Source organism: Solibacillus sp. FSL K6-1523 (assembly GCF_038005225.1).
Lineage (GTDB): Bacteria > Bacillota > Bacilli > Bacillales_A > Planococcaceae > Solibacillus.
The window spans coordinates 2013162-2070832 of sequence record NZ_JBBOSU010000001.1 but is presented as its reverse complement, the minus strand read 5'-3'; the positions used below and the strand labels follow the sequence as shown (position 1 = coordinate 2070832).

Here is a 57671-nt window from a genome sequence, read left to right as displayed (position 1 = left end):
CCATCGTTAGAGATTGATGATTATACCCATGAAAGCCGATTTCCCCTCCATTTTGTATCAATTCTCTACCAAAGGAAATTAAATAGATAAACTCTTTATCTTCTACATTATCGAATGGTGGGGTAACATTATCCAAATATGACTCAATGATAGCGCCAGTATATCGAATATCTGCCCTTGCCGAAGTTTTTAACATATTCGGCCACCAAATCGATTGATAGAAGGATGCAAGACTTTTCTTGTATTCCTCATAAATGAGATCGTTTCGTCCCTTTGCAATTGGGGCTGGGAAGTCATCTATAAAAAAGGTTTTCGTATTAAATATAGGATATACATAATCCGGCTCCATTAAGCTAACCGCGCCTGTAATGATTCCTCGAGAGGATTTTTGGAAAAGTAACCCCCCATTAAACACCATAAATGTACCTTCCCCATACTTTGCTTTCCAAAGCAATGGATTTTTTGTTGTACTTTCTATATATATAGTCGCCTCATTATTTAACGCTACCCCTAAACCGACATCATCCATTGCATCTTCAAAAAATGTTTGTCCTGTTGTACCAATTAAAACATTTGATTTCATATGCATTCCAGTTGTCGTAACATAGGTTTCATAATCTAAAATCCCCATCTTCCGATACAAAATTTCGAAGTGCGAATCCATATTAAGGACGTTCATTAAAAAGAGTTGTCCACCATCTGACACGTAGTTTTCAATCTCCTCGACCGTTCCGAGATTTTCTAAAGATGGCGTACTTAGCATAATGGTAGGACATCGATCAAATTCCACCATTTCTGTTGCGACATCATACGCCCGCGTGCTTTTTTGCATATATTCAAGTGTCTTTTCTGCATTGTTTTTTAATACGACCGAACTTTCATCGTATACGATACAATAAGCTGGATTTTCTGAATCATTCTTTTGCTCTTTATTCATATTTGCAGAAACGACTAGTTCCTTCATTTCCAAAATGTCTTCATTATCGACCATTTTCAGTACCATTTGAGATCTTGTTATTTGTAAAGTAATCCCACATAAAAAAAGTAGTACGACGACAAAGATGATTTTTTGATTATCCCATAACCATTTCATCTGTATGATTCACTCCAGTCGACCAATAGCGCACCGTTACTAACGCTTCATTAGTTAACATAATCGGTGCATTTTTTAAATTATTCAAAACGATTGTAAATTTAGTATCTGCTTTTAATTCACAATAGATCGCTAACAATTGTAAATACGGTTTTTCAGAATGTGGATAACGCTCTTTAAATAACAGTGCCGTTTGTTCAGCAGCCTGTAGTTCGCCGAGTGTTATTTCCATATTTATTTTTTCATTGAATAACGCTTCCGTCGCTTGATTCTTTTCGATGATTGATTGTATGACTTGAATATAGGTCATACGATAATTTTTAGTAGACTGTTTATCTAGGAAACCACTGCGTAAATATTCCTTGATTACTTGTACATATGTGAGCCCAACTTCTAAATCCTGTGGGTTTTGACTAAATTCCACAGATAATTTTTGCAGAAGCAAGGATAACTCGCGTTTTACTTCGATTACTGCGGATACGGCATAGTGGGATGTTTCCGTATCCTCATTCATAACTGCCGTTTGTAAAATATCTAAATACTTCATCGCATCTTGTTTTAATAGATCCAACATGACACGCCGGCGAGATGTAAAATCACTAATAATTAATGCCTCTTCAATTGAAACAACAGCTAATTCACGATCTCTTTCAATAACCATTTTCGAGGAACGCAACTCGATTGGAATATCATCTGTTTGGGCATTCATATAGGCTTCAAATAGTTCTCCTTTATTTTTAAGTATTTTCTTAGGCCATACGCTTGGGATAAACCAGCCGATTACTGGTAAAAATAAAACGAGCGTACATCTAAATAGCCAATCTTGAAAATGACCAAGAGTAAGGAACCATAAAACAATGGCAGATATAATCATGTATAGGATAAAAATAAGCATTATAGTCATACAAGCACCCCATTATGGACCATCGCTTCAATTCCAACCTTGCTAAATCGCTTAGTAATCAATGGAATATCTTCTTGCGTTGTATTTGACAGTAAAATATAAAGTGCATCCCCCATATAGCTAATATAATCCGTTTCCCTTAATAATTGGTTCGCTTTTTCCGCTACTTGCTGCGAAACACTTGGATCTACTTGGATTTTTACAAGCTCATATGGCATATTGTATTTTTCTTTTGCGTGAATTTTGCTGCTCAAGATTTCATGAAATACATCTGGTTGTAAAATAAAGGATTGACCAATATAACGACTATCCCCAGTAAAATGAATATATTCAAAGGCGCGGCTTAAGGATGTTTCGATTAGACCTGCAATGACTTTGAATAAATTTTCATGATAGTTTGAAAAGCTAGAGAATGGTAATTCATTAATTGTGAGTATCGCTTTTATTTTATTATCATGGAATATTGGTGCGGCCATTACCGGTACATTTGCAAGTAAATTTCGATTAGAAAAAATCGCCTGCGTATTAATCATTTGTTGAATGTAATGTGTATCCGCTACTTTTAAGGAACTTATTTGTGGCTTTTCATCTTGTAAGTAAGAACTTGCCACGAGTCGCAAGTATGTCTGATCCTCATTTAATAAATAGATTGAAACATTTTCACAACGCATCGTCTTTTGTACCACTTCGATTGTCCGCGTAAAGATTTTTTCCGGCTCAATCTCATTCAGTTCTTTTGTAATCGAATAAATTTTCCCGAAACTATCCTCGTTATTTAGTACGCGCAATTGTAACTCATCTTTTACACCACGCAGTTCCTCATGAATGTTTTCTAAAAAGTCATAGCGGGTATTAAGTTCATTAAGCGTTTCTTGTTGTTCCGATATTTTAATGTTTTTTCGCTGTACGGAGTAACCCACAACTAAACCAATAAATAAAAAGATTGCGATTTGGAAAAAGAACGTCGTATCATACATGAGCGAAACAAGTTCTCGTCCTTGACGGAAATAATCGATTAACAGCAAACTAATGGATAAACTAACTGCAAAGAACGCTTGTCTATTACCATAAATCGCACCGACAGTAATGATATAGAATATACCCACTTGAAACACTGAGAAAATAGGGTTATCCACACTTAATACAAGCGCACTTAAAATGAAAAATAACACAAAATTTTCAATGTAAGGTTTGATATTTGAATACCAAATTGGCGCAACTTTCTTTTCTTTGATAACCGCTTGTTCCAAAGGTTTACAAGTTGTTCCCCACTCGTATGTTTTTTGAAGGCCATCTTCCAGCGAATACATCGGTACCCAGTCCAAATCTTGAATGATGCGCGCATTATTTAAAACAGAGCGCTGAATATCCCCCTCCCGTGATGCCATTTGAACCGTCTCAATAGCGCCATGGAATTTTTCAAAATGCTGGATTAGATCTTTTACACTTGCTTCTGTATTTGTAGATAAGTTATAAATACCTGTCAGCGTACTTTGTGAAGCTCGGTAAATCGCAAAAGCTACATCTTCAACATAAATAAAATCCCTCGTTTGATTGCCGTTTCCGTGAATATGGAGCTTGTCATTCGTCAAAATACGATTCAAGAATATGGAAACGACGCCACCTTCTCCTTCATGCGTTTGGCGCGGTCCATAAACATTCGAAAAACGGAAACAAATGGACGATAATCCTTGACTTGCTGCCCAATTTCTACAATATTTTTCCCCACCAAGCTTACTTAAGCCATATGGCGAGATCGGGTCCGTATGCATTTCCTCTGTTATAGGGAATTTAGATTGTTCACCATACACAGCCGCCGAGGAAGCAAAGATGAATTTCTTCACCTTATATTCCGTCGCAAATTTTAACATTTGCACAAGTCCAATAATATTGCTCTGTGCATCAAAGGTTGGATTTTGCATCGATGTCGCAACACTTGCTTGAGCAGCTAAATGAACAACAACATCAAAGTGATACGCAGCAAACACTTTTCGACATTTTGGGTCTTCTATAGAGAGATGATAAAATTTATGCTTAAATGAAATGTTTTCTGCTTTCCCTGTTACTAGGTTATCGATAATATGTACCTCATAACCTTCCTTATAAAATCGATCCGCCACATGTGAACCGATAAAACCATAGCCACCCGTTATTAGTACTTTCATAAAAACCCTCTCCCCGTCTTACTTTTTACACTTGATCCGTGGATATACGGACTCATCTATGAAGCGATTATCCGCAGTTATTTTTTTCGAAATATTGAGATATTCTTTTGAGCCACAAACAAAATAACGATTACCTGAAAATTCGTTACCACGTGTATATTGCTGTATCGTAATTTCTCGATACCCTTTATTAGATTGATCGTTAAACGAAAACAAATTATTCGTAATGGAGCTATTCTCGGCGCCACCATTATCAATGCCCGATCCTCCTATGACAAGTCCTGCTTTTGTATTTCTAGCAATATAGTTATCCTTTATCGTAATATTTTCAGCAGAAAAGCCTTCTTGTTCACTTGATATCGAAATTCCATAGTCACTATTGCCAACATAATTGTTTTTCACGACGACGTTTTGTGCGCCATCGACATATATACCTGCAGCGGATGCATCTCCTTCATAGGCGGGGTTGTCCCCAGAGGAGATATAGGTCACGATGTTATTTGAAACAACACCATTTCGAGCATAATCCGTGCATCCATCACTTTTACAAGCACCGTACCGCCCTGCGACATCAATGCCAATATTATTGTTATGAGAAAGGCGATTTCCATCAATCGTGAAATTTTCAATATTGCCACTTAATGTTAAGGATTCACTACTACCGAGCGTTAAATCATGCAAGTGATTTTTCAAAATTCTGATATCCTCAATCGGCTGAGGTTGATCACCGTATACAATAATGCCATGTGCATTCCCTTTATTTGCATAGTTGGCAATATGATGGATGTCATTGTTTACTATTTCGATATTTTTATTGCTTTTTCGCACTACTATACCTGCAGGATAAGACTTACTGGAATCCGTTTTCACATTACGTATTTCAAAACCTTTGATTTGAATCCCTTCAGAGTTCTTAATTTCAAATCCTGCCCGTTGCGATGAGATTTCTAAACCTTCCGCATCAATAATTGGTTTTTCATACGGATAATTTTGAATCGTAATGAATTGGTCGTCTATCGCCTGTTTTTCTGAAACAACGACCATTTCTTTATAAATCCCTGCTCGAACATTGATAACATCACCCGATTCTGCCTGATTTACAGCATATTGAATGGTTTTCCAAGGTGAATCAATCGTGCCTTCTGATGCATCACTTCCATTCGGGGCAACATAATAGGCGCCCTGAGCTGTTTCTGTTGCTATAAAAAATAGTGGAATTGTAAAGGTGTAACAAAACGCAATAACTTTTAACATATTTTTCATCCAATAAACGCACCTTTCTTTTCAAAATAATGAGGACCTAAATAGTGACAAGCAATCTATCATATCCGACATATTTATAGATTCTTACCTATAGAAGGACGACCTATACAATACATATACAATACCTGGTTTTGAATAAAATCATTTTTTTAGTAGGTAATATGTATTAATTTGAACATGTAAGTAATCCTTTCCCATTCCATAAATCTAAATATAAACAGAAAAGGTTAAAACTAGGTTAAAAAATAAAAATAATTTTTAAAAAAATACTTTATTTCATAGCACTTTAATATCATTTCAATATTCCATTTTATGTATCACCACCTTTTGGTAGTTTTATATTACTATATATTGGAAGGATTGCAATTAAAATAAAGCACCTCCAAATACATTTGTCATGTATCCGAAAGTGCTTTATTATATTTTTTATGAATTGCGCTTATTTTCCTTTAACATGAATGAAAGTGCTAATCCTAAAACACTTAAAATCGTTGCAATGACAAAGGCCACGCGAATTCCAATAAGCATCGCATCCGCTGATACGTCATCTAAATAACTCATTGTCCCTGACATCGCTGTAACGAGTAACGCTGTGACAATGGCACCGCCGACCATACGTAATGTACTGTTAACAGCAGTACCATGAGGCATTAAATGTCCTGGTAACGCATTCATTCCAGCAGTTGTTAGAGGCATCATGATCATTGCAATTCCCAATGAAATGAATGCAAATAGTATCGCAATAATCCAAATAGGAGTCGTTACAGACAAGAACATATAAACCGCTAATGCGAATGTAATCGATGTAAACCCGTATAAAGCTAATCCTCGTCCACCAAATTTATCGAAAATCTTCCCGGTTACTGGTGACATGAAGCCCATTAGTAAGGCACCAGGTAATAGGATAATTCCAGTTTGTAACGCTGAAAGCTCTCGAACATTTTGCACATAAAACGTTAATAAAATTTGAGTACCAATCATAAGGGCATACACTAAAACAGATAACAATGTTGAAATTGTGAATACTTTAGATTGGAACACACGAAACTCTAAAATTGGCGTTGGTAACTTAAATTGACGACGTATGAACATAAACAGTGCGACAATACCAACTGCTAACGATATAAGAACATACCAAGACGTAAATCCAACTGAGCCAACCATACTAAATCCGTATAATAAACCGCCCCAACCAAATGTGGAATAAACAATTGAAAGCATATCAAATTGTCTCTCTTGTTTTGGTGTAACGTTTTTCATAAATACGAAGACAAGTAGTATCACGACAAGTGCTACAGGCAACACCGTGTAAAATAAATGGCGCCATGTAAAGTATGTGAGCAACCAGCCTGCTAAAGTTGGTCCAACTGCTGGTGCAAAGCCTGTTACGAGCCCTGCAATCCCCATTACTGAACCGCGCTGTTCTTTCGGATAAAGCGTTAATATAATCGTTTGCATTAACGGCATAATAATACCTGCTCCAGCTGCCTGGATAACCCGTGCCCCGAGTAAAACCGGATAATTTGGTGCAAATGCTCCGATTAATGTACCAACTGTAAACAAACTTAACGCGGTCAATAACAATGCCCTATTTGAAAATCGACCAATTAAATACGCTGTAATGGGAATTAATATTCCGTTCGTTAATAAATAAATTGTCGTTAACCATTGTGCCGCACTGGCGTCGATTTGGAAATCAGCCATAATCGGCGGCATCGCAATCATGAGTAATGTTTGATTGAGAATCGAAACAAATGCTGCCGATAAAACAATCGCTACAATGAGTGTCCTTTTTGAATTTGTAATCGTTTGTTGCATAAAATAACCTCCAAGTGTTTGTTAGTGATAACTAACATTTTGATGTAAATAAAATGATGTTACATTGTAACACCATATAAAAAAGTTTCTACATAATTGTTAATAAACATAGTTTGTTGATTTTTTAAAAAATGATTCGTTGAAATTACAGTTGTTGCAAAATAACCGAACATTGTTGTTAAAAAAATAATGGCTTGTGATTCAGATTGAAACGGTTTTAATAGACCTTTTTCAATTAATTGATCAAAATATGCCGCGAGTAATGATTGAAGCTGATTCGTATTCGCTTCCGTAATGAGACCTGACAGTTCAGGTAAATTTCCCCGCTCTTGAATACTAATGAGAAAAATGACTTTGTTTTTGTTCATGTACAGCAAATATTGATGTGCAATTTCAATTAAGTCCTTTTTCACATCAAATGTTATCGATGATTTAAAAAACTGTTCAAAATACGGTATATACGATTGCTGCTGAATAAGCGCCTCCAAAATACCAATCTTTGTTTCAAAGTGACGGAATATCGTCATTTCACTAACACCAGCAAGTTCCGCAATTTCTTTTACAGGCACTTGATTGTATCCTCTTGCCTCCATCAATGTACTCGCAGCATGTAATATGCGCTCACGTGTTTTGTTTGTCATCAGTTCACCTCGATTTGTTAGTGCTTACTAACATATCATATCTTAAATAGTAGACTGCGTCAAAAAATATGTATCCGTATCATTCCCCCAAAAATTAGGATGCTAATTTACAGTTCTACCCGATAGCGCCAGCTTGCATTTTTCACTTCATCGAACTGAATATATTTGACACTTTCCTCAATGACATCATTTAAATTCAATTGTTGCTGCTTCGCAAAGTCTTTTAAATGTGCGAGCAATTGTTCATCACATGTTGTTCTGAACTCTACACGATCTTTTGGTCGGTTTTTTTTATTATAAGAAATTGATTCGCTCTGCAATAGATTCAGATACCCGTTTTCGAGTAAATAACCGATATGCGTATTATGCTCTGTCGCTAATTGCTTCAATTGTTCAATCAACGCCGCGCTTATACGACTTTTATAACGTGCTCGTGATTCGTCGGTCGTTTGAATTAATTTATGATTGACGATTTTCCACATGTAATTCCCCACCTTTACCTTCTATTATAATAAATTTAACCAAATAAAAACACTCCTTATGGGATAAGGAGTGAATGGCGTAAAGTTACAGTCGGTACATGCCTATTCAGTTGTATTATATCCACCATAGTTTCTTTACCAAAAATACTTAAAAGCCAATTTGTTCGTCTTTAAATCTGCTCGTTTATGCATTTTGTTCGCAAAAAATAGTAGCCTCTTTCGAAAACCTTCGTTAAAACATTTTGTCAATCAATTGCCTAATAAATTTAATTATTTTCAAAAACAATAAACCATGTTTACATATTGTAAAAAAAACGCATACAACGAAGTTAATTGAAATCTTTTTATTACATTGTGTTACTATTTCACAAAACTTTTAACAATATTGCGTGACTGTAACTTTACTACTTATATAATATCCGTTCTTTTCATTTTCTAAACCTCTAATTTAAATATGACCTAGCTTCATTTTGTTGGTGCCAAACACCCAATACTATAGAAAGAAGTTAAAAATATTTAATTCAAGACTTATACCTAGTCGAATTTTGTAAAACGTATATAATAACTAAAGGGGGTGTACGATGCTAAAAATAAAAAAAATTGAATTCATCAAAGTCAACTACGATGAATCACTTACTCAAAATTTCTTTTCTGTTGCGAATATTACATTTTCAAACTATAAACCCATCTCTGGTGCCCTACTCTATTGGCAAAAAAATACGTCCGATGCACCTTTTACAAAAGATGGAGACTATAAATTTTTTTATGATATGGCAAAAGTACAATTTTTTGCGTCCGTTAAGTTTCCAAAGGATTCAAAACTAACGCGTGATCAGCGCCAAGAGCTTGCTTATATCCTATTGGAAGAACGCGGTGCAATCGGTTCTTATAGTTTTGTGACAAATCGCTCAAAACGACCATTTCCAATCAAACAATCTTTTCAAAATATAAAATTTCCAGAATGTTTTAGTTTACAAGACTTCAATCAGATTAAACAGTTTCAACAATTTCAAAACCAAGATGAAACACTGTATGCAAATTTAGCGCATTATGACCGCGCTTTTGTAGAGTCCTATATGCATTGGTGCCAAATTGTCGTGACAGAGCACCATAGCAAACTACTAGATTATTTGGATTACTTACCATTTTCTTATATTTGCTATGCTAATCCATTTCTTTCAGAGCAATTTTTAATTGATTTTATCGAGCAGGTAGATTTTGATGCGTTACAATATAATAAACCCGTCCTAGCTCGCTTAACTGCGTCGTTTAAAGCCCATCTTGTTCATTCATTAAAACTACAACAAAAAGCAATAAACGATGAATTTAAAAACCAATTGGAAGAATTCATAGAAAGCAATGTTTTTTTCAACTTACATGATGTCGTTTACTTGCCAGAGGTAGACGAAATTCCCGAAATGGAGTTATTATTTTTTGAATATGATTGTGGAAACGACAAATGGCCAGGTGGGGAGCATTTAGTAAAGGGCATTCCTTCTTTATACTGCCAACAATATGATCGTTATGGAGATAAAAAATTAACAAATAGCGATATGGATAAAAATATAGCGCAATATAGTGCGATTCAATTGCAGCTTTTCAGCGGATTTGCTCCTTTGCACTGGCTGAGCCGTTATCAAAGTCAATTAGATTGGCAGGCGATTAGTCAGTACAACGAAAATTTAACTGCAGATTTTTTAACTGCCCATTTGGATCATATCGATTTCCAGGCACTTGGGTGTAATATTTATTGCATTCTAGATGAAGCTTTTTTATCTGAGCATATGAATAAGTTCAATCACCAGCAACCTGTTCCACTCATTATATGCCATTTGACAGAACCTTTTTACTTAAGACATAAAGACCAAATTAAAGTAGACTTAGATACTTTATATAAATATATGGATTGTATTGATTATGATGAGTTCGAACGATTAGAATCATATTTTTAAAGAATAATAAAATGCACCCTTCCACTTGTCTGAACTGCTCCCTGTCAAGTAGACAGTGGAAATAATAAAAATGCTTTAAGCGGCTTGCGTCCTGTATTCTAGAGGGCTCAAGCCGTTTAATCTTTCTTGGTAACGTTTGTTATGATAGAACGTAATATATGTATTGATTGCTTCTTCTAACGCCTCGTATGTATCATATTTGTTTAAATAATACTTTTCGACTTTCAGAGTACCCCAAAAAGCCTCGATTGGTCCGTTATCGATACAACGACCGACCCTCGACATACTGTGAATCATATTCGCTTCTTCTGTCATGCGTTTGAAGAATTTTGATGTATATTGATAACCTCGATCACTATGAATAAGCGGTTGCTCACCTTCTTTTAGCTCCTGTATTGCAGGAATCATGGTGTCAAAAACTAATTTATTGTTATTCGAATGTCCTAATACATAACTGACAATTGAATTGTCGTGTAAATCAATAATCGCGCTTAAATAAGCTTTTCTACCTTTGCCGTATTTAAATTCTGTCACATCGGTACACCATTTCTGATTCGGTTTTTCCGCAGTAAAATCACGTGCTAAAATATTTTCAGCCACATAATCCGGCTTTGATTTACGGTATCGTTTTGGCTTACGTCGAATAACCGCTTCCAGACCACAAATCTGCATCAGGCGGTAAATACGCTTCTTATTAACTTTAGCTAGGCCCATTTTTGTTCTTTGGCGATTAATTGTCATTGTAATGCGGCGGTAGCCATAAATACCATTTACTTGCGAATAAAGATGTTGAATCGATTCTACTAGCTGTTCGTTTTCTCTTTCTCGTACAGATGGCTGACGTTTCATCCATTTATAATAAGCTGCACGTGAAACCTCAGCGATTTCACACAATAAAACAATCGATAAGTTTTCATTCTCCGCCAACTCTTGAATCGCGATGTAACGGCTCTGAATACGAACTCTACTTAACGACGCCTCCTTTCGATTTCCTCTAACTTTTTTAATAATAGATTTTCTGCACGTAACCGTTCGTTTTCACGCTCCATCTGTTGAATTTTTAAACGCAATCCATCTTCTGGTGTACGCTCTTCTGTAGGTTTTGTTTTGCCACGACGATCCTCTAAAGCGTGATCGCCACTCTCTTCAAACTTTTTTACCCATTGATAAACTTGTTGGTAGGACACATCATATTGTGCTGCTGTTTCTTGATAATTCTTCCCCTTCGCTAGGCATGCCTTTGCAATTTCAATACGCTCTTCTACAGTTGTTTTTCTTCCTTTAGTCATAGTTTGGCTCATTCCTCTACCCGAATCTTTTAATTCACTATGACCAGTATAAATTTTCACCCACTTTTTGAACACTGTTAAACTACTAATCCCGTATTTAGCAAGGATATCAAGCATAGAATAGCGTTCTGATAAATAATCCTCGACGGCACTTTGTTTTAATTCTTTTGAGTACACCTTATTTTTCTTAGATCGTGTTAACGCCTCTATTCCTCCAAATTTAAAAAGAGCGCGCCATTCTTGAAGAGTTTGTCGATTGACCGAAAACATCTTACAAATTTCAAGTTGGGTATGACGTCCTTCTTCTAAATATTGAAGTGCTAAGATTTTAACATCTAGTGAAAATACCTTTTTTGGCATGAAAAAAACTCCCCATTTAGATAAACAGATTTTATTTTTTAATCTGTCTACCTAATGGGGAGCATATCAGTCTTTGGAAAGGTGCATTTTTAGTTATTCTTGAGATTTTATATAGTCTGCAAATTCATCCTTGTTTAAAGGGGCACTTAAATAAAATCCTTGTACGAACTCGCATTTCAATTCTTTTAAAATAGCTAAATCCTCGCCATTCGCCACACCTTCCGCTACCACCTGTAAATCAAGTGCGTGTGCCAATGAGATAATGGATGACACCATCTTGGCATTTGCCGGAACTAAATTTAAATCTTGTGTAAACGAATGATCGATTTTTAGGGAAGAAACAGGCACTTCACGCAAATAACTTAATGGCGAATACCCCGTCCCAAAATCATCAATGGATATTTCAATGCCTAATGTATTCAGTTCTTGAATTTTTTCAATTAATTCTGCTGAACAATCAAGCATGCTCATTTCAGAAATTTCTAACTCTAGTTGATGTGGGTTCAAATTTGTCTCTTCTAGAATTGTTTTTAATTGATCAATAAATTCATCTTCATTTATATAATTTGTTGAAACATTCACCGACACTTTAAATTGTGGTGACACAATAGATTGCCATTGCTGCAATTGCATCGCTGCATTTCTTATTACCCAATAGTCAATCTCATTGATGAGTCCACATTGCTCTACGAACGGAATCAATTGCGCTTGCATCATTGTGCCAACTTCTTCGTCCACCCACTGAATTAACGCTTCCGCCCCAATTAGCGCATTCGTTTGGAGATTAAACTTCGGTTCGTAATAAAGCTCAAATGCATTCTCTTTTAAAGCCTTATGTAACTTTGTCTCTAAACGTAAAAATTGGTCATTTGTACCGCGCATTTCTTTTTTATATACATTATAGCTATTGCCATTCTTTACTTTTGCAGCATTCATCGCTACACTCGCTGTTTTCAATAGTTTTGCGGCAGATTCACCATGCGCTGGATACACACTTACGCCGATGCTGATACTCGCATAAAATTCATACGTATCAAAAACAAAGCTAGTTGTACAAACATCCAAAATCTTCTCGGCCATTTCGTCTATCAATGAAATATCTTCTAGTATATAGACAAATTCATCTCCATTTAGACGATAAAATGAATCGGTTTGAATATCAATACCACGAAAACGTGAGCCCAATTCTTTTAAAAATAAGTCACCAATTTTATGACCAAGGCTATCATTAATATTTTTAAAGCGGTTAACATCAAAGAAAAACAGTGCAAATGGAATTTTTGTACGCATTCCGTTCGCAATTTCATTTTCAATGCGCTTTGTTAAGCTACGACGATTTGGTAAGCCCGTCAAATCATCATGATATGCAATGTGAGCAATCTTTTTAATGTTTTTTTGAGCGGTAATATCTGTACGAATCGAAATATATTGATTTGGCACTTTATTTTCCCCTAAAAATGGAACAATCGTTGTTTTAACCCAATATAACGAACCATCTTTTGCGCGGTTACATATTTCCCCATGCCACGTTTGTCCTAGTCCAATTGTACGCCACATTTCTTTGTAAAAAGATTTCGGATGGAAACCTGAATTTAAAACGCGATGGTCCTGTCCAATTAATTCTTCGCGTGAATACTTCGATATTTCGCAAAATTGATCGTTTACCATCATAATTTTACCCATTCGATCTGTTACTGCAACGATGGATGTCTTATCAAGTGCTGCCTTTAAATTTACGAGCTGTTCATACGAAAAATCCATTGATTCGAGAATTTTTGAATTATTTTCCTCCTGCATAACTATCTCCCCATTCTAAATTGATTCTACTAAATTTACCATTCATAGAAAATTATAATAGTTATTAACTTATAAATCCAATTTTTGAGAAATGATTGCTTTTCTTTTCTTCATGTAGCCTCAATATTAAGCATCAAACATTTATACGTCCTTACTATTCTATTTTACCCACATCTATGCAATTTTGTCTGTTATTTTTTTCATATATTTTGAAATTTGGCTTGGTTCCAAAAAAACATGATTTAAGCTTTCTACCGCTTCATTTTGACTTTTTGATGCGAAAGTAATAATCCTCACAATAACAAAAAAAATCTCCCTTATCATTGGAAGATTTTTTTATCTGACTTTATAAAGTTGCAAACTCATATTTCCCTCGATTCTCCGTAGCGTGGTAGTTGTAGGCGTCTAACTGTTCCTGAGATAAGTTTAAAATATAATAATGAAAGTTGATCGGCTCTAATCCAAATTTTTCACAAGATTCTTTATAATATTCATACCCCATTCGATAATCATGCATCTTACTTCCCCCCTTCTTGTTGCATTGCTTGGTCATTGTAATCACTTAATTGTTTCGGTGATAATTGAATTACATAATAGCGAAAGTTAATTGGCTCCAGCCCGAATTGCTCACATTTTTTCACATATACTTCATACCCTTGTCGATACATTGTCATTTTTATCCGCTCCCTTTTTGTACTATAACAGAAATTATTTATTGAATTAAATATAGTACAGTTATAGTACAGTTGTCAACGATATTTTCACACATTCCCTGATTTTTTAGGATATAAAAAAATCCTTTCAAGTTAAGATAGGATTTTTACGCATCTAGCTATCAATTATCGTGCATCGCTGCTTTTACTCTAGGAGGTATCATCACAACTTCAGTATTTAAATCAACGGGGCGAAATGTTTTATCAATGCATTCCTCCCAAAATTGTAAATGCTCTTTATCAATCCAATGTTCAGATGCTCACGAAAAATCGTCTCCACATACATTTTTTCGCCCTCTAAAGCGACGAGCACATCGTCCATGTTATCATTCAAAAACTTGAGCCATTCATCCACGCGCTTTGATTTTCCTTCTTTTACTTTAAACCGCGTCAATTCAATTTCCATTGTAATCCTCCTCGTGTACAAAATAGTTCATTTAGTTTTCCTTCACCCAATAAAATGCACAGTCGTCGGTACGTTCCATGAACCCATATTGAATTAAATAACGTCGAATCGTTACATAATCAATATAGATAGGCTTCAATATTTCGTTCAATTCTTTTTCCAAATACTTTTTCCCGACTTCAAAATTCGTCATAATTTGTTGCAATAAAATAATTTTACGCTTTTCTTTACTTGGAAACGTCCTAATGGGTCCTTCTAAGCCTTCCTTATAATACGTTTCTAACACTTTTTTCTTTTCTTCCGGTGTAATCGCATAACGTTCATCCACTTGTTTAGCTCCCTTATGTATCGGTTCGTACTGTTCGATTTCATCAAACGCTTGCATAATCGCCAAAAAGACTTTTGCCTGTTTCTCTTTTTCCCTCAATTTAAAGCGATGCTGACGGATTGTTGATACACTGTTTGCAGATGTATGCTGAACAATCTCCTTATCTGGCAACCCTTGTGCAAATAGCGTCAGTAATTCAATTTGAATATCTGATAGTCCTGTATGCTTCTTATCGAGCTGAATCAATGCATCAAAAACGGAACGATGCACTTCTTTTTGATGTTGCTTGATCATCTTGAGTGCTGTGAAAAAACGCCCTTCTACTCGAAAAACCTCGAGCTTACCGTACTGCTGCTCACAAAATAAACAACGGTACACATCATCACTTTCTTCATATCCATTTACGAGTTGTTCCACTGATATATTTGTTTATTTTTAAGTAAATAAAAATTCGAAAAATTTAGTATTATCTAATTTCCGATTACACCCTTGTCCTATGCAACATAGTTTACATAATATTATTATAAGATTTAATAAGAGGTTTTCAAATTCAAAAAAGACCATTAGCTATAAAAGCAGCGGTCTTTAAGATCAATCGTTATTTAATTTTGCCGTTTCAGTTTCAGGATAATAAAGTTCTTTCCTTAAACAAACGTCTTTATGTTTCAAATTTTCTCCCTCTATACCCGTATGCGCATTAGAAAGTGAATTTAGTTTACATAATCATTTTATGGTATTAAACGGGTTGTTTTTCAGTACGTCTTGAATTTGCTCGTCTTCAATATGCGTGTAAATTTGCGTCGTTGCAACGCTTGAGTGCCCTAAAATATGTTGCAAACTTCGAATGTCCGCGCCTGCTTTGTACATCATTGTCGCGGAAGTATGGCGCAGCTTATGTGGTGTTAACTTATCCTTTTGAATCGATTGCCCATTAATTTTCTTCACCATTTTTGCAACCGTTTGACGAGCAAAACGCGTCCCTTTTTGTGAAACAAATAACGGCTCTGGGCCCTCCCCTTTATATGTATGTCGCTCTTCTGTATAACGCTCTAATGCAGCAACACAAGCGTCATTTAAATAAACGGTGCGCTCCTTATTTCCCTTACCAATGACCGTTAACTGGCGTCCATGAATCGAGTCGACGTTTAATGAACACAACTCCGAAACACGTATACCCAAATTTAAGAAAAACACCATCATACAGTAGTCCCGTGTAGAATAATATTGCTCATCAATGGCCTTTAGAAACGTTTGAGCCTCTTCCATATTTAAATAAATCGGTTTTCGTCGTCCAATTTTCGGTGATTCAAGCTCTTCAGCTGGATTTTCTTCAATGAGTCGTCGTTTACCTTTCAAATATTTAAAAAAGGATTTCAGTGTCGCCACTTTGCGCGCTCTTGCTGATGCTGAATTTCCCCTCTGGACTTCACAATATTCCATAAAGTAATACAAATCCTCCAGTGATAATTCTTTAATCCAGTCAGCATTCACATCTGAAATATCAATTGTATGTATAAGATCCGGAGTTATATCTTTTTCCACGCTTTTTAAAAATCGAAAAAACAATACGAGATCATATTCGTATTCTTTCCGAGTGCGTGGCGACTTTCCGGTAATCGTCGTTAAGTAGACTAAAAAATCTCTCAAAACTTTTGGCAAAGCGGTTTTCGTCAATTCCCTCACCTCTAACGCTATTATAGCACGAAATAAAGTTCCCAAATTCATATTTGGGAACTTTATTGTGAAATATAGAGATTTTAATAGATTATTTTCAATAAAATGGATGAATATCACAGGTTTCACTTGTAAAAACGAACATATATTCCCGTTACGTGATTTCGCATTGTAACGAAGTGAATTTCATCTTTGTGGGCAATGTTATAGGTCGATTCGTCTCAGAGCATATTTGAAAAAGTGATATTTATGGTTAAATTTAGGAGGATTTCATATTCATTAAATGATTTTTAAAAACAATCTAAAAAGCCCGCTCACGTTATAATTTGAGCAGGCTTGATTTATCGTGTATTGAGATTAGTAAATCTATTTTTTCAAAATGGAACAGAAACAGACAAGCGAGTTGAATGAAATTGTGCATCTTTCCACGACAGGAGATTTTCAACATATCCTAACGTATCGGCATTGGTTGGACCAATAATTCGCTGTTGGGCAAGTAAGTCAAAATTATAGCTTTTATTATTTGTAATAATTGGATTAACCGCGCCTAATGCCAAAACTCCCCCTTCTACTGGTTTTTTAAGTTTTCCATTGGCATCGTAAAACTCTGATAAGTAATCTGATCCTTTCGTGCTTATGTCCATAATGAACAGCCGATAAGGCGAGTGGCTTTCAATATGAACCTTATAAAAATCGGCGTAATTTACTTGGAATGTGTATGCTGCATTATATTGGTCAGAGTTAAAAAGTTCTGTTAAATGATTATTTATAAAAGAATAAATATAGAAGATGCCATATCCACCGCTACCGCCCGTATCAATACTTACCATAATGTCGGATATATGGTCTTGATTAAAGTCACCAAGAAACAACCTCGCATTATAGCCCGCGTTATTTTTAAAATGAACGGTTGTACTTCTATTTGACACCCCTTCATGAATTACAAGCGCAATGTTGTCGGCATATATACTTGGCGGACTATCGACATTGCCATATAAATAAACATTATCTAAAACACCATCCCCGTTGACATCCCCTGTTTTCCAGTCCAACAATGTATAATTTCCGTTAAAATTGAGCCCTCCTTTTTAATTTCAATCGTTGTTCATTGCAATATATGCTAATAGTAGCTCGGTTAATTGCTCATTGTGCAGATGCTTATCGTTTACACATGAAAAAAACAGCGCCATCCCATACAGGACGCGCCATTATTTTCAATTATTACCTTTTTCGAGACCAAATAACTACTGGTACTAGCAGTAAAGCGAGTAACCCTCCACCTAAAGCTAACACGTCATAGCTAGAACTTGCCACGACCATTCCTGACAGCGCCCCACCAGATGCGCCTGCTAACGCAATTAATACGTCTAATTTCCCTTGCGTTTTTGCGCGTGTAGATGGTTCGGTTGAATCGACTACTTGAGCCGTTCCACTAATTAAACCGAAATTCCACCCAAGACCAAGTAAAGACAATGCAACAATTAGCATAAGTAAAGAATCATTCGGTGCGAATGCCGCAAATAATCCCGCGAGTAATAAAATAACACCCGCTGCAATGCTCATTGCTGTTCGACCTATTTTATCAACAAGAATTCCTGTAAATAAGGATGGCAAATACATTGCAGCTACATGGAAACCAATGACTAATCCTACGTCTGCCATATGATACCCATGATGTTGCATATGAACTGGAGTCATCGTCATGACCGCTACCATCACAATTTGTGTCAGCACCATGACTGTTGCACCGACTGCTAAGCCCTTTTTATTACCCGCCTTTTGTGTATCGGATGTTGTAGAATTTCCATTTTGCTGTTGATATTTTGCGATTTCATTCGCGATATGTAATGGATCTGGACGGAGCATTATAAATAGAACAATCCCTGCTAAAATAAAAGCTGCTGCTGATAAAATGAAGGGACCTGCAAGTGAAGGGATGCCCATGGATGTAGCAACATTCCCCATCACGCCAACTAAGTTCGGACCCGCAACCGCACCAAATGTCGTCATCATCATCGTCGTACTAATGGCTGTTGCTCGTTGTTTCGTACTCGCTAAATCTGTGCCTGCATATCGGGCTTGTAAATTTGTTGCCGTCCCCGCACCATAAAATAAAAGCGAGGCAAATAATAACAGCACACTATTTAGCATTGCCGCGATAACGACACCCATTGCACCAAGCCCACCTACGATAAATCCAGTAGAAAGCCCGATACGGCGCCCACGACTTTGTGATAGTTTCCCAACGAGAAAAGCCGCGCATGCTGAACCTAACGTTAATAAAGCAACCGGTAATCCAGCATAAGCATCCGTCCCAAGCATTTGTTGCGCTAATAATGCACCGACCGTAACACCTGCCGCCAGCCCTGCTCCACCAAAAATTTGTGAAAGACTGACGACAAATAACACGCGTTTATAGAGCTTTTTCAACTTTTCTGGTGATTCGATATACGTTTCAATCGCATCTTGCTCTTTAGCAAACACCAAAAGACACCCTCTTCCTTACCGTTAGCCGATTGCTATAAAATTTGTATAAAGATAATAGAGAATAATAGCAATGATAATCCATTTAAAAACCTTCCCTAGAACTTTAAAAAACAATGGAATTAAAACAATAGCGACAATTATAAAAATAAGTAAATCCATTTACATCTCCTATGCTGAGATCGTAATGTAAGCCCCTTCACGCGTGACATTCCAATTAGAAGAGAGCATATAGCGAATTTCTTCTTCTACTTCTCCATTCACTTCAATACCTGTCACACTAGTTTCATGCTTCGTAATGCCATCCTCAATGCCGAATCTCATGCGTAATAAACCGACTAACCCGTTAATTGTTACGTATTTCACCGTATAACGCTCTGTGTAAGCAGCTTTAAACGCGGCTTCATCCGTTGTATACAGTTTTTGCAATAAAGTAAAATCATAATCATAGTCTTTTGAAAAAACTTCTAAATTTCCTTCCTGTAAATAACCCGCTACTTCCTTATATGTATAAGGATGCGCCTTTAATGTTTCGATAATATAAGCTTCCATTAATGAAATAGCCAATTGAATTTCCCCCTTTTTCTTTCATTTAGTTATTGTAACATAAAGTGAAATGTCCATCAGTTTGTATTTATATTTCGCAAATATAATCATCGCTCTGCTCGTTTTGTAATCCGTTGTTGCCGTTCTGTAAAAACCCCTTTTCGCGCATAGCCAAAATGCTCATATAGCTCGGTTGGTTCATGAAAATCAGCAAGCTCATTTTGAATGGCGCGGTATCGCAAATTAGTCGTCGTCACTTTAAATCCAACTTGTTGTGAAATCGTAAAAAAGATGCGTTCAATCGTTTTTACCGTAATGGACTCGCCTTTTTTATTGCCAAGTCCGAGCCATACGACGGACACTTCATTCGCAATCGGCATCCATTTCTTCGTTACTTCTTTGTAAAATAACAACTGCTGTAAAAGTGTATTTGACAACTCTAATTTTCGTGACTTCTTCGCGGCAATAACCGTCCATTGCTGCGTTTCTTCATGAAAATGTTTCCATTCCATTCGCACAACTTCCGCAGATTTGATTCCGAGCTCTGCAATGACCGCTACGATCGTCGCATTCCGTAGTGCCAACCATGCATCCTCTTCATTTTTTGCCTGCTCATACATTTGGAACCAGGCAGCTAGCGCCTTTTTGGCTTGCTGCGGGGCTAATGTTTTAATGACCGTATGCTCTTTATTTAACGGCTGAAGGTATTTCGGTGAATATGTTTTTATGACATCCCTCAGCTGTAAAAAGCTTAGGAAATGGCGAGTTGCCGCATATTTTCGATTGATTGAATTGACCGATTGGTATTGCTTTGTAATCGTTTCTTCATACAGTTGTAGTGCGTCTTCAATAGTAGTCTGCGGCGCAACGATTTCTGCAAACTGCTTAGCGTCTAATGTATATTGTTTTACCGTGTAGGGAGACTTATTGAGTGAACGTAAATATGCCTCGAATGCCTTTACATAGGGCATAATTTCTTCCATGGTCATTCCCCCTTTTTTATCATTGTAACATGGAAAGCACAGACGTTCGATATTGTATTCGACTAAATTTTCTATATATTACGTCATTTCACTCGAAAGTTCTATATGTCATGTTTCTCAATAGAAGATAGGCTATAATAGTCGCATCGAAGGTTTAGGAGGAAATAAGGATATGCAAGTACGTACGACAAGACTTGAAGCGGAAGACGCAAAAATCATTTATCAAGAAACGGCTGGATTAGCGATCATTACAATTCACCGTCCTCAATTAAAAAATGCATTAACAGCAAATATGTGGGATCAATTAGCGAAAATTGCCCTAAGTACATTAGAAAACCCTAAAAATAAAGTATTACTTTTACGCGGATCAGGTGAAAACTTTACAGCGGGATCGGATATTAAGGAATTTAATTCGATTTCACTTGAAAAAGCGGAAGAAGCATTCATTCATATGGAGAAAACGATTTCCATTATCGAAAATTTACCGATTCCAGTTATTGGTGTCATTAATGGACCTGCAATGGGCGCGGGGCTTGAACTTGCGCTTGCTTGTGATATTCGCATTGGCTCTGATAAAACAAAAATGGGCATCCCAGTTGGGAAATTAGGCATTACGTTGAACAATAAATTTGCGAAGCGCCTTGTTGATTTAGTCGGACCATCTGCAACGAAAGATTTCGTCTTTACAGGCCGTATGTACAAAGCCGAAGAAGCGTTTAAAGCTGGCATGCTCAATTACTTAGTCGCAGAAAAGGATTTAAACCGTTTCGCAATTCGCATGGGGAAACTCGTCGCTGGAATGTCACCAGATTCATTACTCGCAGTGAAACGTGCGGTAAAAGAATGTGTTGATTCTACACCTGCGCTTTGGGAAGGCTCTACACCTTTCGTATCTCCTACTGATTTCTCAGAAGGTGTTCGCGCTTTCGTGGAAAAACGTCAGCCACAATTTGCACGTAAATTATAAATACAATCAAAGACAAGAGCAAACTTCGATCATTCAGTCTGAAGTTTGCTCTTGTTTCAAATTCCACGCTTTTATCATTTCATTTTAGCGCGCCCCTACTCTTACAATTTTATTCTTTCAAACGGAAAGTTCCCCTAAAAATACGGCCCTTTTAAAAATATTTACATTCCACGCAACTAATTACATATCAAAATACTCTAACGATATGACAGCAAAAAAGAGGTGGTAAAATTGGAACTTGAATTTCTAGTAAAAAAAGCGCAAAAAGGAGATGGAGAAGCGTTTATTCAATTAATTAGTCAATACGAATTGATTCTTTATCGTACAGCAAAGAGACTAGGACTGAATGATGAGGATATTGCAGACTTATTGCAAGAAACGGTTTTAACAGCGTTTGAAAAGATTGGTACGTTAAAAAAGGCGCAATATTTTAATACGTGGATTTGTCGCATCTTATTGAATAATTGTTATCGATTTATGAAACAGCATAAGCAAGTGGTACTACTTGATTCAGAAACACTCAATGCATTGACTCATCAAGATAATTTACCATTAGAGCTTGATGATATGTTAAATAGTTTAGATGATAATCACCGGATTGCGTTAACACTTTACTATGTAAATGGGCTCACAACAAAGGAAATTAGTGAATTTCTTTCTGAACCAGAAGGCACGATTAAATCGAGAATTTCGAGGGCAAAACAGCATTTGAAAAACAATTATTATGTTGAGGAGGCGCAACCACAATGAAAAACAATGAAGAGGAACATCTACAGCAGGAAATGAATAAAGAGCAAGAATTACCTTCATCGATTCGAATAACTTTTGATCAATCCTATGAAAAAATTCGTCAGCAGTCAAAGAAAAAGAGAAAAAAATCATGGCTAAAGCCTGTATCTGCAGCAGTGGCAACAATTGCATTAAGCTCAGCCATTTTATTAACAAATGATACGGTCTTAGCGAAATTACAAGCTTTTTTCGGGTTTAATGATTCCGGATTAAATACAGCGAGTGAAAACGGTGATGTGCAATATGTAGGTCAAGCTACACAATCAGAAGGTATTAAAATTACAATGGAACATTTTTTTGCAGATGCTTTTAAACTAGGCCTGCAACTAAATATTGAAACGGAAGAAATTCAAATGGATGATTTGTATTTTATCGACATGGAATATCTCCTCTATAACGCTCAAGGTGAAGTGATCGATAGTCATTTATCTGATACAAAGCCAATAGCAGGTCCATTATTGTTTTCAGGAAACACATTTCAATTGGAAAATCTGAAAAAGAATACCGCAACTCTAGAAATGCTGGCAGATTCTAGTGCGAAAGCTGTTCCTCCTTTAGATGGTGCGAAAATTGCTATTGAAACGATGCACTTTTACACCAATAAAGAGGGCGTCATTTCTGTAGACGGAGAATGGATATTTGATTTACAACCTGGGACTGTTGAAACACAAGATTTTGTAGCAGAAAATGAGGTAGCAGGTCTTGAATTACTACAAGCTACGTTAACAAACGGTTCGATGCATATATCCTATAAAATCAATCGTAATGTTAAAGATGAAAATTACTATTTCAATACAGCATTAATAAATAACAGTAATGAAGAATTTTTTCCGAATGGTGCGAGAATTGAATATGCTGATGGATACACTACAATTAATTCAGTATTCCCTTATAGTATATGGAATGAGCACGATCCCCTTTCATTATCTGTGAAGGGTTATGAAAAATTAAGATTGATTAAGGAAGAATAAAAATGCTCCAGTAGTCCACTATCATTTAATTAGAATAGTGGACTTTCTGTGTTCTCCTCTTAATGCGGCTTTTTCGACTCTGTATTCGATACGATAATCGTAATTTCTTCAGGCTCCACTTGGAAATGAAATAAAAAGCTTTGCGCAATTTCTTGTTGAAGTTGTTTCAATATATCCGGTACAAAATAATTAACTGGTGCCAAAATCGATACGTCCATCCGCATCGTTGGGACAGTTGCGACAGAAAACTGTAACTGATTCATGCGTATTATGTGCGGGTTATTTGCTACGACGTGCTTAATAATGTCCGTATAAACCGTATGCGAAATGGTAATTGTTTGTTGATGGAAATCCGGTCGTACAATCGTCGTTTCCCCTAGCTTTTCTCGGTTCGGTGAAAAGATCTCTTTTCCTCTTTGCACAAGCCGTTTGAAGAAGTTTTGCTCCACTTGCTTATATGGGACTGGCATGACATGTTTGCCTTGGATTTCACGAACAAAGCGCGCCATTTGGATTTCTTTCGTTGAACGGACATCTTCCACATAATAATAGTGATCAACATCCCCTAATTCCAACCGTTTTGCGATTCTTTTTGTCATCTTATCGGACGTGCCAATAATAAGAATCGACTCAATAGCAACATTGCCTAAAGCACCAATTATATCTGCCTTATGCCACTCCTCGTCAAAAATAGCGCGGCGAACAGCTGTCACCACATTTTTTTCGAATTTTGCAGAAGTACCAGCCACTTTTTCACCATTCACGATTAATAGACCATCATCAATAATCGCTTGAATTTGATGATCATGTGCAAATTGCAGCGCACTCGTACTTTTCCCCGTACCACTAGGACCACTTAAAGAATAAATTTCCATCATTTTTCTCCTTAGTTATTTATGGTTAATATATGTTTTCATTTCATCACACACGCTACTCAGAGTGTTCAATTTTTGCTTAATAAACATTGATTCATTCTGATTTTTAATATCCTCCCCATTATAAAGGATGAATATGATAAAATGGGGCATACATTTTAAAAGTTTTAAGGAGTGTTACATGTGAATATACAACCATCCAAAAAAATGGCTTTGTTTGCGCCTGCTATTTTTGGTGATTTAAAAAAACAAGCACAGTTACAACAGCAAAAAGGTATGGAATTAATCGATCTAAGTCTAGGAAGTCCAGATGTCCCACCTTCCAAAAAATTGCGCGATAAGATGTCGGAATTATCAGCACTTTCATCTTCTTACGGTTATACGTTAACTGGTATTCAAACATTTAACGAAGCTGTTTGTCGCTATTATGAGCGAATTAATTATGTGAAGCTCGATCCAGCTACAGAAGTGGTCCAAACAATCGGCTCGCAGGAAGGGTTAGTGCACTTACCTGTCGCATTTTGTGATCCAGGTGATATCGTATTAACAACAAACCCTGCATATGTCGCGTATGATGCAGGAATTCATTTAGCCGGAGCAGAGCCCTACTATATGCCATTAACGAAAGAAAATAATTACTTACCGGATTTACAAGCTGTGCCGGAAGAAATCGCACAAAAAGCCAAATTGCTCATTTTAAATTTACCAGGCAATCCCGTACCTGCAATGCCTTCTATCCAATATTTCGAGGAAGTTGTCGCATTTGCTAAAAAACATAATATCATTGTGTTGCATGATGCTGCTTATTCAGAGTTTTACTTTAAAGGGGATGCACCAATTAGCTTTTTAGCAACGCCGGGTGCAATGGAAGTCGGGCTTGAAATTAACTCGCTTTCTAAAAGTTTTAGCTTAGCTGGAACGCGTATTGCCTATATTGTGGGGAATGCAGAGATGGTTGCGATTATTAAGCAATTAAAATCGAATTTAGACTTCGGTATTTTCGAGCCGATTCAACAGGTTGCTGCCCTTGCATTAGACAATGCAGAGGAAATAACGGCTCCCTTACGTAAAACGTTTTCTGAGCGCCATAAAACATTAATGGAAGGCTTAACTGCTATCGGCTGGGAAGTCGCACCGAGTGATGGTGGCATGTTCGTTTGGGCAAAATTTCCAAGCAGCTTAAATAGCGTTGAATTCGCTTTTAAAGCCATTGAAAAAACGGGGGTTGTCATGGTACCTGGGACAGCCTTTGGTACAGCAGGAGAAGGTTATGTACGTCTTGCGTTAGTTCAGCCTGTAGAACAACTTTCAAAAGCTGTGGAGCGGTTAAAAACATTCGTTCAATAATTTCTCCAATCAAAAACTGCATCCTTATCAGATGCAGTTTTTGATTGGCAAATATCATATGGACAGATAGACCGTGTGGCTACTCAATTTTCTTTTACAAATGAAGTTCTTTTAATTAATATCAATCGTACCAACTGAAACAGATATATTTAATTTTCCATCACTATTATGTAGCTCATTTTTTAGTTCTTTTCCTGCCCCCTTTTTGATGATTGGCCATTTGCTATCAGTATATTTTATCGTGCCGTTTTTCGTCGAAATATTTAGCCCTACTTCCTCCATTCTATTCGGTAGGTTCACCTTGACATTCCCATTAGAAACATCAATCGTATTTTCTTCTTTTATACTTTTGAGGGTTAAACTTTTTAAACTTCCTACTTTATTTCGGATATTAATTCGCCCATCTACCTCGCCTAAATAAATAGACCCATTCCCAGATTTCACATTTAATAATTCACCTTGAAAGTTATCTAAATGAATTGTACCAACATTAGAAATAAGGGATAACTGATTTATTCCAGTTGTTTGACCGATATCAATATTCCCGTTCTTTGTTTCTAAATGTAGTTCTTCTAATAGTTGTGGAGGAATATTTAAAACGAGATTACCTCGTCGTGTCTTAATTGGTAGAAACTTTTTCCAACCTATGCCGTTTGTAAATACACTAATAATGGCCTTGTCATGAATGTAACTTATTTCAATCTTTGGCTCTCCAAATGTTGTTTTTTCACCTTGATATTTAATAAATAAATCTGAATGATTGCTAATCACCTGAATGTTCGAAAGGTCAGTTTGTACAAAAATACGATCCACTTTTTTAATTTGCGACTCGAATTCAAATGGATTTTTAACATTATTTAATGAACTTAACAATAATAATGACACAATAATAATTCCTCCCCATAGAAGCTTATTTTTCTCCAATATTATTACCTCTTTTCATTAGGTAATTAAATACTTTAGTTATTAAAATATTTAACATGTATAATATATAACCGTTAAATGTTAATATCAACAAAAAAACAGATCAATTTAATGATCTGTTTTAAATGTTCTTTTCAATTTTATTTAATAAAATATTTACTTCAGATAAGACATTTGTAATATTCTCCAAATTTTCTATTGAAAACTTAGAAAATATTTTATCCACTCTTTCCTCGCCCTTTTTTGTTAAAGTAATTCTTACTACTCTACGGTCATCTTTTAATCGTATTCTTTCAATGTAATCAAGTCTTTCTAGTTTATCGCACATATTCGTTGCTGCACCTGGTGTTACGAGAAATGCCTCTGAAATTTCAGTAACTTTTAAAAATCTAAATAATTTTAGTCTTAATAATAATAGAACTAAATTTTCAGAAAGGTCTTCGTCATAAGTAAGCAAATGCATAAAGTTGTTCGATTTCATTTGAATATTAAACATTACTTCCGTTAAAGCTCGAATTGAATTATCCATATTTTTATCCAATATAATCATCCTTCAAATCTAATTTAAAAATTAAAATATATAGTTATTATATATTATAATTTAGCTTTTAAACACTATTTAATACCAAGGTACCCCATCGTAAGTGAATCCCTATCTATCTCCCGCTTTATTTAGATTAGTTTGCTAACTATTAGATAAAAAAAAATCGGCAGCAGGCGCCACCGATTTAAAATCATTTTACTTTTTCCTCAAACTTATTCGCTTCATTTGTTTGGAATGCATTGTACCGATTTTTAAATAAGCGATACGCATGTGTAATGAGCACTTTTATTAAAGCATAACCTGGAATCCCTAAAACGACCCCTGGTACACCGAATAATGAGCCCGCTGTTAATAACACAAAAATAATTGTAATCGGATGGATACTTAATGATTTCCCCATAATTTGCGGTGAAATAAATTTACCTTCAATTAATTGAACGATTGTCCACACGATGATTAATTTGACAATCATGAATGGCGAATGGACGATCGCAATAATACCTGCTGGAGTCGCTGCAATGGCTGGACCTAAATACGGAACAACGCTCGTTATCATTGCAATGAACCCTAATAGCAATGCGTAATCAAGACCAATAATGGTGAAGCCAATCGTCATCATGATACCGATACAAAAGGATACTAAAATTTGCCCTTGAATATACGAACTAATTTGCTTGTCCATATCATGTAAAACTTCGCCTACCTCATTTCGCATGCGTGGCGGGAATATCTTCAATATAAATTTCGGCAATTTTTCGCCTTCATACAATAAATAAAATGCAATGAATGGCACGATGACAAGGGATAATAAAATACCTGTCACAGTAGAAACAAACCCAGTAATACCTGAAGCAACACCGCTTGCAATATTTGCCATTGTATCTTTTACCGTTACGACAAGATCTTCTTGGAAATCCATTAAAAATTCATCAAATTCAAAGTTGACCGTTTGGAAATATTCATTAATTCGAGAATTGTTTAAAAATGACACAATCGTTTCAGCAACAGACATAAAGTAAATCGGGAAATCCTGTACTAAATTTGTAAATTGATCACGTAAAAACGGAAATACGAGTAGCGCAAGTAATGTAAGGAAGCCAGCTACTACGATATATAAAATAAGTATACCTAACGAGCGCGGTACTTTCCATTTAACGAGTAATTTCAATGGTGGTCGTAATAAGTAATACAAAATAACGCCTAATACACCCGGTAAAATAATCACATTAAATAGCACTTGAAGTGGTGCAAAAATAAAAGAAATTTTATCGTAAACAAAGATAATGACACCTAGTAACAGTGTGATCAATAGGAAAAACAATAAATTTTTCCCGCCTAAAAATCGTATGAAGCTTGTGGAGAAAAACGTCGATTTTTCCTGCAAAGGACGTTTCTCTTCATTTCTCTCGTTGTCGTTTCCCAAAATACCACCCCAACATTTTACCAAATTTTCATATTTCCTATATTTTATCATGGATTTTGTAGAAAGGTGCTATGCTTACTCCTGCAATTGTAAAAAATCATGAAGCAATTGTTTATTTTTTTCGACATTTATTTCAAGGACTGATCCCGCATGGCGATAATTGGCAAATTGATAGCTGCCCTCTGCAGGTATGGTCATTTTTTCGATATCCAACCCGTCGCCCCCTGTTATCGCTTTAAAAATTGTCGATAATTGATCCGTTCCTGTTAAATCCGTTGTAATATACCCTTGCGCTGCTCCGACAAGTTTCGGGAAATTTTTCACATTCGATGGAGATAACATTTCATCCTTTAAAGCTTCAATCACTTTTTGCTGACGATTGACACGACCAAAATCACCTTCTGCATCTGAACGGAATCGCGCATACCCTAAAAGTTCTTTCCCGTTTAATTGCTGTAGCCCTTTTTTAATCTCCACGTCAATTTCGCCGCCCATATTTTTTTCAACATCCATTTTAATTCCATTTGGCGCTAAAATATCTATCATTGTTTCAAAACTTTTAAAGTCAATTAACGCATAGTGATGCACTGGAACATCAAACATTTCATTTAACGTTGCCTTTAGTAAAGGTACGCCCCCTAAAAAATAGGCAGTATTAAGCTTATATGACTGGTAGCCCGGGATATCCGCATAAATATCGCGCATAAATGATACAAGCTTCATATCATTCGTATCATGATTCCATGCGAGCAACATCATCGTATCTGTACGAGATTTTTCTATCCCCCGTGCATCCACACCCATAATGAGATACGTTTCAATCCGCTCTTGGAATTCATCTGGTTGAAAGTCATTTACAGTTATTTTCGTATCACTAGCCATATCTAAACCACTTTTAAATTGCGCATACGCATAAATACTTGTAGCTACAATGACTAATAGCAGTATCGTTATTACGAAGCGTCCTTTACGCAATTTTTTCTTTTTTTGATGACGTGTTTGTCGCGTATTCTCTTCCATTACATACTCCCCCTCTACTATACGAAAATAAGATGCATTGCGGTCAGAAAATTCAATCAATTTCCCCTTTTTTATACCATTCCCATGTTTAATATTATTGTATACGAAATAATTCAAATGCGCTTCACTATTATTAAAATCTATGTACACTATGTAGATTAATTAGCTGTTATCACACGATTCTTGATGAACTTCTGTTAACATCCTCAACTTGTGAACTGAAATAATTAATTATTTCGTTACTAAGCCAATACCCTTCCAATGTTGAATTGATTGAAAGGGTATTAATGATGTTTAATTTGAGAGCGGTAAATTTATGTTTAGCATCACTATGAAGTCAGTTTCCCACCATGATAGCAATAGTAAGTTTCAGCCTGTATATTTTTAACCTTTCTCAAAGACTGTTCTGCTTGCTCAATATTTAAACAAAAATGTGGATTCGCAATAACCAATTCCTGTTTCTCATGAACAGCTGCATCTCCAGTAATTACACTTTTTAAACTTGGAAAATATAATGAAATATGACCTGAAGTATGCCCTGGTGTTGCGATTACTCTACACTTGTTATCTAAAATCATATCCCCATCATGAACCTTTTCATCAATTGAAACATGCTTCAAATTCTTTAATTGCTGTACAAACCATTTCCCAAATTCGATTTCTTCATTCGGCATCTTATCCAACATGGTTTCGGCTTGAACTAACCTCTCTGACTTCATTTCACCACTAATATATTTTGATTCTTTTTCACTTGCTATAATGTTAATCCAAGGATATTTTTCTTTGAAATTATATAATGATCCTATATGATCATCATCATAATGAGTAATGATTATATTTTTCAAACTCTTCATTTCATACCCATTTTTAATAATTTCATTTTCAATTAAAGATAGAAACTTAGTATACCCCGTATCGACCAAGGTTAGTTCATTATTCAAAATAATTAAGCTTGGATAAATGTAATTTTTTTGTCCATTAAATTCAAACTCAATTGGTAGTTCTAATATTTTCATTTTTCTTCCTCCATATTGTTCATCACTAAAGCTCTTAATGACCGAATATTCCCCATATTCATCATACATGATAATACTATACTTTCTATAATGTCGAAGTTTTCAAATAAATTGATTGGATTTCCTTTCCATGATAGAATGCAACATATTTGAGTATTTAGAATATTGGAGTGATGTAAGATGGAAAAGGCAACATTTGCGGGTGGCTGTTTTTGGTGTATGGTCAAGCCGTTTGATCAGTGGGACGGAATTGAGAAAGTAACAAGTGGCTATATGGGCGGTCATATAGAAAACCCTACATATGAAGATGTGAAGCGCGGTGACTCTGGTCATGTTGAAGTCGTTGAAATTATTTTTGACCCAGAAAAGTTTAGCTACGAGCAATTACTTGAAATTTACTGGATGCAAATTGACCCGACAGATGCAGGCGGGCAATTCCAAGACCGCGGTGAATCGTATAAAACGGTCATTTATACACATGGCGAAGAACAAGAAAAGTTAGCGCAGCAATCAAAAGTTCAACTAGCAGCGAGCGGTCGTTTTAAAAAGCCGATTGTGACGGAAATTACAGCTGCTAAAACGTTTTGGCCAGCTGAAGACTATCATCAAGACTATTATAAAAAAGAAGAAGCCCATTACAAAGAAGATCGCGCAAAATCAGGCCGTGATGAGTTTATTGAGGGGCATTGGGAATAAGACCAATTAAAGAACGCACGAACGTCATGATATTACATGGCATTCGTGCGTTTTCATTTACCCTTTATTCATAAGCTATAATCGCATCAACGAAAGTTTTCCCGTACTTCTCTAACTTGCTTTCCCCAACACCGCTCACTTCTAAAAATTGCGCGCTGTTTTTCGGGCGACGCACACACATATCTTTCAACGATTTATCTGAAAAGACAACGAATGGTGGTACCTTTTCGCGATCGGCAATTTCTTTACGAATTTTACGCAACACTTCAAATAGCGGATCATTTTCCTCGAACACCGTTTTAATGGGCAACATTGCTTTACGCAGCACTTGTTGTTTGCCCATTAACACCGTTCTCCCCTCATCAGAAATAAATAAGATTGGAAACTGCCCATTGCTCACTTCTATCAGCTTTTCTGCAATTAAAAACTCGATAAAGCTAGCAATTTCCTTCGCATTCATATGTCGTAAAATACCGTACGTCGGTAACTTTTGGAAGTTGAACTCTAACACCTTTTTACTGCGTGAGCCTGCTAAAACAGAAGCGGTTATTTGCTTCCCGAATTTTTGCCCCATGCGCACGATACAAGACAACACTTTTTGTGCATCTTCCGTGACATCTTGCTTCGGACGCTCATCTAAGCAATTCGCACAACGTCCACAATCTGCATGATTTTGCTCATCATCGAAATAATCCACAATATAGCGCTGTGAACATTGCTCTGTATGGCAATAATCAATCATTTTATGAAGTTTTGTAAGCTCCATTGGAATTCTTGAACGGTCCTGTGCTTGGTCGATTAAAAAGCGCTGTGTTTGTTCATCCGCTGACGCATACAGTAAAATACATTCACTCGGTAAACCGTCTCGCCCTGCTCGCCCGGCCTCCTGATAATAGCTTTCGATATTGCGCGGCATATTGTAATGCAGGACAAAGCGCACATTCGTTTTATTAATTCCCATCCCAAAAGCGTTTGTCGCAATCATTATTTGCACTTCATCATTTAAGAAACGGTTTTGTTCATATGTCCGGTCTTCTTCCGCCATGCCACCGTGATATTTAGCAACTTTGACTCCCGCTCTTGCTAGTAACTCATAAACTGATTCCACCGATTTACGTGTGGACGCATAAATGATCCCCGCTTCATTCGCATTATTTTTAATGAAACTTTTAATGAAAGCTTCCTTATTTTCACCAAGCAATACGGAAAACTTTAAATTATCGCGCTCGAAGCCAGTAATAAACGTGCTGTGCTGTTCAATGCTTAATAATTCTCGAATATCTTGGCCAACTTCCTTTGTCGCCGTAGCGGTTAAAGCAAGGATGGTCGGTTTGTTTTCCCATAATGTAAGTAACTTTTGAATTGTTCGATAGCTCGGACGGAAATCATGACCCCATTGTGAAATACAATGTGCCTCATCAATCGCAAGGATCGGCACTTGAATTTGAGCGAGTTCCTGACAAAATCGTTCATTTTCTAAACGCTCTGGCGCTATGTATAACAGCTTAACTTGTCCACTTCTTACGCGGTACATCACATTTTGTACTTCTTCAAAGCTTAATGAACTATTAATAAACGCCGCATCAATCCCACTCGACACAAGCATATCTACCTGATCCTTCATTAGCGAAATAAGGGGCGAAATAACGATCGTTGTCCCTTCCAAACATAGGGCTGGAATTTGATAACAAAGTGATTTACCGCCACCTGTTGGCATAATGACAAGCGTATCATTGCGATTTAAAACATTTTCGATCACATTGGATTGTCCTGGACGAAATGCATCATAGCCAAAATACGTTTTCAATTGTTGTAATGCAAGATTTAACATAGTACCTCCAGTAAATAAAACATAGTGATTTTTATTATACTCTTTTTTGGCATAGGTTACGAATTAATTTAGTTTACATAACATGATTATGTAAACTTAATATTTTGACGTCATTTGAATAATGTTTTCACAAAGGCACTTGCTTCAGCTAAGTTTCGTTCATCTATCCCCGTTTCAATACCCATTTGATGCAGCATGGATACGACTTTTTCTGTTGCGACATTACCTGTTGCTCCTGGTGAAAATGGACAGCCCCCTAAACCGCTTATGGATGCATCAAATCTTTCAACACCTGCTTGTATCGCCGCTAAAATATTGGGCAGTGCCAAGCCATTTGTATCATGAAAATGGCCGACAAATATAATTTGCGGAAAGTCCTCTCTTAATTTTAGAAAGCGCTCATACACGATTTTAGGATTCGCTTGCCCATTCGTATCCCCAATCGAAATTTCATCCACCCCGTGCTGGACGAAATGGCTTACAACTTTTTTTACTTGATCATAAGAAATGACCCCTTCATACGGGCAGCTAAAACACATGGACACATAGCCGCGAATAAATAATTGCTCCTCTTTTGCCCGCATAAACATTTCCGTGCATTCAGCTAATGATTCGTCGATCGTCCGCCGTATATTTTTTTGATTGAATGTTTCAGATGCCCCAACAAAAACAGCAATTTGTGACACATGATTTTGAATGGCTAGTTCCAGTGCTTTCTTGTTCGGTGTTAACGCCAAAAATGATAGCCCTTGTTCTACACTAAATCGCACCATTTCCTTCGCATCCGCCATTTGTGGTACTGCGTTTGGATGTATAAATGATGCCGTTTCAATTCGCTTTACTCTTGTTTTTGCTAAAAGTTTGACGAGTGTTTGCTTTTTTTCAGTTGAAACAAAAATCGGTTCATTTTGAAGCCCATCACGAGGACCGACTTCGATTATTTCGATTTGCTTTGGAAAATGCATAATTCCCCTCCTCGAATAAATACAAAAATTTATTTTAAAATTGAAGCTTCTTTACTTGTTTATTACACAACTATTTGATAATTCCTTTTTTCTTAGTGGCTTTTTTTTGTTTTTTAATTTTCTATATTTAGTGTCGTATAATATGTAATTATATTTTAATGTTCAAAATATATACAATAATCCCCTTTTCACTTAAAATAGTGATTAATCTAGAAAATTCAATAGTTTACTAGCAAAAATGTTTAATTGTATATCATGTACATATCCAAAAATAGACAGAGATAGGATGGGTGTTATGAAAAATATTTATTTTGGCTGGTATATGGTGTTAGCGGGTTCGATTATGGTCGTATTGACTATGGGGATGCGTATGGGCATTGGTCCATTCGTTGAGCCAATTATGACGGAGTTAGGCTACTCTCGAACGGCGCTTTCAACGGTAATTGCAGTAGGCATGATTTTCTATGGAATTGGGATGCCGATTGCTGCTTATTTTTATGCGAAATTTAATGCTAAAGGAATGCTATTATTCGGTTTAGGGATATTAATTTTATCTGTCCTAGGCACTATTTCCTTTGCAAACTACTGGCTGTTTATGCTAAATTACGGCATTTTAATGTCCATCGGTTTAGCTTGTTTAAGCAATATTGCGCTCTCTCCACTCATTAGTAAATGGTTTATTCGCCAACGTGGTAAAGCTTTATTTTACCTTTCTACAGGTGGAATGGCTGGATTAGCCGTGATGACACCCCTTTCCACCTTTTTAATCGATTATTTCGGATGGAAAATGACTTTGATCATTATTTCGGCGATGTTTGCTGTTCTTGTCATTCCAATGGCTTTTTTTATTATTAAAGAAAACGCTCCAGATGGTGCAGACTTAATTCCTGGGCAGAAGCTTGCAAATAAAATTAACTTCGATAGTGGTGCTCGGATAACAGATGTCGTCAAAACACTACCATTTTGGCAAATTGTTATTGGCTTGTTTGCCTGTGGGTTTGGCATGAACTTACTTGGGTCTCACGGTGTACCTATGCTGATGAGTCATGGATTTGATTCGAAAACAGCTGCCTTTGGAATCGGCATGATTGGTTTTGTTGCGATATTTGGTTCATTATTTTTAGCGCAGCTTGCCGATCGATTCCCGCGCAAAAATTTATTGTTTATCGTATATTTCGTTCGAGGTTTAGGTTTTATTTTTCTTGTCCTTTCCACAACGAACATACAATTATTTACCGTTGCGTTATGCTGCGGACTCGTTTGGTCAGGTTCCATTGCCATGTCGACCGCCTCTTTAGGTGATTACTACGGATTAAAATTACTTGGACCATTAAATGCATGGGCGTTTTTCATCGGGCATCAAATTGGTGCAGCATTCGGTACATTTTTCGGTGGTTGGATTTATGAAACGTACAATACGTATGTCGTGTCGTTTTCAATTGCCGGCATTCTCTGCATTATCGCCAGTGTTGTGTGCTTCCTACTGCCAACATCATTTACGATTAAAGTACCCGCTACATCCGTCGTGAAATCATAAAAAAGCTGCGCGGATTTTGAGTTCGCCGCGCAGCTTTTTCTTCTAGCTCAAATATATCCGTCTATTTTAGGATTTGTCAGTTTGCCCCGTAAATATGGCATAGTTTTCACTCTCTCACTCATATTTCCACGTGTAACTTTCCTGCTCTCCACCCGAACAACCTACTAATTGAACCTTCAATTGTGCTTCATTTACGACAAGCTCATTGCAATCAAATGTTTTTTCTGTACCTTCCATTTTTACGCTGATCTGTTTATCCTGATGCTTCAAATAAAATATTGTTTGATCTACAGGTGATTTTAATTTAATTGCAGTTAAATGGTTACGTAAAAACAGTTGTAGGACCGTCTTTTGCTTTTCTATTCCCTCTTGATTCAGCGTAATTAATGGTGTTTTTTCATCCTCGATTTTTGATTCTTCAATTAAATTTGTGCCAATCACTTGAAATTGGTCTTGCTGTTTAATAATCGTAAGGCGCACTTCCTTTTTTTCCTCATCGATTCCATTGACGAAATAATAGACCCCTTCCTTCTTGGACTCCTTTATTTCATACTTCTCAATCGGTTTTTTCAAATATTCCAGGTTTTCTAACACATCATCTGACGCAACAAAGGATTTTAGATTCGTGAAATTTTGCGCTTCCACACTTGTATTCAATTGTGCAATAAACGTCATCGCATAGTTTTTCAACTGATCCGGATTATAAGTGAAGATATTTTTTTCATAAAATTTTGTAATCGAATTTTCTGGACTTTCTAATTTTTCTGCTTGCAACTGTGTATTTTTTTCAAAACGCTCTTGCCATTTTAATGGCTCAGCAATCGTTTGTTTTAGCAACGTTTCAATTATTTCTTTTGATATATTATTGGATTTACCATCCGCTGAAACCGTTATAAAATACTGCATTTCATTCGTTGCTGTATTTACTCCGCCCACAATTGGTGTATTTACTAGCTTCATCACATTAAAGTCATGGCTATTTCGCATACGAATAATTGCTAAATTATGCTGCACATCGATGCCTTGTACCTCTCCAATGAGCATCAACTCATCATGAATCAGCACATTCGGATGATAGGAAACATCTCGTGCATTCGTTAAAATCCATTTCGTCCGGTCATCCTCAGCAATAACAAATCCCGTTGTTGCCCCATTTGTCGTATAAATAGATACTTGTGAATGATAGGTTGGTAGCGGTTCTTTTTCCTTACTCGGGAGCATTTGCGCAACCGACTGATTTTCTTCTGGCTCTGAGCAGGCTGTTAATAACACTATCACAAAGAGCAATAATAATTTCTTCATTCAAATCTCCTTTTCAATAATAGTATTATGTAAACTATAATCCCCTTACTTACGCATATTGTACTCTTTTTAAACTTTTCATAATCAATACCGAAATGGCTAACGCAATAAATAGCAGTACAATCACAACTTTTGTCATCAAGTGATTACCCGTCATATCAAAAATAACACCAATGACTAAAGGTATAATGGCACCCATCATAAAGCCACCTGATAAAACCATTGAGCTCCAAGCATTCGCTTCCTGATTATTTTTTGCCTCATCTAATGGAAGCATTAAGCCAATTGGAAATAAGCCACTTAGCACAACACCAAATAAAACCGCGCTCGTCCAAATCGCCCAGTTGGTATCAATAAAGAAAATAAACGCAGCTATAAAACCAATTCCGATTAAACTTGCTAACCATTTTATACGGTTTGGGTAATGATTCATCACAACCGGAATAAAAATATTTCCGACGAGCTGCACGACCGACATTAATGTTAAGACAGATCCCGCAATTAACAACGTCATGCCCTGCTCCATTGCAATTGAGGCCAACCACGTCGTTAAGCTAAAAAATAATGATGTTTGTAAGCCAAAATAAAGTAAAATCGCCCAAGCCTGTTTATTTTTCCAAGGGTTGCGAACTTCTTCTGTTTGATTTTGCCCAACTTCAACCGTTTGATTGCCTCCCACTGCAACTAGCCAGCACAGGATTGCGACAAACGCCAATATCCCCCAGACCCCTAATGCTAATGCCCAATTGCTATGAAATTGCTCATAAAAAATACCCGTAAATCCAGCACTAATCGTTGCACCAAAACCCATCGCAAACGAATAAACACCAATAACGGACCCAAATTTTGTCGGGAATTTTTCCTTAATAAATGCATTCATCATCGGGCTAATATTCGCAATTCCTATGCCTACAACAAAACTTGTTATTAGTAGACCGCTATAATTAATGAAATAAATACGCGCTAATGTAGCGATCCCAATTAAAAAAACGAAAAAGACAATGGCATTCCGATAGCCGAATTTCTTTTGTAGCGGTACAGCTAATGGCGCAAAAAGGCCCATACAAAAGACAGGAATTGAAGTAAGTAAGCTCATTTGTGTACTCGATACTTGTAACGACCCGCCAATCGTTGTAAGCAATGGACCAATAGAAGTAATGGCTGGTCGTAAGTTAATCGAAACGAAGAAGATTGCCAATATTAGTAATGCGTATTTCCAAGATTGATTTATTTGCATTATAATTCCTCATTTTTTAGTTAGTCGGTTCTATGTTAGTAAAGCATATTCCAAAAGGTGTGACAATGGAATTGACGTGCTCCCCTTTCCTTTATGCAAATCCTTTCATTTTGCTGCCATAATCAAAGAAAATTCATTACATTTACATCCGCATTACCCTCCCTCTATCCGATTTCATCTTTATACTTAATTTTACTCACTCAATGTGGTATAATTAAAAGTATTGTGTAAAAAGGTTTTAATCATTAACAAACCACAAAATAACAATCTAAATTCTCAAGGAGGTACTTGCATGATTCAAGTATCAGGTGTAGGTCTTCGTTACGGCGACCGCAAATTATTTGACGATGTAAATATTAAATTCACACCAGGAAACTGTTACGGCCTTATTGGTGCAAACGGTGCTGGTAAATCAACTTTCATTAAAATTTTATCTGGTGATATTGAGGCCCAAGAAGGTAACGTATCAATGGGTAAAGATGAGCGTTTATCTGTCCTAAAACAAAACCACTTCGAATACGATGAGTTCAACGTATTAGATACAGTTGTAATGGGGAACAAACGTTTATGGGAAGTAAAAGCAGAAAAAGACGCAATCTATGCAAAAGAAGATTTTTCTGATGAAGATGGCATGCGTGCTGCTGAGCTTGAAGGCGAATTCGCAGACTTAAACGGTTGGGAAGCAGAATCTGAAGCTGCAACTTTACTTGGCGGTTTAGGTATTGGCGATGAGTTACACTACATGATGATGGCTGACCTTGAAGGTTCGGACAAAGTTAAAGTGTTACTTGCTCAAGCTTTATTCGGTAAACCAGACGTATTACTACTGGATGAGCCTACCAACCACTTAGACATTAAAGCAATCAAATGGCTAGAAGATTTCTTAATGAACTTTGATAACACAGTTATCGTTGTTTCGCATGACCGTCACTTCTTAAACAAAGTATGTACACATATTGCGGACTTAGACTTCGGTAAAATTAAGTTGTTTGTTGGTAACTATGACTTCTGGTATGAGTCTTCTCAATTAGCTCAAAAGTTAATGGCTGACCAAAATGCGAAAAAAGAAGAAAAAATTAAAGAGCTAAAAGAATTCGTTGCCCGTTTCTCTGCAAACGCATCGAAATCTTCTCAAGCAACATCTCGTAAAAAGATGTTAGATAAAATTGAACTAGATGATATCCAACCATCAAGCCGTAAATACCCATTCATTAACTTCCAAATTGGTCGTGAAATCGGGAATGATGTGTTAACAGTAGATGGTTTAACAGCTTCTCATGAGGGGCAAAATGTATTCAAAGACATTCGCTTCAACATGAACAAAGAAGACAAAATCATTTTATTAGGTAGCCCAATCGCGAAATCTGCGTTAATGGACATTTTAATGGAGAGCAAAGAAGCTGAAGCAGGCACATTTAAATGGGGTGTTACGACATCTCAAAGCTATTTCGAAATGGATCATGACCAATACTTCGGTGGCGGCGAAAAATCATTAGTAGAATGGTTGCGCCCATACTCACCTGAAGACGAAACAGAAAGCTTCTTACGTGGCTTCCTAGGTCGTATGCTATTCTCTGGTGAAGAAGTTAAAAAATCTCCTGGCGTTCTTTCAGGTGGAGAAAAAGTACGTTGTATGCTATCAAAAATGATGTTAAACAACGCCAACGTATTATTACTAGATGAGCCAACAAACCACTTAGACCTTGAGTCAATCCAAGCGCTAAATGAAGGTTTAATCCGCTTCAAAGGTGCCATGTTATTCACATCACATGACCACCAATTCATCCAAACAATTGCGAATCGCGTAATTGAAATCCGTGAAGACGGTTCAATCCTTGATAAGCAATTAACGTATGATGAATTCCTTGAGTGGAAAGATAAAGAGAAAATTAAGTAACCCTTTTAACTCTCAAAGTGTTGATATATCAATGTTTTGTTGAATGGGTAAATTTTCCACTATACCGTAATAACCCGTTCTACCCCACTCATTTTGGGGCAGATTTGGGGCAGATTTTATTTAAAATTTTGCATGGCAGGTGCATTTTTTAATAGGGAAAAACAAACAATAGCCATCCACAATTTAGTGGATGGCTATTGTTTTTATGCCTTTTGTTTATATAAAATTTTAATGGCGTCGTATCCATATTGTAACTTGATTTCATGTAAAAGTTCGGTATCGGTCATCGGTATAGTTGCACCCTCATCAAAAAATAAAGCAGAAGTTCCCTCGACAATAAGTTCTTTATACTTATAATGAAATTCGACTATAACGATTGTTTTTCTCATTCGTATAATCCCCCTTCTAATGTCTTACTTAGAACATTCTATTTCTGATTCTAAATACCCTTTAAATATACAGAATTTTTAAATTTATTAACATTATGTAATCCATAAATGCAAAAAAGTCCGTCACAACTGTATTTTGTACAGTGTGACGGACTTTGAAATTATTTAAAAGTACGATTAATCACAGCGGCTTGATAGCTTAATAGTTCTGTGTCTGTGTATGCATTAATTTTTTGATCAGTGTGAAACGTTGCATCGATAATTCCTGCTTTACGTGCCTTTTTTAGCAAATCACGGATTTCATTACGGCCTGTTTCATTCAATTTTAACACTTCCTTTGTAATTGATTTTAAGAATAATTCTGCTTCCTCTTTACGGCGATCTACTAGACCTTGAAGCACCTTCCCACCGCTTTTTTTATATAGCTGCATAACTCGCGTTGTATTCGCCCAATCCTTTGCATTGATATAATTCACAAGTACCTTATCTTTACTTAAAATATGTGCTCCTAAGTTGTAATGGAAGCTCGCCAAGGCATCGAATTGATTTTGTGTTAAAGGTACCTTCACATAATTAAACATTGCAGTAGCATGTTCATTAACTTGTTGTTCCAGTAATGATAAAGCTTCCTTTTTCGTGATTGTATCGCCTTTTTTCACAGCTTTACCATTTGGCCACTTTGTTGTACCGTACCCAATCGTCCATTTATTTGCTGGACATAAATATGCATTTGCGTAAAAACCTTCCCACTTTTGTACAAGTGCTAGTCCAACTTTTGAAACCTTCATTGTATTGCTAATTAATGGCCAAGGATCAATCGCGTTTGGATATTTGTAATTATCAAAAATGTGAGTGCCCCGGTGAATTTCAAAGTGCAGATGAATCCCGGTGCCGATACCTGTATTGCCCATGACACCGATTTGTTGACCTTGCTTGACAGCTTGCCCTTGTTTAACTGTGAAACTATTTAAATGCGCATAGAGCGTTTCGTATTTTTGCCCATTAATTTGATGGGTAATAATAATGTGTTTGCCGTACCCATCTTTTGTCGTCTTAACTAATCGTACAGTACCTGCAGCTGCTGCAAAAATTGGTGCTTTTGCGATTTTAGTATTGATTAAATCTACTCCGGCGTGCTTGCGAACGATTTTTAAAACGGGATGAATACGTTTAGGATCATACTTACTTGTGAGCTTTGGGTTTTCTACTGGCATAATAAAATTACTCATTGTTCATCACCTGTATCATTTCTGACGTTTAAATATTGCTCGCGTTCGGCTAATCTTTTGTTGGCACGTGCAGTCTTGTGCTCAATCTCATCTGCCACACGTAATAAAACAGACTGCGGAATCCATACTTCCCAACCCGCACGAAAGACATTTGCGGTCATTGACTTCCATGTAGGTAAACCGAAATTTAATAGGAAGTAACCAAATAATACATATGGCAAACCTAGCGCAATATCTACGCGATAAGCTAGAGCCAAAATTCCAATCATAAATGCTGAACGATAAGCGCCATTAATGCCGTATTCGCTCGCCATCGTTCCGTCTCTTTTAGATGCTGCGCGACCAGATAACCAATCCAACGCAAGGATTGCTCCAAAGATACCCGCAAAGGTTAATGTGATGCCTGTACCGTACATAAAATTTATTACGGATAAAGCGATGGACCCAGTTGCGCTAATGGCTGGATGTGCTGCTAACAATTGTGTGTATTCACGTAAGTAATTCATTTGACACCTTCCTTTTTTGCATAATAAAAGCCCTCCACGAGTTATGTGGAAGGCATAAATAGTAATTTATTTATCTAATATTGATAATTTTTCCGTACCCAAGCTAATACCCAAGAAACCTCTTCTCCATTTTCAACGTAGTTGTCAATTACAATTATTCTTTGACCGTTTTCGTTTATTATTAACCTTGAAAATAGACCAGTGCCTAATTGTCCCCACGTTAATTTATTTACACTTACTTCGAGCATCATTAAAGTATCAGGTAGTAACTCATCCACTCCTTCGATCTCATTTGAAATAATAATTTCATTTTTTTCATTTGGTAGGCTTTTACCGTTTGCATAATAAATAGGTTTTGATTTACGCAAGACCTTCAATACAATATTTTCTACCTCTTTATCAACTTTAGTATTAAGCATATTTTTGATCATAAAATACGCTGCACCAACTATTACTAATCCTGCAATAGCAATAACAATACTTATCAGAGTTAATGACTGTGACATAAAATGTTGCGAATAAGAATCTACCATATTTAATTTTTCATTTAACAGATTCAATTCTTCTTTCATTTCTCTATTAATTACCTCTAACTCTTCAACTCTTTTTAACATCTTCCCCCCTCCATTCAATACTAGTATAAATGAAAGAATTGGAAAATAATATAACGCTAGTCGATTGACTGCGCCTTAGAAATCCTGCTTTGTAATTTCTTTGTACTCTTCAGCCGAAATTTCACCAAACGGATTTGATTCAGTTACTACCGCCAAACGTAATTGTTCAGCAGTTACCCATTTTTGATTGTACGCCATTTTCCAGAATGCCATTATGCCCCACCTCCTTTAAGTGCCATGATTTCTAGCTTCATTTGTGCTACCTGTGCACCTAGCCCGTTAACAAGCACATCCTTTTGCATACTTGCAAATTTCTCTTGCGCTAGTTGCATCCCAAGGGCATCTACTTGTTCCTCAGTGGTCAACACCGAACCGATTTTCTCAAGCTCACCAAAGCCTCCACCTGGTAATCGTTTGCGTCGTCGCATTACTCAAGCACCCCCGAAATTAAGTGGATTTTATGGTCAATATTGTTGTCTGGACGTGACGTGGAAAATTTTAAAATGATGTTATTTTTAGCTTCGTCTGCCTCGAAATAGAATTCATCTTCTACTGTTTCGCTATCTACCGGTGCCGTATTGGTTGGTGTTAACGTGACATAGCTTTCTTGTTCTCCCTGCAGCGTCATGGATAGTTGGACTTTTAAATCAGTTAAATCTTCATCACGTTGAATCCACAATAAAACGCCTTTTGCAGATCCTTTAGGTGGCTCGATTTTATAACGAGCGACGGCATCCAAAATAGGCGTTTTGACTTCTGCTTTATTCAATTTAATCGTTTTGGAAACTTTGAAATTATAGCTATCTGTTAGCTCGACAACGATTGTATTTTGACCGACTTGTAATTGAGCCAGGGCGATGTCAAAAGCCCATTTGCCGTCTGTGATTTGTAGGTTGACGCTATTGCCACCGTTAATGCGATAAGCTGCTGTGACTGGGTTTCCGTCTGGATCACTTGCCGTACCGCTTACTGTAAATTTGTCTGTATTAATGATGCCATTTGGCTGCACTGTATCAACTGTTAATACTGGTGGACGGTTTGGCACGGCATAAAATGTGCGCTCTGTGATAGCTGATTGACCACCATCGCCATCCTGCGCCCAGATTTTCAAAGTGTGTGGTACGCCGTCTGTTAGATTGCCAGTGATAGGCGTGGCACCGTCATATAACTTTCCACCGACAAATTTTAGCTGTTTGTTAAATGGTATTGGCGTTTTATCATCTAACTTTGTCTTGGCTGTATCTGACATTTCCCCACCTCGATTCTTTGAAGATAATATTGAAATCCATTTAGGATGGAAGGAACGCTATTTTCCCGCATATATCTAGACCGTTTCCGGGACTCGCGAGACCCGCAGGCTTTCGAAAAGCCTCTAGGAGAACCTAAATTTTTTTTATAGAATAAAATTCGCAACAAAAAAGACGACGCAGCATGAGCCACATCGCCTGTCATTATGTTGTTTGATATTTATTGCATACTACCATAATAGCACGTTCATTTTGAAAAAGTGTGCCAACTTCCTGCCAAAATTCTGCCATTAATAAATATTTATTAAGTATTACCTTTATACAAGCATTAGTTCTTTATTTCTATCATTCACTACATCTTCTAATATTTCATTATATTCATCAGTTGAACCCTTATATACACTTTTAAAAGAATTTATCTTATCAACATCATCAAAATGCTTTACTAAGTTTCTCAAAACAATTTGAGTTAAAGTATATTTAAATTTATCCCATTCTTCATCCAAAATTATTTTATCTCTAGCAGCATTTAAATTTAAATTATATTCACCATCATAATTTAATTCGAAATTTACTGGGAATGGCCATTCTATTTTATTAAAATTATTATAGCTTCTTCTCCAAAGATCTGTAGATTTAAATATTGAATCTTCAACTAAAATGCCTTTTAAATAAAAATTCCCTTCCGTTTCAATAAATGATGACCATCCTGAATTAGTAGAACCATCAAATTCTATAGAATCTGTTTCTTGTTTTATATAATTATCACTAATTCTTATCATTTCATTTAATTCTATACCCTCAACTTCATTAGTATCAACAATCATTGAATTATAAAAAAGATCATCTACCTCTATTAAAGCTATCTTAATTTTACCCGAAATACCAAATTCACATATATTTAAAGTATAATATCCAATATTAGATTTCCTACCCCATTCATAGTCTTCTATCAATTGTTTCTCGGAAGTTTCTATTAATTCTTCATTAAAATATAGCTCAATATCATCAGAAAAACTTACTAAATTTGCTATATAACCCTTTAATTCTGCTATATTATTGGTTATTTTATGTTCTTTCTTTAATTTTAAAATCACTTTAGTCCCAACTTCATTTCTAGTACCTTTATTAAAATAAAATAAACCTGACAAACTATCTAGAGTTAGATCTAATGCTTGTGAACTTTTATATCTATCAACAATTTTAGTAGTTTGGACTTTAATTTGATCGGCCACCATAAAACAAGATAGGAATCCAATTCCAAAATTAGAAATTGGTTTGAAATTACTTTTAACTCTGGTCTTAAATTTTAAAAATTCCTCTGATTTATAATAAGACTTTCCAACATTTGAAAAATAATTAAGGATAATATCTTCATCCATACCTATTCCATTATCTGTTATTTCAAAATAATAATCACCTTGATCTTCGAAAGTCTTTATTTTTATTATAGATTTATATCCAATATCTCCCCATTCGACGCTACAAATTTTTCTAAATCTACATGCATCTATTGCATTTTGAAGTAATTCTCTAAATGCTACATGACTGTTTCCATATAAACTTGTACCCATTAATAATTTAATAATCTCATTCTGATCTAAATTAAAACTTAAATCTTTGTATATATATATAGGATTCCCATCGTAATCTACTTTAGCTCTAACTTCTATTGTCTCTACTTCATATGGTAGAGGCATATCATATATAGTTTTTAAATCTTCTCTTTGCCTATCGTACATATTATTTAAAACAATTTTGCATGCATAAAGTTCTTCCTCTATATAATTACAAAAATCTTTAATAGTTTTTTCAATTGCAGGATGTTCGCATTCAGCTGCAAACATTATTCTTTCACTACTGATAGACCAAGATTGAATAGAACGATGTTTTTGCCATTCCTGCATACTTATAGGATTACGTATATCAAGGTGATTGTATAAAACATCTGGAGTTCTTTCTGCATCAAAATCCAAAATATCCGCCAGTCTTAGCACTACTGCTATAAATATTGAATTTAAATACTCATCTGATGCTACTGGTATCGATGTACTTAGTAAGGGATTGTTTATTTCTAATATATTTTCATTATGACTTTCACATATTTTTGATAAATATTTTCCAAAACCAAAGTTTTTATACTTTAATCCCATTGCCCAAGTTTCATTATTTTCTATCTCTTGAATAATGTTCTTAACTTTTTTTCCATGATTAATTCTTATATACTCCGTTACCCTATGATTTTCTAATACTCTTGCTAGTCCTTTATCTTCATTTTTATAAGCATGATCTATTCTATGTTTCAAAGATACTTTAGCTTCACAATAAAGATTAAAATCTTCAAACATTTTTTCTTCTTCTTTACTTAATTTTTCCTCCTTAGAAATTAATCCTTTATATATTTTAATTTCTTTTTCCATAGGAGCCATACCTAAATCATGAAAATAAGCACTTAATATTAATAAACTCAACTCTAAAGGTTTTAAATTATTTAATGTTGATTCAGGAATTAATTTTTCCATTAAAGTGAGTACTCTATGTAAATGTGTTTCATCATGTAATGTATATTCATCCATGTATCTAATAATGATTTTTGTTCTATCTAAGGCGTAACTAACTCCATTTTCTACAATAGTAACAAGTGAATTCACATCTGAATCATCCTTTGATAATTCTAATAATTTATTATATATTTTTGAACTTTCGATCGCTTTCATTAATGCTTACCTCCAAAATTTATATACTATGTTTCAATTATAAACTACCAGTGAAAATTTGGATATTTATTAATAAGAATAAAATTAAAAATAGATTTCACATTAACATATCTTATATTCTGTTAATCTGCATACAGCCTTTAAAACACTGTCATACCAATACTTTTACTCCTATATCATTTATGAGCTTTACAAGTTCTTATTGAGTAAATGTTATTCGTGCATTAACGTGTGAAAGCGAATAAATTTCCTGCTCGTTTCCGAAAAACAACAAAATAAAAGCATCCCGTATTTTCGCGAGATGCTTCATAAATATTGGTATTTAATTTTTGTTTGCCGCATTTTATATCCTCAAATTATTTAAAGCGCTGTATGCTTCTTCAATTGCATCTTGGTTCACGCCAATATATTTTAAAGTAATGTACTGAGAACTGTGGTTAAAAATATCCTGCAGCAATGCTACATCTTTATCGTTTTGGTAAACAAGATAGCCAAATGTTTTCCGAAGCGTATGTGTACCAATCTCTTTCAGGCCACAATGATGTGCTGCCTCTCTTAAAATATCATATGCCCTTACCCGAGTGATTGGGCGATTCTTTCCTTCCCTCGATTTAAAAAGATAGTCAGTTGGGTTCATGTCCGCGCAATGATTATTAATTAGCCTTTGTAGTTTAGTAACAATAGGAACTCTTTTACGTACTGTGTGTTTCTTACTTCGTTGCTTTGCTTTTTTGGTCTTTTGTTCGATGATATAAAAATGGTCTTTACCCAATACATCTTGCACTTTAACAGACAGGATATCACTGATCCGCAAACCGGTAAATATACCAAAGCAGAATAATAATTCATCCCGTTTATTTTTATTAGCCAAGAATAATCGAACTTCTGAAATCTTTTCTAAATCCCGTATCGGCTGAACGAAATTCATGAAGACTTCACCTCGTCCTCATACACTTCTACACGTAAAGCTAATGCAAGTTTATACAGTGCCTGTGCTTTCATGCGATAGAAAGTGCGCTCACTGATAGATAACTCATCAGATATTTCATAATTAAATTTAGGTATTTCCTCTAAGAATGCCATGATGATCAATTGACGTTCTTTTTTTGTTAACTTGAAGAAGCCATGATTGAAACGAGCAAAAAACTTCTCGGCCTGTTTATAGTGCTCTACATTTTTAATCGCCGCGCTTTCTACTTTCGATTGCACGCCGCCTCCAAATGATGGCATTTCCATTGTGTACCTCGGTGTGATTGTTGGTAGTAATTCTTCTGGCGTTGTTAACTGATACGTACGATATTGTCTAAGTACTTTTTCAATTGCTTTTTGCGTTTCTTTTCCATCAATATTTCTTAACATTTCCATGGATTCCCCACTCCTTATTGTCTGCGTATTGCACCATTCACTCTTTTGAATGTGTCCCGCCTCATTCCCATCAAATCTTCAATTTCACGTGTGCTCAATACTTCCTTTTTCTTCGGTGGAGGTGGACGTCTTTTTGTCGCCACCTTCTTTTCCTTATTACATAATCCATGTCGTACAATTTCTGACCGTAATGTGCGCATCGTACCCACCCCTTTATGCCAAACTGGAATACTACTTTCAATTGCTTTGCTGTAAAATAGATAAAAAAAGAGGACAACAAATGACGGCAGCTAAAACTGCTATCAATTGTTGTCCTCCAGATGGCTGGTAGAACTATTTTATTGTGTATAAATTTGCTTCAAAGCTTTTAAATTTTCTACTATTTGTTTTTTACCCTTTGATTCTAACGGAACTAATCCTTCAAAGAAGTTATCTACAATATCTTCGGTTATTTCATCGGATTTAATTATTTCTAAAATCACTAGGTAGAAAATAAATGTATCCATAGTTAAACCGTCTAAACTCGAATACATTTCTTTCTTTCCAACAATATCTAGCCAATTATTAAATAAATTCGGGATTTTAGAACCTTCCCTTTTTATTAATTCATCTAATTGTTGTAAGTTAAAAATCTCCAACATATTTAATTTTTCAATACTATTATGAATAAGATTTGCTGGATATACTACAGAAGCATTTGGATTAATAATTTTCATCATTTCTAAAAGCGTCTTCTTAACAATGGTAGATTCATTAAGGTAAGTTGTTAATGATATTGCATTAATTAGCTCATTTAATTTTTCTTCTCTTACCTCTTCTTCAACATTTTCTTTGTAATCTTTTGTCATTTTTCGTATACTTTTAAAATTATCATCTACCTCTTCAAGGATACTTGCTTGGCGATTTAATTTTCTGTGTATATTATCTGGCATTGATTTATCATTTTTATACTTTAAATCATGACTTACAACGGCCCAAGCATGTTGTAATAATGAGCGAATTTGAACTTCAAATTTCAATTTTTTAAATCTTCTATATTCAGGTAAATTACCTCTAGCTTGATTTAATTCTAATACTAAATGTAAAGATAAATATCCAAACTCATCTTCTTTTTTTCTTCTTTTATCTATACAATTATCTGCATCCACTGAAAATTCTTGTTTCAAAATATCCGCAATCTCATCAACAACATCTTCGTATTCAGTGATAATGCGTATACCTAATAAATCAGTAATTTCTATTTCTTTCTCAATACCTTTTTCGATATATTCTTGTTTTTTATCCTTGATCTTACTTTCTAAACTTTTGACATCTTTAACTCTTGAAGTTATGGTATGATACTTTATTTTAAATTCATCTAGAATCTCGGCAATAAGTTCTCTGCATTTTTTTTCAAAAGCTTGATAAATAATTAAATCGTCTATATAACGTTGTGATTCTTTGCTAGTCAAAACTCCTCACCCTCGTCCCATCTAATTCGTTTCACCTGCCCTTGATGTGTGACGATTTTGGTTTCGGCAAATGCGGGAAGCTCGGCGACTTTGGCTTTACCTTGCGACAATATAATCACACAACTGTCAGGCAATTCCATTATATCAGCAATTAGCTTCCCGTCGACATTAATTTTCAATTCTTGCATTCTCATCCTAACACCCCTCTGATATAATATTAATGACGCTATCAAAGGGTAGTTCTAAATCCAAGCTAACGGGTGCAACCGTTAGCTTTTTTGATGGGTGAATGATAATTCCACTGACAAATTGATAACATTCTTCTATCGTCCTAAAAAGAAGGTGTTCGTCATCGTTTTCTACTTCGAAATATTTTTCTGTTTTACGAATGACGTTGTGATCGATTTGAATTTCGCTATTATTCGGGATTGTACAGATAGAATTGTACACTGGGTCTGTATTAAGACCGATTACATGAAAAATATTAAGTTGATTCATAGAATTGTTCCTTCCACCAAGTTTTAGTGATACCATGTGCTCGTTTGAATCTATTTACATAGCCCTTCGTTTAACCACACGAAAACGTCACCTGTGTATCTGTAAGCCCCCGTTTCTTAAAGCTTAAATACATTTGTATATTTAAATCCCGTGGAGACCCTGCTGCTGTAATTGCTTGCCCACTGCATAAATTTGCATTTGAATTTCCACGTTACCTTTTAGATCTACTATTTCCGTGAGTTGAGGAATCTAACATATATGTAACGATGACAATACTCTCTTGTTCATTTTTATTTCCAACTCCCTGCACAATTTTTTATTCCTCTACCTCACTTGCTCCTCCCCACAATTAACAAAGTGTTCATTTATTTCTAGATATTTCACAGTGCAATTCTTTACATATATATAAATCCAATTTTACCTCGAAAAATACTTAGCACCACACTGCACACATACCAACGAACGATTCTCTTTAATATCGTTTTTCTTTGTTCAATAGCTTTTTCCGATTCAAGAATATCACTCATAAATACATCTCTGAAAATACCTTTCATACATTCAAATTCTTCCCTAATTCCAAGGTGTTTTTACCTTTTTTTATATGGAAAACTAGTAAGCATCCGACCTTTATCCTCTCACAACTTTCTCACAATCCATTGTTTCAACTTTCACATTCCGAGGAATATTAACTATACATCGGCTCATATAGTATAAACTACGGCAAATGAAACATGAAAGTGAGTGACGGATGATGAAAAAAGGATCCTTTTTGATACTCGTTTTACTTTTAACAGGCTGCACACAAGCAAATACGCTTTCTACAGGTAATGAAACAACAGAAACGATTACACATACGGATGTTGCTTCTGAATATAGTAGCGCCTTTGAAAATGCGAATGAAATGCAATTATTTATGCATGAAGATCTTTCTACCTTAACATTTGAAGGGACTGGTAATGAATTTGCAAGCTATCAAGTGAAAACGAACTGGCTATCAAGTAATTTAGTGCGAGAAGTCACAGACAATGGTGGCTCGGTCATGACGCGTTATTATCGTGTTGGTGAGCATGGTATTACAGTAATAAAAGAAGTTGAAAATGAAAATACACCCTTAACTGCTGAGCAATTAAAAGGCCTCCCCGCTATTTCAACATTCATCGGTACGCCACTGGAAGTTGGTCAGAAGTTTAATGATTGGATAATCGAAAAAATGAACATGCCCTATGAAACACCTTATAAAGCTTTTGAACACGTCATTGTCACAATGAAAAAAGAAGACAATCAAACAACGCGGAACTTTTTTGTAGTAGGAATTGGCTTAGTAGCCACTGAATTCGAAATTTTGAATGAGGATGGAACGACAGACCTCATTTCGTCAAAACTATCAGCTATTGAATTTCAATAGAAAAAGAGGTGGTGCTGTAAGAAAAATCCTTACAGCACTGCCTCTTTTTCATAATGCCTATATTTTATCTTTCTCCGACAGAAGACTCCATCTGATTCGTGTTACGGACAAAGCCTAACGATTCAGGTGGAGATGAATGTCGGTTGGCGTTAGCCGAAACGTTTGTTCTGTGTTAAAATAATACGATACGTTGTTCCTTGATAACTGGATAGAGGGGGTTGTGACAAGAAGAAGCTTTGTCACGTAAAATATCCAAGCACCAGTGAAAAACACGTAAAACCGTTGCTTAGGCATGGTCTAGTGGGTGCGTCAACCATCCTTGTGTACTCGACTTGTCGGGGCTTGTACAGCTCTTCTTAGGGTGGTGCAAGTGGTACGTTAAGTGCCGACCAAAAACAGTGATTTGAAAATCTCCACTCAGAGCGTCACTCGTCTTTTAGACAGAAAGACCTGAACTGGCGTTTTCAAGCCCCTACTGAAATGCTTTAACTCAGTGGGGGTTCGTTGACTGATAAAATGGTACAACTTTATAGCCTTTTTCTTCTAAATGATAACGAATATTTTTGTCGACTAAAAAGTGCCCTGCCCCTACGACTAAGAAATACGTTCCTTTATCCTCTTCTAAAACAGTCGCAATTTTTTGGGCCATGTCTTCATCACGCTTGCCAAATAGCATCGCATTTTGTTCGGATGATTCACCTTCTATTGCATTGAAACTTTTCGCAAAGCCCTCAGCATCCCCCAGTTTCCAACTTGTAAACCATTCACCTAGTAAAGCATTGTTCTCATCTATTGTTTTATCAGAAGGATTTAATAGGATATCTAGTACATCCGCTAATGCCTGATCTTGTGCTTCTGCTGATATAGAATCAAACATATCTACTTGCGCTTGCACCCCTTCCAGCTCATAAATAGGCTTTTGTTGTAGCATCGCACTTAATAAAAACTGCATATCAATTCCGTGCGCAGCCATTTCTTGAGCAGATAATCCAAATGCATCATCCGACGCCAAAAGTGATAATTCATTTGAGATTAACCATGGCTTTTGAGTTTGAAGCGCCTCCATTGGAATCCCTAATTCCTTGGCCATTTTTCCAAGTTTTTGATACGTTTCCTCACTAAGTACATCTTGAATTGTCGTTCCATCTGTATACATGGCTTTTTCAATATAATAATTCGCACCTTCAGGATCTAGCAAATTCGCTTCTACAAATAGACCTTGGGACTCATTAAATGCTGTCGTTAACTTGGGATGCATCGGATATAAATCTGGAATGCCTAAGTGGATTGAGCCTAATAAATAAATTTTCGTATCTTCATCCTCTACTACCCATGCAACCCCTTTTGCCCCTTGCTCTGCTTGTGCATACGTATCTTTAATTAGACGCGCTGCAAATAACACGGCTTGTTGTGTTGTTGCCTTCTGATCAAGCATTAAGCCTTTATCTGAGCCTTGTAATACTTGGCGTGCCTGTAAGTAGGCAACTGGGTCCTGACTCGCGTTGGCATCATATGGCGCGACTAAATTATATAAGCGCTTGACGATATCACCACGCGTATTGTCCCCTTCCACATTGGCAGGTTTGAACTGATCATTTTTCGGTAAATTTAAGCTGGCAATTTTTTGATCCGTTAAATTCAGTAAACTGTTTAAGCGTTCCATTGAAATTGTCGATTGAAAGCCATCATAATACCATTCCATTGGGAAAATCCCGTATTTTTCTCCTTCATGTAATGTTTCAACTGCCCAGTCACTAATATCCGGCAACGCTTGCTCTGCTTGAATTGCTGGCACAACCGATGTGAGGATTAGCGTTGTCCCTAGCACTGTTGCTAACGCATGTTTTTTCATTCTTTTCATCTCATTTGCCCCCGAATTTTCTATATTATTACTTACGAGTTTAGTATACTATAAATCCCCCAGATAATTCCGACTAATCCAATACTAAATATGTCATTTTCGGGATATACTTTCCACGTGATGTTTTTTTCACAAAGACGAAAAGCGATACAATGATTTTACGGTCATTGTATCGCTATAAAGTCCACATTCACCGTATCATTTATAGAAATCGGTGAAGTGAATGTTTAAAATAAACTATAGTTTTACTAAATTTGCTGCTTGTGGACCACGATTGCCATCTACCACTTCAAATTCTACTTTCTGACCTTCATCAAGTGTTTTAAAACCTTCACCTTGGATCGATGAGAAGTGTACAAATACATCGTTTTCCCCTTCTACTTCGATAAAACCAAAACCTTTTTCTGAGTTAAACCATTTTACTGTACCTTGTTTCATGTTAAAAACCTCCAAAATTAAAGTAAACAATTAAAAAAGTCCTTAATAAAGAAGATTCACATATTAAAAGTATCGAAAACTAGTATCGATCACTTTATAATAGGTGAATCCATTGTTTCGAGTAGCGCCATTTAATTGTTAAATTTAGTATATCTATCTTCATAATATATGTCAATTCCAATTGTTGAAATAGTAAAAATATTCAACCGATAATCGTTACTGAGTTAATACTTCAGGTGTTTGAATAATAATTCCATGATAAATTTGTGCATCCTCATCACATGCTTCACAAAATTCACATTCCTCTTCTGACCAAAATGCGAAATAACGCTCATGTTTACACGCTTCATTGTTATATTTTTGACGAAATTGACCAATCAGTTCGGTAAAGGCGTTGTTAAATTGTTGTTCACTTTCAAATTTTTGTGTCGAAACAATATGCTCTTCCCAACCATCGAATTGCCACCATGGCTCATAATCAGCTTTTATATAAATAATTTTATACATGTTCATTTTCCTTTCTGATTCTCTCTCATTTTAAACTTTTCCCATAGTTATGTCTATTATTGCTTACTTTCCTATGATAGACTATTTGGAAATACATCAATAATAATGGGGGAACAATTCCATGTTTTCTAAATTTAAGCCAAAAGCTGAGCTACAAGATCTTTTTGAAAGAGGGACTGATTTAACTGCAACTTCTCGCTTTTTAAAAACGCTCACTTTCAATAATTTCAAACAAACGGATCAAGTCAATCTTGCGTCAATATATGAGCGTATTCAAACATTAACACCAACGATGAATGTCATTTTTAATACATATTTAAATGAAATCGCACCCAATGGTAAAAATCCAATTTCAGAAGGACAAATTGACCAATATTTAAAGCAATTCTTTTTAGCTGAACGTAATGATAATTACGCGGATCAATCCATTCATTTCTTTAATTTATTACGTGAAAATCAATTTGAACCAGGAAAACTCATTGTTGTTTTTAACCAATTTTCATTTTATGTTACCACTTTAATTTTACATAACTTTGCTTTAAAACCTACTATTGCATTCAACTATATGAAATCTTTATCTGCTGCTGTGAATATTGACCAAGAATTATTAGTGGAAGTAATGACGGAACGTATAATTGAACACGTCATTGAAGAGCTTTCTTCTTTAACAGATGCGAATGCCAATATTATGTATATGAAAGATTTAATTCACAGTTTAGACACGCAATCCGATGATATTGCAAGCTCTACTGCAGCTTCCCAAGAACTTGCGGCTTCCATTGCAGAAGTTGCCCGTTCGTCATCCGCGATCGCAGAAAAAACAAATGAATCGGTTGAAAACGCCATAAAAGGAAAGCAATCGATTGAACATGCATTAACCGAAATTTTTACGACAGAAGAAACATTCACTGAAATTGTTCACAGTTTTAAAGAGCTACAAAAACATGTAGATGACATCGAAAGCGTTGTCACATTAATTAATCAAATTGCCGATCAAACAAATTTACTTGCGCTAAATGCTTCCATTGAGGCAGCACGTGCTGGTGAACATGGCAAAGGTTTTGCCGTTGTTGCACAGGAAGTTCGAAAATTAGCAGAAAATACGGTATCTGCACTTAGCGAAGTTTCAACGAATGTCCAATCGTTAAAGAGCTATTCTAATAATGTCGCGTCTTCTATTTCTGAAACAACGACAATAATTCGTGAAGCAACGGATGAAGCAAAAGAATCCTTACCTTTACTAAATGCCATTGTTGAGATTATTGAAAGCATTAATGCAGATGTAACAATTACGGCTTCTGCATCTGAAGAACAAGCAGCTTCCATTGATGAAATTTCTGTTCGTATGGTTCAAATTTCAAACTTACAAGAAGATATCCGTGCATTCGGAAATGATACATCCCGTGACATCCATAAACTAGGTCAAGAAATTACACGCTTTAGAAACGAAATTACAACGAATAATAATGTCCAGCTTTCGAGTATTTCATTACTTCAACTTTCAAAAGCGGACCATATTTTGTGGAAATGGCGTGTATACAATATGTTCCTCGGTTTAGAAAGATTATCATCTAGTGACGTATCTTCTCACCTTGATTGCCGCTTAGGTAAATGGTATACATCTGATAAAACCGTTGCTCGTTTTAGCCAACATGATTCCTATAAACAACTGGACCACTACCATATGCAAGTGCATAATTGTGCAAAATCGGCCGTGGAGCAATTTAATGCTGGGAATCGTATGAAGGCAGAAGAACATTTACTTGAAATCGAGGCAGCATCTAAAAAAGTCATTAGCTATATTAATGACTTAATTGAAATTATTAGTAAAGAACGCTTAATTCAATAATCCAATTAACTTGATTTAGCAGTGGTTCAAACCCTACTGGAAGTCACAGATTGATAAAGGAGACAGCGATGAAGGCACACGCAACGATTTGCATCCATACACCGATTCAAGTCCCCTCTCACTATGTTCATACAAAGGCTTTAGAGCTTTCGTTAAAAGGCACGATCGATATCCATAACGAACTGTGGCTCATTCAAGTAGAGGGAAGAAGAACGGCGATTAATGAATTCGCCAAATTAATGTTACATATCGCGGAGTTTTCAGAAATAAAACTAACAATCAATCAAACCCTACAACATTTTAATGCGTTCACAGTTAATATTGTATAGAATTCAATTCATTTTACTTTCTACTATCCCGAAAAAATTGTAGGATAAGAGTAGGTAAAACAATTACGCCTTGGAGTAATTATGTCCAGATTTCTTTGAGCTTGCTCGAAAAAATCCCCTAAAAAATCTGTGACATCCGCCGGGGCTTAGGTCAACACGATGTTGATCACAAAGGCGTTGTCACAGGACGTGACGGGTTTAGCCTTTGTTCCCCTATTTCAGCAAGGGTTTGAATCCACACTGAATAGTCTTGCCTATTTAGCATTCATCCCTATACATATAGAAATAGGAGATTTCTGCTGAATTAAGTTGAAACTTTTTTGACGCATAATCGTAGATATAGTATCGAGTAAAGGAGGTACGAAAAATGCTTGGTCCTATCAATTTTATAACACGCCATTTAATTAACTCACTAGCCGGTTTTGCAGCATTCGTCGTATCGGTAGTTAACATTTCAGGAGCTGCGATGATCCTATCACTACCGCTTACAATAGGTGCCTATTATTTATCCAATAAAATCACATTGGCTGTGCAAAAATCGAGTCAACGAAAGAAAATCGGATTATCTAAATCAGAATACCATTTAATCGAGGCTCAGCTTAAACAAGCAAAGGCTCATGCACAAACATTAACACAGCAAATTGTCCGTGTAAGGTCAGTTCGTTCATTTAAACAAATTAATGAAATGTCGAAACTTACAAAACGGATTATTAATATCGTTCAGACAAATCCGCAAAAGTTCTATGCGGTAGAGGATTTCTTCTATGCACATCTCCCTTCTGCTGTTCAGTTATCTGATAAATATACATTATTAACGAAAGAGCAAGTGACTGGCAATGAGATTCATTTAGCGCTAGAAGATACACGAAAAACGTTAAAAGAACTACATGTCACGATGGAAGAAGATTTAAAAAATGCGCTAGCTTCGGATATTGAAAATTTAAAAATTGAGCTTGATTTTGCAAAAATGTCAAATGAAAAACGCAAAGAACGATTAAAAGTCGGCGGTGAATAAATCATGGGAACT

Annotated in this window: 57 protein-coding genes and 1 pseudogene (2 of these 58 cut by a window edge); 13 read left to right on the top strand and 45 right to left on the bottom strand. The window is 36.0% G+C overall.

Annotation, left to right across the window (positions count from 1 at the left end):
* The 7 genes from MHI10_RS09815 to MHI10_RS09785 all read right to left on the bottom strand — a co-directional run.
* Positions 1 to 1093: the 5' portion of a DUF2194 domain-containing protein gene (locus MHI10_RS09815; RefSeq protein WP_340785052.1), read on the bottom strand. 728 nt of this gene lie to the left of the window's left edge; only the first 1093 of its 1821 coding nucleotides appear in the window; it begins with the start codon at positions 1091 to 1093; its stop codon lies off the left edge, out of view.
* Entirely contained in the window at positions 1074 to 1997 is a 924-nt protein-coding gene (locus tag MHI10_RS09810) for a hypothetical protein (protein WP_340785051.1), read from the bottom strand. The genes MHI10_RS09815 and MHI10_RS09810 overlap by 20 nt, the downstream gene beginning before the upstream one ends.
* Complete coding sequence (locus tag MHI10_RS09805) at positions 1994 to 4162, bottom strand: NAD-dependent epimerase/dehydratase family protein (RefSeq protein WP_340785050.1); 2169 nt, start codon at positions 4160 to 4162, stop codon at positions 1994 to 1996. Before MHI10_RS09805 ends, MHI10_RS09810 begins: the two co-directional genes overlap by 4 nt.
* Before the next feature lie 18 nt (positions 4163 to 4180).
* Positions 4181 to 5425, bottom strand: coding sequence for a right-handed parallel beta-helix repeat-containing protein (locus MHI10_RS09800; RefSeq protein ID WP_340785048.1), 1245 nt, complete (start codon positions 5423 to 5425; stop codon positions 4181 to 4183).
* A 426-nt stretch (positions 5426 to 5851) separates the two neighbouring features.
* Positions 5852 to 7243: an MDR family MFS transporter gene (locus tag MHI10_RS09795; RefSeq protein WP_340785047.1), complete on the bottom strand. Its 1392-nt coding sequence runs from the start codon at positions 7241 to 7243 to the stop codon at positions 5852 to 5854.
* Positions 7244 to 7302: 59 nt separating this feature from the next.
* The gene (locus tag MHI10_RS09790; protein WP_340785046.1) at positions 7303 to 7884 is read right to left on the bottom strand and encodes a TetR/AcrR family transcriptional regulator; all 582 of its coding nucleotides are present in this window, start codon (positions 7882 to 7884) and stop codon (positions 7303 to 7305) included.
* 107 nt (positions 7885 to 7991) lie between these two features.
* The gene (locus tag MHI10_RS09785; RefSeq protein WP_340785043.1) at positions 7992 to 8366 is read right to left on the bottom strand and encodes an rRNA methyltransferase; all 375 of its coding nucleotides are present in this window, start codon (positions 8364 to 8366) and stop codon (positions 7992 to 7994) included.
* Between the two features lie 581 nt (positions 8367 to 8947).
* Between MHI10_RS09785 and MHI10_RS09780 the strand changes: the two genes are divergently transcribed.
* Positions 8948 to 10318: a nucleoside-diphosphate sugar epimerase gene (locus MHI10_RS09780; protein WP_340785040.1), complete on the top strand. Its 1371-nt coding sequence runs from the start codon at positions 8948 to 8950 to the stop codon at positions 10316 to 10318.
* A gap of 75 nt (positions 10319 to 10393) precedes the next feature.
* Here the strand turns inward: MHI10_RS09780 and MHI10_RS09775 are convergent.
* The 11 genes and pseudogenes from MHI10_RS09775 to MHI10_RS09725 all read right to left on the bottom strand — a co-directional run bounded on the left by MHI10_RS09775 (position 10394) and on the right by MHI10_RS09725 (position 20898).
* Positions 10394 to 11967, bottom strand: a protein-coding gene (locus MHI10_RS09775; RefSeq protein WP_340784669.1) for an IS3 family transposase whose coding sequence is annotated in 2 segments (ribosomal slippage) — positions 10394 to 11328 and positions 11328 to 11967 — 1575 coding nt in all. Because the reading frame shifts where the segments join, the coding sequence is not laid out codon by codon here.
* 93 nt (positions 11968 to 12060) lie between these two features.
* The gene (locus MHI10_RS09770) at positions 12061 to 13764 is read right to left on the bottom strand and encodes a putative bifunctional diguanylate cyclase/phosphodiesterase (RefSeq protein WP_340785038.1); all 1704 of its coding nucleotides are present in this window, start codon (positions 13762 to 13764) and stop codon (positions 12061 to 12063) included.
* Positions 13765 to 14110: 346 nt separating this feature from the next.
* The gene (locus tag MHI10_RS09765) at positions 14111 to 14281 is read right to left on the bottom strand and encodes a transcriptional regulator (protein WP_340785035.1); all 171 of its coding nucleotides are present in this window, start codon (positions 14279 to 14281) and stop codon (positions 14111 to 14113) included.
* Between the two features lies 1 nt (position 14282).
* Entirely contained in the window at positions 14283 to 14438 is a 156-nt protein-coding gene (locus tag MHI10_RS09760; RefSeq protein WP_340785033.1) for a transcriptional regulator, read from the bottom strand.
* 161 nt (positions 14439 to 14599) lie between these two features.
* A pseudogene (locus MHI10_RS09755) lies at positions 14600 to 14883 on the bottom strand (DUF6176 family protein).
* Between the two features lie 31 nt (positions 14884 to 14914).
* Positions 14915 to 15628: a DUF2087 domain-containing protein gene (locus MHI10_RS09750; RefSeq protein ID WP_340785032.1), complete on the bottom strand. Its 714-nt coding sequence runs from the start codon at positions 15626 to 15628 to the stop codon at positions 14915 to 14917.
* A 306-nt stretch (positions 15629 to 15934) separates the two neighbouring features.
* Positions 15935 to 16885: a tyrosine recombinase XerC gene (locus MHI10_RS09745; protein ID WP_340785030.1), complete on the bottom strand. Its 951-nt coding sequence runs from the start codon at positions 16883 to 16885 to the stop codon at positions 15935 to 15937.
* Between the two features lie 374 nt (positions 16886 to 17259).
* Complete coding sequence (locus MHI10_RS09740; protein ID WP_340785027.1) at positions 17260 to 17937, bottom strand: VCBS repeat-containing protein; 678 nt, start codon at positions 17935 to 17937, stop codon at positions 17260 to 17262.
* A 169-nt stretch (positions 17938 to 18106) separates the two neighbouring features.
* Positions 18107 to 19369, bottom strand: a complete 1263-nt coding sequence (locus MHI10_RS09735; protein WP_340789198.1) for an MFS transporter — start codon at positions 19367 to 19369, stop codon at positions 18107 to 18109.
* Between the two features lie 171 nt (positions 19370 to 19540).
* Entirely contained in the window at positions 19541 to 19936 is a 396-nt protein-coding gene (locus MHI10_RS09730; RefSeq protein ID WP_340785026.1) for a hypothetical protein, read from the bottom strand.
* Positions 19937 to 20022: 86 nt separating this feature from the next.
* Positions 20023 to 20898: a tyrosine-type recombinase/integrase gene (locus MHI10_RS09725; RefSeq protein WP_340785023.1), complete on the bottom strand. Its 876-nt coding sequence runs from the start codon at positions 20896 to 20898 to the stop codon at positions 20023 to 20025.
* A gap of 172 nt (positions 20899 to 21070) precedes the next feature.
* Here MHI10_RS09725 and MHI10_RS09720 point away from each other — a divergent pair, with 172 nt between their 5' ends.
* From MHI10_RS09720 to MHI10_RS09710, 3 genes are all read left to right on the top strand, one after another.
* Complete coding sequence (locus MHI10_RS09720) at positions 21071 to 21865, top strand: enoyl-CoA hydratase/isomerase family protein (protein ID WP_340785021.1); 795 nt, start codon at positions 21071 to 21073, stop codon at positions 21863 to 21865.
* Between the two features lie 231 nt (positions 21866 to 22096).
* Positions 22097 to 22615, top strand: coding sequence for a sigma-70 family RNA polymerase sigma factor (locus tag MHI10_RS09715; protein ID WP_340785019.1), 519 nt, complete (start codon positions 22097 to 22099; stop codon positions 22613 to 22615).
* On the top strand, positions 22612 to 23625 hold the full coding sequence (locus tag MHI10_RS09710) for a DUF4179 domain-containing protein (RefSeq protein WP_340785017.1): 1014 nt from the start codon (positions 22612 to 22614) through the stop codon (positions 23623 to 23625). The genes MHI10_RS09715 and MHI10_RS09710 overlap by 4 nt, the downstream gene beginning before the upstream one ends.
* A 59-nt stretch (positions 23626 to 23684) precedes the next feature.
* On the opposite strand, the gene MHI10_RS09705 is transcribed toward MHI10_RS09710, so the two are convergent.
* Complete coding sequence (locus tag MHI10_RS09705; RefSeq protein ID WP_340785015.1) at positions 23685 to 24500, bottom strand: hypothetical protein; 816 nt, start codon at positions 24498 to 24500, stop codon at positions 23685 to 23687.
* Between the two features lie 183 nt (positions 24501 to 24683).
* On the opposite strand from MHI10_RS09705, the gene MHI10_RS09700 reads away from it, so the two are divergent.
* The gene (locus tag MHI10_RS09700; protein ID WP_340785012.1) at positions 24684 to 25847 is read left to right on the top strand and encodes an aminotransferase class I/II-fold pyridoxal phosphate-dependent enzyme; all 1164 of its coding nucleotides are present in this window, start codon (positions 24684 to 24686) and stop codon (positions 25845 to 25847) included.
* 111 nt (positions 25848 to 25958) lie between these two features.
* Here MHI10_RS09700 and MHI10_RS09695 read toward each other — a convergent pair whose 3' ends face one another.
* The 5 genes from MHI10_RS09695 to MHI10_RS09675 form a co-directional block, all read right to left on the bottom strand.
* Positions 25959 to 26771: a DUF4097 family beta strand repeat-containing protein gene (locus MHI10_RS09695; protein ID WP_340785010.1), complete on the bottom strand. Its 813-nt coding sequence runs from the start codon at positions 26769 to 26771 to the stop codon at positions 25959 to 25961.
* Positions 26772 to 26892: 121 nt separating this feature from the next.
* A complete protein-coding gene (locus tag MHI10_RS09690; RefSeq protein ID WP_340785009.1) occupies positions 26893 to 27312 on the bottom strand; it encodes a MarR family winged helix-turn-helix transcriptional regulator in 420 nt (139 codons plus the stop codon).
* 193 nt (positions 27313 to 27505) lie between these two features.
* Positions 27506 to 28738, bottom strand: a complete 1233-nt coding sequence (locus MHI10_RS09685; protein ID WP_340785007.1) for an AI-2E family transporter — start codon at positions 28736 to 28738, stop codon at positions 27506 to 27508.
* A gap of 75 nt (positions 28739 to 28813) precedes the next feature.
* Positions 28814 to 29758: an LCP family protein gene (locus tag MHI10_RS09680; protein WP_340785005.1), complete on the bottom strand. Its 945-nt coding sequence runs from the start codon at positions 29756 to 29758 to the stop codon at positions 28814 to 28816.
* Positions 29759 to 30087: 329 nt separating this feature from the next.
* A complete protein-coding gene (locus MHI10_RS09675; RefSeq protein WP_340785002.1) occupies positions 30088 to 30774 on the bottom strand; it encodes an MBL fold metallo-hydrolase in 687 nt (228 codons plus the stop codon).
* Between the two features lie 180 nt (positions 30775 to 30954).
* Between MHI10_RS09675 and msrA the strand changes: the two genes are divergently transcribed.
* Complete coding sequence (gene msrA / locus MHI10_RS09670; protein ID WP_340784998.1) at positions 30955 to 31470, top strand: peptide-methionine (S)-S-oxide reductase MsrA; 516 nt, start codon at positions 30955 to 30957, stop codon at positions 31468 to 31470.
* A 64-nt stretch (positions 31471 to 31534) separates the two neighbouring features.
* Here the strand turns inward: msrA and recQ are convergent, their stop codons facing one another.
* Positions 31535 to 33301 carry a DNA helicase RecQ gene (gene recQ / locus MHI10_RS09665; protein WP_340784996.1) on the bottom strand — a complete coding sequence of 589 codons (1767 nt, stop codon included), beginning with the start codon at positions 33299 to 33301 and terminating at the stop codon, positions 31535 to 31537.
* 110 nt (positions 33302 to 33411) lie between these two features.
* A complete protein-coding gene (locus tag MHI10_RS09660) occupies positions 33412 to 34266 on the bottom strand; it encodes a hydroxymethylglutaryl-CoA lyase (RefSeq protein WP_340784993.1) in 855 nt (284 codons plus the stop codon).
* 295 nt (positions 34267 to 34561) lie between these two features.
* Between MHI10_RS09660 and MHI10_RS09655 the strand changes: the two genes are divergently transcribed.
* On the top strand, positions 34562 to 35803 hold the full coding sequence (locus MHI10_RS09655; RefSeq protein ID WP_340784991.1) for an MFS transporter: 1242 nt from the start codon (positions 34562 to 34564) through the stop codon (positions 35801 to 35803).
* Between the two features lie 114 nt (positions 35804 to 35917).
* Here the strand turns inward: MHI10_RS09655 and MHI10_RS09650 are convergent, their stop codons facing one another.
* Both MHI10_RS09650 and MHI10_RS09645 read right to left on the bottom strand, forming a co-directional pair.
* Positions 35918 to 37105 carry a hypothetical protein gene (locus MHI10_RS09650; protein WP_340784989.1) on the bottom strand — a complete coding sequence of 396 codons (1188 nt, stop codon included), beginning with the start codon at positions 37103 to 37105 and terminating at the stop codon, positions 35918 to 35920.
* 49 nt (positions 37106 to 37154) lie between these two features.
* On the bottom strand, positions 37155 to 38342 hold the full coding sequence (locus MHI10_RS09645; protein ID WP_340784988.1) for an MFS transporter: 1188 nt from the start codon (positions 38340 to 38342) through the stop codon (positions 37155 to 37157).
* A gap of 292 nt (positions 38343 to 38634) precedes the next feature.
* On the opposite strand from MHI10_RS09645, the gene MHI10_RS09640 reads away from it, so the two are divergent.
* Positions 38635 to 40239 (top strand): ABC-F family ATP-binding cassette domain-containing protein, encoded by a 1605-nt coding sequence (locus MHI10_RS09640; protein WP_340784985.1) that lies wholly within the window; start codon positions 38635 to 38637, stop codon positions 40237 to 40239.
* 203 nt (positions 40240 to 40442) lie between these two features.
* On the opposite strand, the gene MHI10_RS09635 is transcribed toward MHI10_RS09640, so the two are convergent.
* The 14 genes from MHI10_RS09635 to MHI10_RS09570 all read right to left on the bottom strand — a co-directional run bounded on the left by MHI10_RS09635 (position 40443) and on the right by MHI10_RS09570 (position 50255).
* Entirely contained in the window at positions 40443 to 40628 is a 186-nt protein-coding gene (locus MHI10_RS09635; protein ID WP_340784983.1) for a hypothetical protein, read from the bottom strand.
* Between the two features lie 161 nt (positions 40629 to 40789).
* Complete coding sequence (locus tag MHI10_RS09630; RefSeq protein ID WP_340784981.1) at positions 40790 to 41857, bottom strand: glycoside hydrolase family protein; 1068 nt, start codon at positions 41855 to 41857, stop codon at positions 40790 to 40792.
* On the bottom strand, positions 41854 to 42363 hold the full coding sequence (locus MHI10_RS09625) for a phage holin family protein (protein ID WP_340784980.1): 510 nt from the start codon (positions 42361 to 42363) through the stop codon (positions 41854 to 41856). Before MHI10_RS09625 ends, MHI10_RS09630 begins: the two co-directional genes overlap by 4 nt.
* Positions 42364 to 42437: 74 nt before the next feature.
* Positions 42438 to 42977, bottom strand: a complete 540-nt coding sequence (locus MHI10_RS09620; protein ID WP_340784979.1) for a hypothetical protein — start codon at positions 42975 to 42977, stop codon at positions 42438 to 42440.
* Positions 42978 to 43052: 75 nt separating this feature from the next.
* Positions 43053 to 43190, bottom strand: a complete 138-nt coding sequence (locus tag MHI10_RS09615) for an XkdX family protein (protein ID WP_340784978.1) — start codon at positions 43188 to 43190, stop codon at positions 43053 to 43055.
* Positions 43190 to 43405, bottom strand: coding sequence for an XkdW family protein (locus MHI10_RS09610; protein WP_340784977.1), 216 nt, complete (start codon positions 43403 to 43405; stop codon positions 43190 to 43192). Before MHI10_RS09610 ends, MHI10_RS09615 begins: the two co-directional genes overlap by 1 nt.
* The gene (locus tag MHI10_RS09605) at positions 43405 to 44226 is read right to left on the bottom strand and encodes a hypothetical protein (RefSeq protein WP_340784976.1); all 822 of its coding nucleotides are present in this window, start codon (positions 44224 to 44226) and stop codon (positions 43405 to 43407) included. Before MHI10_RS09605 ends, MHI10_RS09610 begins: the two co-directional genes overlap by 1 nt.
* Before the next feature lie 315 nt (positions 44227 to 44541).
* The gene (locus tag MHI10_RS09600) at positions 44542 to 46941 is read right to left on the bottom strand and encodes an HD domain-containing protein (RefSeq protein ID WP_340784975.1); all 2400 of its coding nucleotides are present in this window, start codon (positions 46939 to 46941) and stop codon (positions 44542 to 44544) included.
* A 343-nt stretch (positions 46942 to 47284) separates the two neighbouring features.
* Complete coding sequence (locus MHI10_RS09595; RefSeq protein ID WP_340784972.1) at positions 47285 to 47869, bottom strand: site-specific integrase; 585 nt, start codon at positions 47867 to 47869, stop codon at positions 47285 to 47287.
* Positions 47866 to 48306 carry an ArpU family phage packaging/lysis transcriptional regulator gene (locus MHI10_RS09590; RefSeq protein WP_340784970.1) on the bottom strand — a complete coding sequence of 147 codons (441 nt, stop codon included), beginning with the start codon at positions 48304 to 48306 and terminating at the stop codon, positions 47866 to 47868. The genes MHI10_RS09595 and MHI10_RS09590 overlap by 4 nt, the downstream gene beginning before the upstream one ends.
* Before the next feature lie 14 nt (positions 48307 to 48320).
* Positions 48321 to 48506, bottom strand: a complete 186-nt coding sequence (locus tag MHI10_RS09585) for a hypothetical protein (RefSeq protein WP_340784968.1) — start codon at positions 48504 to 48506, stop codon at positions 48321 to 48323.
* Between the two features lie 138 nt (positions 48507 to 48644).
* The gene (locus MHI10_RS09580; protein WP_340784967.1) at positions 48645 to 49757 is read right to left on the bottom strand and encodes a GTP pyrophosphokinase; all 1113 of its coding nucleotides are present in this window, start codon (positions 49755 to 49757) and stop codon (positions 48645 to 48647) included.
* Positions 49754 to 49951, bottom strand: a complete 198-nt coding sequence (locus tag MHI10_RS09575; protein ID WP_340784966.1) for an XtrA/YqaO family protein — start codon at positions 49949 to 49951, stop codon at positions 49754 to 49756. Before MHI10_RS09575 ends, MHI10_RS09580 begins: the two co-directional genes overlap by 4 nt.
* A 1-nt stretch (position 49952) precedes the next feature.
* The gene (locus MHI10_RS09570; RefSeq protein ID WP_340784965.1) at positions 49953 to 50255 is read right to left on the bottom strand and encodes a hypothetical protein; all 303 of its coding nucleotides are present in this window, start codon (positions 50253 to 50255) and stop codon (positions 49953 to 49955) included.
* 748 nt (positions 50256 to 51003) lie between these two features.
* Here MHI10_RS09570 and MHI10_RS09565 point away from each other — a divergent pair.
* The gene (locus MHI10_RS09565; RefSeq protein WP_340784962.1) at positions 51004 to 51660 is read left to right on the top strand and encodes a hypothetical protein; all 657 of its coding nucleotides are present in this window, start codon (positions 51004 to 51006) and stop codon (positions 51658 to 51660) included.
* Positions 51661 to 52150: 490 nt separating this feature from the next.
* On the opposite strand, the gene MHI10_RS09560 is transcribed toward MHI10_RS09565, so the two are convergent.
* The 3 genes from MHI10_RS09560 to MHI10_RS09550 all read right to left on the bottom strand — a co-directional run bounded on the left by MHI10_RS09560 (position 52151) and on the right by MHI10_RS09550 (position 54466).
* A complete protein-coding gene (locus MHI10_RS09560; protein ID WP_340784961.1) occupies positions 52151 to 53521 on the bottom strand; it encodes a TraB/GumN family protein in 1371 nt (456 codons plus the stop codon).
* Between the two features lie 237 nt (positions 53522 to 53758).
* The gene (locus MHI10_RS09555) at positions 53759 to 53959 is read right to left on the bottom strand and encodes a cold-shock protein (protein WP_340784960.1); all 201 of its coding nucleotides are present in this window, start codon (positions 53957 to 53959) and stop codon (positions 53759 to 53761) included.
* A gap of 216 nt (positions 53960 to 54175) precedes the next feature.
* Positions 54176 to 54466 carry a DUF1033 family protein gene (locus MHI10_RS09550; RefSeq protein WP_340784958.1) on the bottom strand — a complete coding sequence of 97 codons (291 nt, stop codon included), beginning with the start codon at positions 54464 to 54466 and terminating at the stop codon, positions 54176 to 54178.
* A gap of 121 nt (positions 54467 to 54587) precedes the next feature.
* On the opposite strand from MHI10_RS09550, the gene MHI10_RS09545 reads away from it, so the two are divergent.
* The 4 genes from MHI10_RS09545 to MHI10_RS09530 form a co-directional block, all read left to right on the top strand.
* On the top strand, positions 54588 to 56315 hold the full coding sequence (locus tag MHI10_RS09545) for a methyl-accepting chemotaxis protein (RefSeq protein ID WP_340784957.1): 1728 nt from the start codon (positions 54588 to 54590) through the stop codon (positions 56313 to 56315).
* A 50-nt stretch (positions 56316 to 56365) separates the two neighbouring features.
* Positions 56366 to 56644 carry a hypothetical protein gene (locus MHI10_RS09540; protein ID WP_340784955.1) on the top strand — a complete coding sequence of 93 codons (279 nt, stop codon included), beginning with the start codon at positions 56366 to 56368 and terminating at the stop codon, positions 56642 to 56644.
* Between the two features lie 367 nt (positions 56645 to 57011).
* Positions 57012 to 57659 carry a 5-bromo-4-chloroindolyl phosphate hydrolysis family protein gene (locus MHI10_RS09535; RefSeq protein ID WP_340784952.1) on the top strand — a complete coding sequence of 216 codons (648 nt, stop codon included), beginning with the start codon at positions 57012 to 57014 and terminating at the stop codon, positions 57657 to 57659.
* Positions 57660 to 57662: 3 nt separating this feature from the next.
* A protein-coding gene (locus tag MHI10_RS09530) for a toxic anion resistance protein (RefSeq protein ID WP_340784951.1) crosses the window boundary here: on the top strand, positions 57663 to 57671 show its start. 1104 nt of this gene lie beyond the right edge of the window; 9 of the gene's 1113 nt are visible here — the first part of the coding sequence; it begins with the start codon at positions 57663 to 57665; its stop codon lies off the right edge, out of view.

Bases quoted from the DNA above. Each gene is read 5' to 3' on its own strand.
- MHI10_RS09810 (WP_340785051.1), bottom strand. From the start codon at position 1,997: ATGACTATAATGCTTATTTTTATCCTATACATGATTATATCTGCCATT.
- MHI10_RS09805 (WP_340785050.1), bottom strand. From the start codon at position 4,162: ATGAAAGTACTAATAACGGGTGGCTATGGTTTTATCGGTTCACATGTG.
- MHI10_RS09800 (WP_340785048.1), bottom strand. From the start codon at position 5,425: ATGAAAAATATGTTAAAAGTTATTGCGTTTTGTTACACCTTTACAATT.
- MHI10_RS09795 (WP_340785047.1), bottom strand. From the start codon at position 7,243: ATGCAACAAACGATTACAAATTCAAAAAGGACACTCATTGTAGCGATT.
- MHI10_RS09790 (WP_340785046.1), bottom strand. From the start codon at position 7,884: ATGACAAACAAAACACGTGAGCGCATATTACATGCTGCGAGTACATTG.
- MHI10_RS09785 (WP_340785043.1), bottom strand. From the start codon at position 8,366: ATGTGGAAAATCGTCAATCATAAATTAATTCAAACGACCGACGAATCA.
- MHI10_RS09780 (WP_340785040.1), top strand. From the start codon at position 8,948: ATGCTAAAAATAAAAAAAATTGAATTCATCAAAGTCAACTACGATGAA.
- MHI10_RS09770 (WP_340785038.1), bottom strand. From the start codon at position 13,764: ATGCAGGAGGAAAATAATTCAAAAATTCTCGAATCAATGGATTTTTCG.
- MHI10_RS09765 (WP_340785035.1), bottom strand. From the start codon at position 14,281: ATGCATGATTATCGAATGGGGTATGAATATTATAAAGAATCTTGTGAA.
- MHI10_RS09760 (WP_340785033.1), bottom strand. From the start codon at position 14,438: ATGACAATGTATCGACAAGGGTATGAAGTATATGTGAAAAAATGTGAG.
- MHI10_RS09725 (WP_340785023.1), bottom strand. From the start codon at position 20,898: ATGGAAGAAATTATGCCCTATGTAAAGGCATTCGAGGCATATTTACGT.
- MHI10_RS09720 (WP_340785021.1), top strand. From the start codon at position 21,071: ATGCAAGTACGTACGACAAGACTTGAAGCGGAAGACGCAAAAATCATT.
- MHI10_RS09710 (WP_340785017.1), top strand. From the start codon at position 22,612: ATGAAAAACAATGAAGAGGAACATCTACAGCAGGAAATGAATAAAGAG.
- MHI10_RS09705 (WP_340785015.1), bottom strand. From the start codon at position 24,500: ATGGAAATTTATTCTTTAAGTGGTCCTAGTGGTACGGGGAAAAGTACG.
- MHI10_RS09680 (WP_340785005.1), bottom strand. From the start codon at position 29,758: ATGGAAGAGAATACGCGACAAACACGTCATCAAAAAAAGAAAAAATTG.
- MHI10_RS09675 (WP_340785002.1), bottom strand. From the start codon at position 30,774: ATGAAAATATTAGAACTACCAATTGAGTTTGAATTTAATGGACAAAAA.
- msrA (WP_340784998.1), top strand. From the start codon at position 30,955: ATGGAAAAGGCAACATTTGCGGGTGGCTGTTTTTGGTGTATGGTCAAG.
- recQ (WP_340784996.1), bottom strand. From the start codon at position 33,301: ATGTTAAATCTTGCATTACAACAATTGAAAACGTATTTTGGCTATGAT.
- MHI10_RS09660 (WP_340784993.1), bottom strand. From the start codon at position 34,266: ATGCATTTTCCAAAGCAAATCGAAATAATCGAAGTCGGTCCTCGTGAT.
- MHI10_RS09655 (WP_340784991.1), top strand. From the start codon at position 34,562: ATGAAAAATATTTATTTTGGCTGGTATATGGTGTTAGCGGGTTCGATT.
- MHI10_RS09650 (WP_340784989.1), bottom strand. From the start codon at position 37,105: ATGAAGAAATTATTATTGCTCTTTGTGATAGTGTTATTAACAGCCTGC.
- MHI10_RS09645 (WP_340784988.1), bottom strand. From the start codon at position 38,342: ATGCAAATAAATCAATCTTGGAAATACGCATTACTAATATTGGCAATC.
- MHI10_RS09640 (WP_340784985.1), top strand. From the start codon at position 38,635: ATGATTCAAGTATCAGGTGTAGGTCTTCGTTACGGCGACCGCAAATTA.
- MHI10_RS09635 (WP_340784983.1), bottom strand. From the start codon at position 40,628: ATGAGAAAAACAATCGTTATAGTCGAATTTCATTATAAGTATAAAGAA.
- MHI10_RS09630 (WP_340784981.1), bottom strand. From the start codon at position 41,857: ATGAGTAATTTTATTATGCCAGTAGAAAACCCAAAGCTCACAAGTAAG.
- MHI10_RS09625 (WP_340784980.1), bottom strand. From the start codon at position 42,363: ATGAATTACTTACGTGAATACACACAATTGTTAGCAGCACATCCAGCC.
- MHI10_RS09620 (WP_340784979.1), bottom strand. From the start codon at position 42,977: ATGTTAAAAAGAGTTGAAGAGTTAGAGGTAATTAATAGAGAAATGAAA.
- MHI10_RS09615 (WP_340784978.1), bottom strand. From the start codon at position 43,190: ATGGCATTCTGGAAAATGGCGTACAATCAAAAATGGGTAACTGCTGAA.
- MHI10_RS09610 (WP_340784977.1), bottom strand. From the start codon at position 43,405: ATGCGACGACGCAAACGATTACCAGGTGGAGGCTTTGGTGAGCTTGAG.
- MHI10_RS09605 (WP_340784976.1), bottom strand. From the start codon at position 44,226: ATGTCAGATACAGCCAAGACAAAGTTAGATGATAAAACGCCAATACCA.
- MHI10_RS09600 (WP_340784975.1), bottom strand. From the start codon at position 46,941: ATGAAAGCGATCGAAAGTTCAAAAATATATAATAAATTATTAGAATTA.
- MHI10_RS09595 (WP_340784972.1), bottom strand. From the start codon at position 47,869: ATGAATTTCGTTCAGCCGATACGGGATTTAGAAAAGATTTCAGAAGTT.
- MHI10_RS09590 (WP_340784970.1), bottom strand. From the start codon at position 48,306: ATGGAAATGTTAAGAAATATTGATGGAAAAGAAACGCAAAAAGCAATT.
- MHI10_RS09585 (WP_340784968.1), bottom strand. From the start codon at position 48,506: ATGCGCACATTACGGTCAGAAATTGTACGACATGGATTATGTAATAAG.
- MHI10_RS09575 (WP_340784966.1), bottom strand. From the start codon at position 49,951: ATGAGAATGCAAGAATTGAAAATTAATGTCGACGGGAAGCTAATTGCT.
- MHI10_RS09570 (WP_340784965.1), bottom strand. From the start codon at position 50,255: ATGAATCAACTTAATATTTTTCATGTAATCGGTCTTAATACAGACCCA.
- MHI10_RS09565 (WP_340784962.1), top strand. From the start codon at position 51,004: ATGATGAAAAAAGGATCCTTTTTGATACTCGTTTTACTTTTAACAGGC.
- MHI10_RS09560 (WP_340784961.1), bottom strand. From the start codon at position 53,521: ATGAAAAGAATGAAAAAACATGCGTTAGCAACAGTGCTAGGGACAACG.
- MHI10_RS09555 (WP_340784960.1), bottom strand. From the start codon at position 53,959: ATGAAACAAGGTACAGTAAAATGGTTTAACTCAGAAAAAGGTTTTGGT.
- MHI10_RS09550 (WP_340784958.1), bottom strand. From the start codon at position 54,466: ATGTATAAAATTATTTATATAAAAGCTGATTATGAGCCATGGTGGCAA.
- MHI10_RS09545 (WP_340784957.1), top strand. From the start codon at position 54,588: ATGTTTTCTAAATTTAAGCCAAAAGCTGAGCTACAAGATCTTTTTGAA.
- MHI10_RS09535 (WP_340784952.1), top strand. From the start codon at position 57,012: ATGCTTGGTCCTATCAATTTTATAACACGCCATTTAATTAACTCACTA.